Origin of the sequence: Pseudomonas sp. Yb2C2, assembly GCF_052112325.1 — a bacterium.
GTDB classification, from domain to species: domain Bacteria; phylum Pseudomonadota; class Gammaproteobacteria; order Pseudomonadales; family Pseudomonadaceae; genus Aquipseudomonas; species Aquipseudomonas marginalis.
Genome location: NZ_JAVAJK010000008.1, coordinates 1 through 57,671, shown reverse-complemented (window position 1 = coordinate 57,671; position 57,671 = coordinate 1). Strand labels below are relative to the sequence as shown.

Sequence of the window (57,671 nt, the reverse complement as noted above, 5' to 3'; positions counted from 1 at the left end):
CCGGCGTGCCGCGCCCAGGGAGGCGAGCAATGAATCCCTTCCAGTACAGCAAACCGGCGGATGTCCACGAAGCCGTGCACCTGAGCAGCGCGGCGTCGCGCTTTATTGCCGGGGGCACCAACCTGCTGGACTTGATGAAAGAAAACATCAGCCGCCCCGAGCACCTGATCGATATCACCGGCCTGCCGCTCAATGAGATTGAACAAACCGCCGAGGGCGGCCTGCGCATCGGCGCGCTGGTGAGCAATGCCGACCTGGCCTGGCACCCGCTGATCGAACAGCGTTACCCGTTGCTGTCCCAGGCGATCCTTGCCGGTGCTTCGCCGCAACTGCGCAATATGGCCAGTACCGGCGGCAACCTGTTGCAGCGCACCCGTTGCTACTACTTCTATGACGCCAGCGTGCCCTGCAACAAGCGTGAGCCCGGCAGCGGCTGCCCGGCGCGCACTGGGTTGAACCGTATCCATGCGATCCTCGGCGCCAGCGAACAGTGCGTGGCCACTCACCCTTCGGACATGTGCGTGGCCCTGGCGGCGCTGGAGGCGCGGGTGCATGTCGAAGGCCGAGGCGGCGCGCGGATTATCGAGTTTGCCGACTTCCACCGCCTGCCCGGTGATGCGCCGCAACGCGACAACCAACTGGCCGACGATGAGCTGATCACCGCCATCGAATTGCCCGCCGACCACCTGGCCCGTCACAGCCATTACCTGAAAATCCGCGACCGCGCGTCTTACGCGTTTGCCTTGGTTTCGGTGGCCGCCGCTCTCGAGTTGGACGGCGATCGAATCGTCGACGCGCGCCTGGCCCTCGGCGGCGTGGCCCATAAACCCTGGCGCGACCGTGCGGTGGAAGCCTCGCTGATCGGCCAGGCGGTCAGCCGCGAGACCTTCAGCAATGCCGCCGACGCGGTGCTGCAAGACGCCGAGCCGCTGGAACACAACGGCTTCAAGATCAAGCTGGCGCGCCGCGCAATCATCCGTGCCCTGAGCGACGCCGCCGTCGCAGGAGATCGCCCATGACCGCTATTGGTAAACCCCTGGACCGTGTCGACGGTCTGCTCAAGGTCACCGGCCAGGCGCGTTATGCCGGTGAGTTTCCCGAGGACGGCCTGCTCCACGGCAGTGTGGTGTCCAGCACCATCGCCAAGGGCCGTGTGCTGGCGATCGATGCGTCCAGGGCACTGGCCCTGCCGGGCGTGATGGCGGTTATCCATCACCTCAACCGGCCGAAAATCGCCCGTTACGACGATGCCTTCCAGGATGACGATGCGGCGGACGGTTCACCGTTTCGCCCGCTGTATAACGACCGTGTGCTGTACAGCGGCCAGCCCCTGGCCCTGGTGATCGCCGACAACCTTGAACTGGCGCGACATGCCGGCTCGCTGGTAGCGATCGACTACGCACGGGAAGACTTCGAGACCGACCTGCTCGCCCAGCAGGAACAGGCCCATGCTTCACCGCAGGCGCCGCCCAAGCCGCGTGGCAATTTCCAGGCCGAGTGGGCCGCTGCCGCCGTCAGCCTCGACCTGCACTACAGCACCCCCATCGAACACCACAACCCCATGGAACCCCACGCCAGCACCGTGCTGTATCAGCCGGACGGCACCTTGCATATTCATGACAAGACCCAGGGCCCGCAGAACTGCCAGGCCTATGTGCAAGACGTGTTCGGCCTGGATAAAAGCCAGGTGCGGATCTTCGCCGCATTCGTCGGCGGCGCGTTCGGCTCGGGTTTGCGCCCGCAGTATCAATTGCCGCTGGCGGTGATGGCGTCCCTGGCGCTCAAGCGCTCGGTGCGCGTCACCCTGACCCGCCAGCAGATGTTCACCTTCGGCTACCGCCCGCGCACCTTGCAGCGTTTGCAGATGGGCGCCGCCGCCAATGGTCGCCTGCTGGCATTGGGGCATACGGCGATTGGCCAGACCTCGCGCTTCGAAGACTTCAGCGAGCATGTGGTGGAGTGGAGCGGCATGCTCTATCACTGCGACAACGTGCAACTGACCTACAAACTGGTGCCGCTGGATGTATTCACGCCCTTGGACATGCGCGCGCCCGGCGCTGCCTTGGGCGTGATCGGCCTGGAGTGCGCCATGGACGAATTGGCCAGCGCCTTGGGCATGGACCCGGTGCAACTGCGGCTGGTCAACTACGCAGAGCGCAACCAGAACGAAGACAAGCCTTGGTCGAGCAAGGCCCTGCGCGAGTGTTACAGCGAAGGCGCCGAACGCTTCGGCTGGAGCCAGCGCAACCCGGAACCGCGCAGCATGCGCGACGGCTGCCAGTTGATCGGCTGGGGCATGGCCGGTGGTGTGTGGGAGGCCATGCAGATGAAGGCCAGCGCCAAGGCGCGCATCGACGCCGAGGGCAAGCTGACCGTCAGCAGTGCGACCACGGACATCGGCACCGGCACCTACACGGTGATGACCCAGATCGCGGCGCAGGCCAGTGGCGTGGCGGTTGAGGACGTGGTGTTCCTGCTCGGCGACTCTTCATTGCCCACCGCGCCGCTGCAAGGCGGCTCGTTCACCGTGTCGTCCGTCGGCACCGCCGTGCAGCAAGCCTGCGAAGCGTTGAGCGCGAGGCTGCTGACCATCGCCCGGCAGACTTACCCGGTGTTCAAGGATGCCGAGTCCGTGCGTTTTGAAGGCGGCCAACTGCACACCGGCGACGTGAGCGTGTCGTTGGCACAGCTGGTCAAGGACAGCGGTGAAGAGAGCGTGGAAGTCCAGGTCGACAGCGAACCGGACAAAAAGCGCGAGGGCTACGCCACCGCGACCCATTCGGCGGTGTTCGTCGAAGTGCGGGTGGATGAAGACTTGGGCACGATCAAGGTCAGCCGCGTGGTCAGCGCCATTGCGGCCGGGCGGGTGGTCAACCCGAAGATGGCCCGCAGCCAGATCCTCGGCGGGGTGGTGTGGGGCATCGGCATGGCCCTGCATGAAGAGACCCAGATCGACCATCAGTTGGGTCGCTACATGAACCACAGCCTGGCCGAGTACCACATTCCGGTAAATGCCGATATCGGCGAGATTGACGTGGTGTTTGTCGAGGAACATGACGAGATCGTCAACGCCCTAGGGTCCAAGGGCGTGGGAGAGATCGGCATTGTCGGGGTGGCGGCGGCGGTGGCGAATGCGGTCTACCATGCCACCGGCAAGCGGGTGCGAGAGTTTCCGATCACCCTGGATAAGGTGCTCTAGAGCACCTTATCCAACGGTTTACAGGTCAATGTAGAGTTCTGTCTTGTCTCTGGATTGAATAAGCGAGGGGCCCTTGCCGGGGATTGCATCGTCGACACTAACCCCGGTGGCGCCTGTCAACTGAGATATGCCTCGAATCGCAGGTTCGCCGTCATAGGTGAACACATGGTCGCTGCCGACTCTTGCAACCCATTTGGACTGCGGGTTCGCGGCTTGGTCGTGCTCGATCAGTTTGGTTGCGTAGTAGTTCATGTTTTTGAGACGTGTGGACTTCGGTTCTACTGAAGGCACATCAATCGCTTTGACTCGAACACCATGCGCTCGCATGGTCAACAGAAGCTCTCGATTGGTGTATGCCCCGTGTGTACTGTGGGCGCGGTCAATCAATCGCAAATTCGATCTTAGCGCGGGTGAAAATTCACCGGTTTCGAAAAACCTGTCCAGATCGGGCTGCAACGAATGCTCGAACCCTTCCGAGTACAGTGTGGAGACATTGTTTCTCTCAAACTCGGCTGCATTATCGATCAGCAGTCGCAGACCGGCAGATTGGGAATGGTCTTCGCCAATAATCATGCCGAGGGATTTCTGGTAGACGGTATTGATGACCTCTGACATTGACGCATTGCCCGGGATATCCGAGTGAGCGGGGCGCTCCTTGGTCTTGGCCTTTTTATGGAAGGTGTCAGCGTCCTGCTTCATTCGCTTGTCGATTTTCTCGTTTGTCCTCGACGTTGATGCTTCTCCCTGTGCAGGGTAGTCGTACGCGGCGGGGTCAAAACTTTGCTCCGCCGAACCTCTTGACCACCATGGCCACCTTATTCCTCCCGGTCCGTTGATCGGCTCCCAGGCGCCGTCCTGGGTGGAGTGCACCGTCATCACAGGCTTTCTCGTCTCGGGATCAATAATGCGGGCATACCCGTCACTGAGTTTGAACCTACCGTCGATCTCATAGATACGGCTGATGTCTTCAGCATCGGTCAAACGGATAAACCACCTGTCTGCACCATCACTTCCTTTTACTTGATACATGCCTTTGGCGTTGGCATGAGCCCCCGAGATCAGTTGTTCTCCCTCCACGACGGCGTGGTTGCTGATATCGAGCCACTGTGACGGGCGCAGACGATTGACTTCGTCGGCAGTGGGCCCCGGATCGGGTACGGCGCTGACGGGTTCTTTTATTGGCTGGGTCGCAGGCGTTGCTGACGTGGGGCTGTTCGACTTGAGTGACGGTTTAGACTCGGGCAGGTTTTTCCTCGCGGGGCTGTTCGGTTTCAACGCAAGCCCATCTGCCAGGTCCCTTGTCTCCTGAACAGACAGCGCCTCATTTCGAAGCGCTTTGGCCAGCAGCGAAGACAGCATTCTGGCTTGGCCATAGGCAGGGATGAATCCCTGTGCGAAATCACCGACGTTTTTGAGCTCTGCGTCCAGCGTCGACTTGTCGAGACCGAATACCTTGCCAAGCTGATTGTTTGTATTCAAGTCAACCAACAGAGCACTGAATGGGTTGTCCAGGTAGCGCTCTACGGTGTCTGCGGTGGTTTTATTCACACCGAATACTTGCAAGGCATCCGCGATACCTGCAGAGGGGTGCTCAAGGTGTTTGAGAAACTCCTCGTAGAATCCCCGGAGATCGTTTGCTCCGACATTTTCAGCCGCTTCGTTCTGGACTTTGTACTTGAACTCGCCGAATGTGATTGGCACCAGTGGCTTGTGACTGTTCAAGCCATCTTTCACAAAATAGAAGTTGTGCTGTTTGTCTTGGCCCAGAAGGTTTCCGTAGGCGTCATAGGTAAACAAGACTGTTTCTCCGTCGGGTCGCTGCCCGGAATAAAGCAGTCGTCCGCTCGGTGAAGAGCTTTCCTCTTTAATATTCGTCAAGCCATTGACCGCAGTGGGCGGCGCAGTGGGGCCTTTATCCAGACGCCCGAAGATATTGTCGCCTTCATTGGCATAGGGGCCGACGATGGCGTTGATATCATTGTTTCTGAACCGAATCAGTGTATCGATAACCCGTGTTTTTTTTTCGGATGACTCACCGCCCGCAAAATGCTGGCTGAAGGACTCCAGTCGCTTGGGCTCGTTGGCCTGGGTTTTCACCCATGCGTTCATTTCTTCGGTGGTTGTGAATGAGTGAAGTGAACGACCTTCCTTTTCTGGAACAAATAGCACGATATTCGGCTCGTCAGGCACAGCCGGAACACGCTGAATAAATATGATGTCCCTGGCTTGGATGCCATCCACGGCAAAGGTCTTGACTTGCACTTGAGGGCTGTTTTTTTTACCCGGCCACATCACGGCATCGGCTATTTGGCTGACCTCTGGACTCATGTATCCGCTGTTCAGATCCTTTGCGACGCTTGTCGTGAACCGATCCTTGGCGTTCATCAGGATGTAGTTGTCGTTGGGTGTGTTCCAGGAGGCAGTCGGGAATAGGTGGGGGGTCGTCATCCCGATGGGGACGCTGGCATTATTCACGTTGTTCATCAACTGAGGGCCCGTCGAAAGGTATTTGGTTAGCACCGGATTATTCCAGTAATGTTGTAACCCTTACGTGACCCCAACTTAAGAACGCGTTCCATCTTCGGCCTGCATCCGTGCCTAAGTGCTTTTCTCTTCCACCGGCACATGCATACGATCCCGATTCGCCAGGGTCGGGAACAGTTTGATCCACACCCCGGTCACCACCAGCGTACCGATCCCGCCCATGACCACGGCGGGCACGGTGCCGAACCAATGGGCGGTAATCCCCGATTCGAACTCGCCCAATTGGTTGGACGCGCCGATAAACAGACCATTGACCGCACTGACCCGCCCGCGCATTTCATCCGGCGTCTCCAACTGCACGAAGGACGCACGGATCACCATGCTGATCATGTCCGCCGCGCCCAGCACCACCAGCACCGCCAGGGAAAACCAGAACGAGGTGGACAGGCCGAAGGCGATGGTTGCCACGCCGAATACGCCGACGGCGGTGAACATCACCCGGCCCACCTGCCGATCTACCGAAAAGCGCGCCAGCCACAACGACATCAACAACGCGCCCACCGCCGGCGCCGAGCGCAACAGGCCCAGGCCCCAGGCGCCGGTCAGCAGGATGTCCTTGGCGAACACCGGCAGCAACGCGGTGGCGCCGCCCAGCAGCACGGCGAACAGGTCGAGGGAAATCGCCCCGAGGATGTCCGGGCGACTGCGGATAAAGCGGATGCCGGCCAGCAGTGAATCGAGGGTGGCCTTGCCTTTGTTGAGCGGGGTCTGGCGGGCGGGCAGGTTGAGGGTCAGCACACAGGCAATGAGGTACAGCGCCACCGTGGGCCCATACACCCAGACGCTGCCGAAGGCGTATAGCAAACCACCGAGGGCCGGGGCGACAATGGTTGCCAGTTGCTGGGCCGACTGTGACGAGGCCACCGCACGCGGGAACAGCGCACTGGGCACGATGCTTGGCAGCAGGGCCTGGGTGGTGGGCATTTCAAACGAGCGCGCGGCGCCGAGCAGGAAGGCGAGGATAAAGATCATCTCGCGGGTCACGTTGCCGGTGAGGCCGCCGATGGCCAGGGAAAGGGCAATCAGCGCCTGCACGGTCTGGCAGATGGCCGCGACTTTGCGTCGCTCATAGCGGTCGGCCACATGCCCGGTGTGCAGCATGAACAGCACGCGCGGCACGAACTCCACCAGACCGACCAGCCCCAGGTCGAGCACGTTGCCGGTGAGTTGGTAGAGGTTCCAGCCAATGGCCACGGTAAGCATCTGGAAGCCGCTGGCGGTGAAGATCCGTGCCAGCCAGAACGCGATGAAAGGGCGGTGGTGACGTAACAGCAACGTGGGTTCACTGGGCATCGGAAATTCAGGTCAAGGCCGGAGGGAAGGGGCAGATTAGCATCAAGCTGTAACAATTAGTTGCGAGAAGAAGGCTGAGGCAAGCTGTCACGCGGCAAAAGACCACACAGGCCAGCCGCGAAAATGGGACTACTCTTTTCACTGTGATTGACCCAGATCAAAGTCATTTCAGAATTTGTTCTGGTGGCCGCAAGGCCCGATTCCCTGCGTGGCTGGTTAAAAAAAGAAACGAATTGAAATTCGCCAGACTCCATATCCGTGGGGGCAGTGGGTGCAGGCTCCCGCCAGCAGCCGGTATTACCTGACAGAGGAAGACTTATGTTCGGTTTGGAGGCGCTAGATCTCGCCCGAATTCAGTTCGCGTTCACCATCTCATTCCACATCCTGTTCCCGGCGATCACCATCGGCCTGGCCAGTTACCTCGCGGTGCTGGAAGGCTTGTGGCTCAAGACCCATAACGATACCTACCGTGACCTCTACCATTTCTGGTCGAAGATCTTTGCCGTCAACTTCGGCATGGGCGTGGTCTCCGGTCTGGTCATGGCCTACCAGTTCGGCACCAACTGGAGCCGCTTCTCGGACTTCGCCGGCGCCGTGACCGGGCCGCTCCTGACGTACGAAGTGCTTACGGCCTTCTTCCTGGAAGCCGGTTTCCTCGGCGTGATGCTGTTCGGCTGGAACAAGGTGGGGCGCAAGCTGCACTTCTTCTCCACCGTGATGGTGGCCGTCGGTACGTTGATCTCGACCTTCTGGATCCTGGCGTCTAACAGCTGGATGCAGACGCCGCAAGGCTTTGAAATCATCGACGGCCGCGTGATTCCTACCGATTGGCTGGCGGTGATCTTCAACCCGTCGTTCCCTTACCGCCTGATGCACATGGCGACGGCGGCATTCGTGGCCACCGCGTTCTTCGTCGGTTCCTCGGCGGCCTGGCACTTGCTGCGCGGCAAGGACAACCCGGCGATCCGCAAAATGTTGTCGATGGCGATGTGGATGGCCCTGATCGTGGCGCCTATCCAGGCGGTGATCGGCGACTTCCATGGCCTCAACACCCTCGAGCACCAGCCGGCGAAAATTGCCGCGATTGAAGGCCACTGGGAAAACAAAGGCAATGAGCCAACGCCGCTGATCCTGTTTGGCTGGCCGGACATGAAGGCCGAAAAAACCAAGTATGCGGTGGAGATTCCGTACCTGGGCAGCCTGATCCTGACCCACTCCCTGGACAAACAGGTGCCAGCGCTCAAGGAATTCCCGCCGGAAGACCGGCCGAATTCGACCATCGTATTCTGGTCGTTCCGGGTCATGGTCGGCCTGGGGTTCCTGATGATCTTCACCGGCCTGTTCAGCCTCTGGCTGCGCCGGGGCGACAAGATGTACACGTCCAGGCCGTTCCTTTACCTGGCGCTGTGGATGGGGCCGTCTGGCCTGATCGCGATTCTCGCCGGTTGGTTCACCACCGAAATCGGCCGCCAGCCGTGGGTGGTCTACGGGTTGATGCGCACGGCAGATGCTTCTTCCGGGCATAGCTTGGCGCAGATGACGATTACTCTGGTGTTGTTCGTGGTGGTGTACTTCGCGCTGTTCGGCGCCGGCCTGGGCTACATGATGCGCCTGGTGCGCAAAGGCCCGGTGACCCACGAAGGCACGGAACCGACCCACGGTGGCCCTGGCCAGAAACGCACACCGGCCCGTCCGTTGTCCGCCGCCGATGATGGCAGCGATGACGACCACGCCCACATCCAGCACAAGGGGAATTGAGATGGGTATTGATCTTCCGCTGATCTGGGCCGTGATCATCATCTTCGGCATCATGATGTACGTGGTCATGGACGGCTTCGACCTGGGCATCGGCATCCTCTTCCCGTTTATCCCGGGCAAGACCGACCGTGACGTGATGATGAACACCGTGGCCCCGGTCTGGGACGGTAACGAAACCTGGCTGGTGCTGGGCGGCGCGGCGTTGTTCGGCGCGTTCCCGCTGGCCTATTCGGTGGTGTTGTCGGCGCTGTACCTGCCGCTGATCCTGATGCTGGTGGGGCTGATCTTTCGTGGCGTGGCTTTCGAGTTCCGCTTCAAGGCCAAGGACCACAAGCGTCACCTGTGGGACAAGGCGTTTATCGGCGGTTCGCTGGCGGCCACGTTCTTTCAGGGCGTGGCGCTGGGGGCGTTTATCGACGGGATCCCGGTGGTCAATCGCCAGTTTGCCGGCGGCTCGCTGGACTGGCTCACGCCGTTCACGATGTTCTGCGGCGTGGCGCTGATCGTGGCCTATGCCTTGCTGGGTTGCACCTGGCTGATCATGAAAACCGAAGGCCCGTTGCAGGAGAAGATGCACAACCTGGCGCGGCCATTGGCCTTCGTGGTGTTGGCCGTGATCGGCATCGTGAGTCTCTGGACGCCGCTGTCGCACCCGGAAATCGCCTCGCGCTGGTTCACCCTGCCGAACCTGTTCTGGTTCCTGCCGGTACCGATCCTGGTGCTGGTGACCATGTACGGGTTGATCCGCGCCGTGGCGCGGAATGCCCACTACACGCCGTTCCTGCTGACGCTGGTGCTGATCTTCCTCGGCTACAGCGGCCTGGGGATCAGCCTGTGGCCGAACATCATCCCGCCATCCGTGTCGATCTGGGATGCCGCTGCGCCGCCGCAGAGCCAAGGCTTCATGCTGGTGGGCACCTTGTTCATCATTCCGTTCATCCTGGGCTACACCTTCTGGAGCTACTACGTGTTCCGCGGCAAGGTCACCCACGAAGACGGCTATCACTAGGAGGGTCGTTGCATGTCCGGCAAACCTACGTTGCACGAGATCGAACAGGCCGAGAAACAGCCGCTGTGGCGGCGCCTCGGCTGGTTGGCGATGATCTGGACCGGCAGTGTGCTGGCCCTGTTCGTGGTGGCCAGCCTGATGCGCATGTTCATGAATGCGGCCGGCCTGACCACCCACTGACATCCCGATCCGGGCTTCGCGGCCCGCTGCCTGTTAACTTGAGGGCAAGCCCTGCTCTTCTTTTGGAAGGGCAGGGCTTTTTTTATTTGCGCGCTTTGAGAATCACGAACTTGGGCGTGGCAGCGACCTGCTCTACGCCACGGAACAAGCGCGCCAACTTGCTGTGATAACCCAGGTGACGGTTGCCGACGATATACAGGGCGCCGCCGACCACCAACGCCTCCCGCGCCTGCTGGAACATACGCCAGGCGAGGAAGTCGCCGACCACCTGCTGCTGGTGGAACGGCGGGTTGCACAGCACAACGTCGAGGGAGTCCGGCTCCTGGCCGGCCAGGCCGTCCCCGGCGCGTACTGTCACCTCCCGATCGCCGAGGGCGGCGTGCCAGTTCTCAAGGGCCGATTGCACGGCCATATAGGACTCGTCCACCAAGGTGTACTGGGCGTCGGGGTTTTGCAGGGCGCTGGCAATCGCCAATACCCCGTTGCCGCAACCCAGGTCCGCCACGCGGGCACTGCCCAGGTTGTCGGGCAGGTGCGGCAGGAAGGCGCGGGTGCCGATGTCCAGGCCTTCACGGCAGAACACGTTGGCATGGTTGAGCAGTTCGATAGCCGGCGCGTCCAGGGTGTAGCGCGTCGGGTAGGGCGAGACCGCCGTGGGGCGGTCGGCCAGCGTCGCGATCAGCAACCGGGCCTTCTTGACCGCCAGGGAGGCGTGCATTGGCCCGATATAGCGCTCCAGCAACTCACCGGCCGCCCGGGGCAGGTGCTTGACCATCGCTGCGGCGATCACTTCGGCACCCGGCGCCAGTTGGCCTTGCAGGCGGATCAGTTGTTCTTCCAGCAATGCCAGGGTCTTGGGGACGCGGATCAGCACCCGGTCGAACGGCCCGCTGGGCACCTCGCTGGCGGGAATGAACGGCACGGCGTCAAAGGCCTTGCCATTGCGCACCAGGTTTTTATCCAGGCCCAGGGCGGCCAGGAACGAGTCGCCGCTGGAGGTCACCTGCACCCGGCCTTCCAGGCTCGCAGCCAGGGCGCCGAAGCTGTCATTGAGCACCAGCACGCGGGTCGCAGCGCTCGGTTGCTGTTCAGCCAGGTAGCTGAGCAGGTACTCGTCGGCGGCGTCGAAGGCTTGCAGCGGATCGTTATGTTGCTCTGGCTGGCGGATCAGATCGAGCTGGGCGAAGGGGCTGTCGAGCAGGGGCATGGCGAGGGAGGCTCTGGGTCATCGATGGGTGTTCGGCAGTCGGCTGCGGAACCGTCTGAGTGAACAGCGGGCGGCACCCCGTGGGGACAGCCCAGCACTCAGAATGGGTCGTAAATGTTACTTTTTTTCCTGAGGGATTACATGCGGTGTTTCAACGCTGATTAAAACAACCCCGCTTTCGAAGCGCAGAGCACGGCGGCGATCTTGTTGTTGACTCCCAGCTTTTTGAAGCAACTGCAGATATGAAAGCCCACCGTACGTTCGGACAGGCACAGGATGGCGGCAATGTCCGCGGCGGTCTTGCCCATGGCTGACCACTTGAGGATTTCGGTTTCGCGCGGGGTTAATTTGCTTGCAGGGTTAATGCTGGGCTTGTGTGCGTAAGTCTTCGCGACGACCGCATGCATCGCATGGCACAGCCACAGCACCTGGCCGGCTTTTTCATAAAGCTCCTGCGGGGTCACTTCACCTGCACTGCGACCAAGGGTCAGCATGCTGAACACACCCTGGAAATCATGCACGGCTTGGGTCCATCCCAAATGCACACCAAAAGATTGGGCTAAAGACCATAAACTTGGTGAGTCTTTAAAGGTTTTTTCCTCCCAGACAAGGGGCAGTACACAACGTTTGCAATGTTCCACCACGGGATCAGCGTCAAAGAAGTGGGCCTGGTTATACAGTTTGTTCCACTCATCGGGATAGTTGTTGAGGCGAATAGGCTTCGTTTGGTTGTTAGGTAGTTGAGAACTCATCGTAAAAGAACAGTATTGGAAGCCAAGTGCGTAGGTGTGGTTGACAGCCATCTCGAAAAGAGTCGTAACCTCGCTCTCGCCTTCCAGTTTGGGAAGTCGGGTATTGCGCCAGTTGACCATTGGTAACTCTCCATGGGTTTCCGCATGACATGGGATACGTCCTGAACTCCCACTGCACGGAAATTAGTGTAGGACATGAGCTACATCGCGAAACAAAATTTTCGCTCTTGCAGGGCAGGGTTTAAGAAATTTTCTCTAAGGTCGCGGCGGGCTTAGCTAAGGGGCTTAGTGGTTTTTTTCGATTTTTTAGTCAGTTGAAGCACCTGTAGCGGATCAACTTAGAGCGTGCTTGTAGCGCGGATAAAGGAGCTAATAGCAAATTGATCAGAGTTGATATTAGGTTGCCATTATTTTGTGCCTATATAATGCCACTACCAACCAGAGGTGTTTCCGGGCTCGAGTTTGAGGGACACTAGGGCACCTGTAGAACGGAGTCCCCCATGACGGCCAGTGCTGAGAAATTTACCCGCCAGACCTTGCTCGATGTGCAATCCCTGACCCCCAGCCTGTTTACCCTGCGAACCACCCGTGACCCAGGGTTCCGGTTTACCGCCGGCCAGTTCGTGCGCCTGGGGGTCAGCAAGGCGGATGGCAGCACGGTGTGGCGCGCGTATTCCGTGGTGTCCTCGCCGTTTGATGAATACTTGGACTTCTTCTCGATTGTTGTCCCAGGCGGCGAATTCACCAGTGAGCTCAGCCGATTGCGGGTGGGCGATACCTTGATGGTGGAGCGCCAAGCTACCGGGTTCCTGACCCTGAACCGTTTCGTCGATGGCCGTGACTTGTGGATGTTAGGCACCGGCACCGGGGTGGCACCGTTTTTGTCGATCCTGCAGGACTTCGAAGTCTGGGAGAAATTCGAGCGCATCATCCTGGTGTACAGCGCGCGGGAAGCCCGGGAGCTGGCGTACCAGTCGCTGATCAAGGGGTTGGGCGAGCGGGAGCACCTGGCAGAATATGCGCACAAACTGACCTACATCCCCATCGTGACCCGAGAGGATTATCCGGGGGCGTTGAGTGGGCGTATTACCACCTCGATCGAAAACGGAGAATTGGAGCGTGCTGCCGGCGTCGAGCTGACCCCGGAACATTCCCGCGTGCTGATTTGCGGCAACCCGCAGATGGTGGATGACACTCGCCAGTTGCTCAAGCAGCGCGACATGCAACTGAGCCTTAGCCGCCGGCCAGGGCAGGTGGCAGTGGAAAACTACTGGTAATGAAAAGGCGCCTCAAGGAGGCGCCTTTTTTCCAAGCCGGCAGGGGTTAAAGCGGCTTGTCGTTCTGCGCCTTGAGCAGGTCGCGAATCTCGCCCAGCAGCACTTCTTCCTTGCTCGGTGTCGGTGGCAGGCTAGGCGCCACGGCTTCTTCGCGCTTGAGGCGGTTGATGGCCTTGACGCCCATGAAGATCGCGAACGCGACGATCACAAAGTCGATCACGCTCTGGATGAACTTGCCGTACGCCAGCACAACGGCAGGCACATCGCCCTGTGCCGCCTTGAGCGTAATCGCCAGGTCACCAAAGTCCACGCCACCGATCAACAGACCAATGGGCGGCATCACCACATCGCCTACAAACGAGGAAACAATTTTGCCGAAGGCGGCGCCGATGATGATACCGACGGCCATGTCGACCACATTACCTTTGACCGCGAAGGCCTTGAACTCACTGATCACGCCCATAGGTTATTCCTTGTTACAGATGAGAAGGGTGCCGCTCAGTGTAAGTCAGTCGTAACCGGCTTGCCTGATACAGCTGCTAACACTGTCAGTTTTTATCGACACATTAAATCGCAAATAGTTTGCAAAGTGCCACCAATCGCGCGCGAAATACCCGCTATTTCAGCGGCTTACCACATTATTTTCTCAATCGACCTGGTGGTGTTTTTCTATTTATCTTCTGACTCGCGGGTCACTAGCCTCTGGCAAGCACAACTGAATGTGCATTAAAAAAACCAGAGGAAACCTTGATGAAGAATCCAATCAATCGCGGCCCGGTATTGGCGCGTCATGTGCTGGTACTGGCGACCGCCAGCCTGCTTTCCCTCTCCGTACAAGCCGCCAACCTGACCCGTGACAACGGTGCCGCCGTCGGCGACAACCAGAACTCGCAAACCGCCGGCGCCAACGGCCCGGTGCTGCTTCAGGACGTGCAACTGATCCAGAAACTGCAGCGCTTCGACCGTGAGCGCATCCCCGAGCGCGTGGTGCATGCCCGTGGCACCGGCGCCCATGGCACCTTCACCGTCACCGATAACCTCAGTGACCTGACCAAGGCCAAGGTCTTCGCTGCTGGCGAAACCACCCCGGTGTTCGTGCGCTTCTCCGCCGTGGTGCACGGCAATCATTCCCCGGAAACCCTGCGTGACCCGCGCGGCTTCGCCACCAAGTTCTATACCGCCGATGGCAACTGGGACTTGGTGGGTAATAACTTCCCGACGTTCTTTATCCGCGATGCCATCAAGTTCCCCGATATGGTCCACGCCTTCAAGCCGGACCCGCGCACTAACCTGGATGATGACTCCCGTCGCTTCGACTTCTTCTCCCATGTTCCCGAGGCCACTCGCACACTTACCGAGTTGTATTCCGACTCCGGTACTCCGGCCAGTTATCGGGAAATGGACGGCAATGGCGTACATGCCTACAAGTTGATCAACGCCAAGGGTGAAGTGCACTACGTCAAGTTCCACTGGAAGAGCCTGCAAGGCATCAAGAACCTCGATCCCAAGCAAGTTAGCGAAGTGCAGGGGCGTGACTACAGCCATATGACCAACGACTTGGTCACCCATATCAACAAGGGCGACTTCCCCAAGTGGGACTTGTATGTGCAGGTACTCAAGCCGGAAGACTTGGCCAAGTTTGATTTCGACCCGCTGGACGCCACCAAGATCTGGCCGAATGTGCCCGAGCGCAAAGTCGGGCAGATGGTGCTGAACCGCAACCCGGCGAATGTCTTCCAGGAAACCGAGCAAGTGGCCATGGCCCCGGCCAACCTGGTACCGGGCATCGAGCCGTCGGAAGACCGCCTGCTGCAAGGCCGGGTGTTCTCGTATGCCGACACGCAGATGTATCGCCTGGGCGCCAATGCCCTGCAGCTGCCGATCAACGCCCCACGGGTCACCGTCAACAACGGTAACCAGGACGGCGCGCTGAACTTCGGCAAGACCACCAGTGGCGTGAACTACCAGCCAAGCCGCCTGGAAAACCGTGAAGAGCCGCAAACCGCGCGCTACAGCCAGACGGCGCTGTCGGGCAGCACCCAGCAGGCGAAGATCCAGCGTGAGCAGAACTTCAAGCAGGCCGGCGATCTGTATCGCTCCTACAGCAAGAAAGAGCGCCAGGACTTGATCGACAATTTCGGCGGCTCACTGGCCACTACCGATGACGAGAGCAAGCACATCATCCTGTCGTTCCTCTACAAGGCCGATCCGGAATACGGCACCGGCGTGGCCAAGGTCGCCAAGGGTGACCTGGCACGCGTGAAGGCGCTGGCCGAAAAACTCACTGACTGACGTTGGTTTCGGTCGACGCCCTCCCGGGCGTCGACCTCTGGCAGGAGAGAACCCATGCGTATTTCTATCGGTTTACTGATGACCATGCTGGCCTTTGTCGCCCATGCCGAGTCGCCCGACCCGGTCGCACTCAAGACGCAGCTCCAGAATTATTACTTCGACGCCGCCCGCCGTGGCGACCTCGACATGCTCAACACCTTCATCGACGCCGGCTTCCCCCTCAACACCCAGGACGACAAGGGCTACACCGCGCTGATCCTCGCCGCCTACCACGGCGAAAGCGCCTACGTGGAGCGTTTGCTCGCCGCCGGTGCCGACGCCTGTGTGCAGGACAAACGTGGCAACACCGCGTTGATGGGGGCGATCTTCAAGGGTGAATTGAGCATTGCCCAGCGCCTGCTGGCCACCGACTGCAACCCCGACCAGCGTAACGGTGCCGGTCAGACGGCGGCCATGTATGCCGGGCTGTTCAAGCGCATCGAGTTGCTCGACGAACTCAAGGCCAAGGGCGCCGATCTCAACGCCGAAGACCCGGTCGGCAATAGTGCTTCACGATTGGCCAGCGGTGAAATCCGGACCCCGGCGTCGCGCTGAGCTATCATCGCGGTTTTTCGGTTGGAGGTTCTCAAATGGCAAAGGCCAAGCGCATGTACGGCTGCACGGAGTGCGGCGCGACCTTTCCCAAGTGGGCCGGCCAATGCACCGAGTGTGGTGCGTGGAATACCCTGACTGAAACCATGATCGAAAGCGGCGGCGCCGCTGCCCCTACCGGGCGTGCCGGTTGGACCGGGCAGCAGGCGCAGATCAAGACCCTGGCCGAAGTCAGCGTCGAAGAGATCCCGCGTTTCTCGACGGCTTCCGGCGAGCTGGATCGGGTTCTGGGTGGCGGCCTGGTGGACGGCTCGGTGGTGTTGATTGGCGGCGACCCCGGCATCGGCAAATCGACGATTCTGCTGCAAACCCTGTGCAGCATCGCCAGCCGCATGCCGGCGCTGTACGTCACCGGCGAAGAATCCCAGCAACAGGTGGCCATGCGCGCGCGCCGCCTGGGCCTGCCCCAGGACCAACTGCGGGTCATGACCGAAACCTGCATCGAAAGCATCATCGCCACAGCCCGGATCGAAAAACCCAAGGTCATGGTGATCGACTCGATCCAGACGATTTTCACCGAGCAATTGCAGTCGGCGCCGGGCGGCGTGTCCCAGGTGCGCGAAAGTGCGGCGTTGCTGGTGCGCTACGCCAAGCAGAGCGGCACGGCGATCTTCCTGGTCGGCCACGTCACCAAAGAGGGCGCGCTGGCCGGGCCACGGGTGCTGGAGCATATGGTCGATACCGTGCTGTATTTCGAAGGCGAGTCCGATGGCCGCTTGCGCTTGCTGCGGGCGGTGAAGAACCGCTTCGGCGCGGTGAACGAACTGGGTGTGTTCGCCATGACTGACCGGGGGCTGAAGGAAGTCTCCAACCCCTCGGCGATTTTCCTGACCCGCGCCCAGGAAGAAGTCCCAGGCAGCGTGGTCATGGCGACGTGGGAAGGTACCCGGCCGATGCTGGTGGAAGTCCAGGCGCTGGTGGATGACAGCCATCTGGCCAACCCACGCCGCGTCACGCTGGGCCTGGATCAAAACCGCCTGGCGATGCTGTTGGCGGTGCTGCACCGCCATGGGGGGATCCCGACCCATGACCAGGACGTGTTCCTCAACGTGGTCGGCGGGGTCAAGGTGCTGGAAACCGCGTCCGACCTGGCGTTGATGGCGGCAGTGATGTCCAGCCTGCGCAACCGGCCATTGCCCCACGACCTGCTGGTGTTCGGTGAGGTGGGCCTGTCGGGCGAAGTGCGCCCGGTGCCCAGCGGCCAGGAACGCTTGAAGGAAGCGGCCAAGCATGGCTTCAAACGCGCGATCGTGCCCAAGGGCAATGCGCCGAAGGAAATGCCGCCAGGATTGCAGGTAATTGGAGTCACGCGCCTGGAGCAGGCGTTGGATGCACTTTTCGAATAATTCAGGGATGGACGCCATGCAACGATCGAATCGCTGGGGTGTAGTCGCCCTGTTTGTCGCCTTGGCCGGCTTGCCCGCCATGGTCTGGGCTGAGCTGCCAACGGGCTATCGCCTGGCGCAAACGCTGGTGACGCCAGATGGCAGTGTGCTGCAGGTGCTCGAAGACCAGCGCATCAGCCCCCAACTGCACAAGGACAGTTGGGGCAGCGGGCTGGATGAAGACTCGTTCGACGAGCCCGGCGACTTGGTCGACAACCCACTGCTCGAAGCCCAGGTGCGCTGGGTGTCGGCCTCTGGCGAGGTGATAGCCCACGAAGACCTCGGCTACCCGTTGGCCGAGGTCGAGAAAGCCCCGATCAAAGGGCTGCCCGAACCTGTGTATTTTTTGACCATCGACCAGACCGCCCCCATGGGCAGCTACAGCGGGCCTGCCACGCAGCTGTTGCTGCCTGGCAAGCAGCAACTCAACCCGCTGGGTTACCAGGGCGCCGACGGCAAAGTCCAGGCGCTGACCCTGGCGCATACGGGCAAGGCGGCGTGGACGATCGCGACGCCAACCAGTGGCGGCGCGGATGAACTGCTGCAGGTGTCGTCATTTATGGACGGCGACGGTGAGGATGACTTTGCCACCCGTTATCAGACTTATCGGTTTGTCGACGGGCAGTGGCACGGCGCCTCAAGTCAGAAGAAGGGCTACTGGGACATGGAAAGCGAGTTTCCCGCACGTACGGCGTTTCCCTGAGCCGTTACACCTCCAGCAACGCGCCCAACTCCCGCTCCAGCTCTTCCTGGTCGCCCAGGTTCAACTCGATCAGCCGCCGCAAGTGGCTGATCGAGTCCAGGTCGATGTCTGTGCACACAAATCCCAGTTGGCCATCAGCTTCGTGGGTCAACCGTACTTGCATCTTTATATGCGCCTTGGGATCCAGGCGTATGTCGACCGCAAACGGCAGCGCCTTATTTCCCTTCCACTCTTCAGGCCGTTGCGCCAACAGGCCCTTGAGCGACAAATCCACCAATTGCACCGGCCATTCGTTGCCGTTTTGCCGAAGTTCGGTCTTGGCATCAAAGGCGATCCGGCGAAAACGACGGCGATCAGACGCTTGCTCGGTCATGGTGAAACCCTCTGTGGATAAAAGGATTGTAGCCCTGCGCCATCATCGGGTGGTTTTTTCTGCTTTTTTTGCCTCTGCAAGGCTCTAGACCAACGTAGGGGGGTGGCCTTTAAGGCCAGTAGCGCTAAACTCCGGATGGCTGTCCTTTCTGTCCACCCTGGCTGGAATATAAAAATGAAAAATAATAATAGCCTGCTACGCCACCTACCCTGGCTGGTGCTGGCAATCGTAGGAGCGTGCGCCCTGGGCGTAGTGGCCTTGCGCCGAGGCGAGGCGATCAACGCCTTGTGGATCGTGGTCGCTGCCGTGGCCATCTATCTGGTCGCTTATCGCTACTACAGCTTGTTCATCGCTAATAATGTGATGCAACTCGATCCACGGCGGGCCACCCCCGCAGTTGTCAACAATGACGGTCTGGACTATGTGCCGACCAACAAACACATCCTTTTCGGTCACCACTTTGCGGCGATTGCCGGTGCAGGCCCCCTGGTCGGCCCGGTACTGGCGGCGCAAATGGGCTACCTGCCCGGCACGCTCTGGCTGATTGCCGGCGTGGTGCTGGCCGGTGCGGTGCAGGACTTCATGGTCCTGTTCCTGTCCACGCGTCGTAATGGCCGTTCCCTGGGCGACATGGTGCGCGAAGAGATGGGGCGTATCCCGGGGACCATCGCGCTGTTCGGCTGCTTCCTGATCATGATCATCATCCTCGCGGTGCTGGCGCTGATCGTGGTCAAGGCCCTGGCCGAGAGCCCATGGGGCATCTTCACGGTGATGGCGACCATCCCGATTGCGATGTTCATGGGCATCTACATGCGCTACATCCGCCCGGGCCGCATTGGTGAAATCTCCATCATCGGCGTGCTGTTGCTGCTCGGTTCGATCTGGCTGGGCGGGCAGATCGCCGCTGATCCGGTCTGGGCCAAGGCCTTCACCTTCACCGGGATCCAGATCACCTGGATGCTGATCGGCTACGGTTTCGTAGCGGCGGTACTGCCGGTGTGGCTGATCCTCGCGCCACGTGACTACCTCTCTACCTTCTTGAAAATCGGCACCATCATCGCCCTGGCGATCGGCATCCTGGTGACCATGCCCGACCTGAAAATGCCGGCGCTGACCCAGTTCATCGACGGTACCGGCCCGGTATGGAAGGGCGGCCTGTTCCCGTTCCTGTTCATCACCATTGCCTGTGGCGCGGTCTCGGGCTTCCACGCGCTGATTTCCTCGGGCACCACGCCCAAGCTGCTGGCCAGTGAAAGCCACGCCCGTTACATCGGTTACGGCGGCATGCTGATGGAGTCCTTCGTGGCGATCATGGCGATGGTTGCCGCTTCGGTGATTGAGCCAGGCGTGTACTTCGCCATGAACAGCCCGGCGGCAATCGTCGGCACTGACGTGGTGACCGTGGCACAAACCGTCAGCAGCTGGGGTTTTGCAATTACCCCCGAGGCGCTGTCGGCCGTGGCCCATGACATCGGTGAAACCACCATCCTCGCGCGTGCCGGTGGTGCGCCGACGTTGGCGGTGGGTATCGCGCAGATCCTGCACAGTGTGCTGCCGGGTGAAAACACCATGGCGTTCTGGTACCACTTTGCGATCCTGTTCGAAGCGCTGTTTATCCTGACTGCCGTCGACGCGGGCACCCGTGCCGGTCGCTTCATGCTTCAGGACTTGCTCGGCTCCTTCGTACCGGCGCTCAAGCGCACCGAGTCCTGGACCGCCAACCTGATCGCGACCGCCGGTTGCGTCGCCATGTGGGGTTACCTGCTGTACCAGGGCGTGATCGACCCGCTGGGCGGCATCAACACCTTGTGGCCGCTGTTCGGTATCTCCAACCAGATGCTGGCCGGTATCGCGCTGATGCTCGCTACGGTTGTGCTGATCAAAATGAAGCGCCAGCGCTACATCTGGGTGACCATGCTGCCGGCGGTATGGCTGCTGATCTGCACCACCACCGCAGGCTTCATCAAGCTGTTCGACGCCAACCCGGCGATCGGCTTCCTGTCCCTGGCGAAGAAGTACAGCGATGCCCTGGCGAACGGCCAGATCCTGGCCCCGGCCAAGAGCGTGGACCAGATGCAACATGTGATCTGGAACGCCTACACCAACGCAACGTTGACGGTGCTGTTCCTGTTCGTGGTGTTCAGCATCCTGTTCTATGCGCTCAAGGTCGGCGTCGCCGCCTGGGGCAACAAAGAGCGTACGGATAAAGAAGCCCCGTTCCAGGCCGTACCTGACGCCTAACCGAGGATTGCAAGCATGTTCAATGACATCAGTCGCCTCGGTAAATACCTCGGTCAGGCCGCGCGCCTGATGGTCGGCATGCCCGACTACGACACGTACGTCGAGCATATGCAAACCAAGCACCCGGACAAGCCGATGATGGACTACAAGGCGTTCTTCCGGGAACGCCAGGAGGCCCGTTACGGCGGCAAGGGTGGGCCCAAGTGCTGTTGATTTAACGCAACTCCCTGTGGGAGGGGGCTTGCCCCCGATAGCGGTGTGTCAGTGACAGATCAGTGCCTGACACACTGCTATCGGGGGCAAGCCCCCTCCCACATTTGTTTCTGTGTTCCTTTAAGGAGAATTTCTTTTGTCCTCTCCCATTCCAGTCACCGTTCTCAGCGGCTTCCTCGGCGCGGGCAAGACCACCTTGCTGCGCCATCTGCTCAAGGCCGAGCACGGGCTGAAAATTGCCGTGATCGAAAACGAATTCAGCGACGCCGGTATCGACACCCAATTGCTGGGCGAAGAACCGGTGCAAGTCATGACCCTGTCCAACGGCTGCGTGTGCTGCACCATCCACACCGACCTGACCAAGGCCCTGTATCTGTTGCTCGAGCGCCTGGACAGCGGTGAGATCGCCTTTGACCGCCTGGTGATCGAGTGCACCGGCCTGGCCGACCCGGCGCCGGTGGCCCAGACCTTTTTCATCGATGAGGAGCTGCGCGAACGCTACATCCTCGACGGCCTCATCACCCTGGTGGACGCCGCCCACGCCGAGCATCACCTGACCCAGACCATCGCCCAGGCGCAGATCGGTTTTGCCGACCGGCTGCTGGTGAGCAAGCGAGACCTGGTGGATGACGCTACCTTCGAAGCACTCAGTGAACGCCTCACACGCATCAACCGCCGCGCGCCGATTCGCGTGGTCGAGCACGGCAAGATTGATATGGCCGAACTGCTCGATGTGCGCGGCTTCAATCTCAACGCCGGCATGAGCCTGCGCCCGGTGAGCAAGGCGCCGTCCATCGACCGTATATCCAGCCTGGTGCTGCGCACCGACCAGCCACTGGATATCGACCGTCTTAGTGAGTTCATGAACGAACTGCTGGAAGACCATGGCAAGCAGCTGCTGCGCTACAAGGGCGTGCTCAATATTGCCGGCGAAGACCGCCGCATGGTGTTCCAGGGCGTGCTCAAGCTCTATGGTTTCGACTGGGATACCGAGTGGGCCGAGGGTGAGGCGCGGGAGAGTGTGATCGTGTTTATTGCCGATGAGTTGCCGGAGGACAAGATCCGAGAAGGCTTTGAGCGGGTCTATCAGGCATAAAAAAGCCCACCTGTAGGAGCGAGCTTGCTCGCGAAGAACTCACAGGCAACGCGTGCACCCAAGATGCACGCGTTATCGTTGACGTTTTTCGCGAGCAAGCTCGCTCCTACAGTGGGCTTCTTTGTATTACGCGCCGTATACCGGCAGTTTTTTGCAGATGGCCTTGACCTTCTCACGCACCGCGTCGATCACGGCTTCGTTGTTCAGGTCCGCCAGGATGTCGCAGATCCAGCCGGCCAGTTCCTTGCACTCTGCTTCCTTGAAGCCACGAGTGGTCACAGCCGGGGTGCCGAAGCGCAGGCCGGAAGTCACGAACGGCGAACGTGGGTCGTTCGGCACGGAGTTTTTGTTCACGGTGATGAAGGCTTTGCCCAGGGCAGCGTCAGCATCTTTACCGGAAATGTCCTGCTTGATCAGGGACAGCAGGAACAGGTGGTTTTCAGTACCGCCGGACACTACGTCAAAGCCGCGCTCGATGAACACGCCGGCCATGGCCTTGGCGTTTTTCACCACTTGTTGCTGGTAGGTCTTGAACTCAGGCTGCAGGGCTTCCTTGAAGCAGATCGCCTTGGCAGCGATCACGTGCTCCAGTGGGCCGCCCTGGGCGCCCGGGAATACGGCGGAGTTCAGCTTTTTCTCGATCTCGGCGTTGGCGCGCGCCAGGATCAGGCCGCCACGTGGACCGCGCAGGGTCTTATGGGTGGTGGTGGTCACCACGTCAGCGAAAGGCACAGGGTTCGGGTAGACGCCAGCGGCGACCAGACCGGCTACGTGAGCCATGTCGACGAACAGGTAGGCGCCCACCTTGTCGGCGATGGCGCGGAAGCGTGGGAAGTCGAGGATCTGCGAGTAGGCAGAGAAACCGGCCACGATCATTTTTGGCTTGTGCTCGACCGCCAGGCGCTCGACTTCGTCGTAGTCGATCAGGCCGTTGGCATCGATACCGTACTGAACGGCGTTGTACAGCTTGCCGGAGGAGGAAACGCTGGCGCCGTGGGTCAGGTGACCACCGTGGGCCAGGCTCATGCCCAGGATGGTGTCGCCGCCTTGCAGCAGGGCCAGGTACACGGCGCTGTTGGCTTGGGAGCCGGCGTGTGGCTGGACGTTGGCGTAATCGGCGCCGAACAGTTCTTTTGCACGGTCGATGGCCAGTTGCTCAACCACGTCGACGTACTCGCAGCCACCGTAGTAGCGCTTGCCTGGGTAGCCTTCGGCGTACTTGTTGGTCAGAACCGAACCTTGAGCCTCCATCACCGCAGGGCTGGTGTAGTTTTCCGAAGCGATCAGCTCAATGTGCTCTTCCTGGCGCACGGCTTCTTGCTCCATGGCGGCGAAGAGATCGGCGTCGTACTTGGCAATAGTCAAATCACGGCTGAACATGGCGGTCCTCAAGGATCGGGGGCAGAAAAGGAGGGCATTCTAACCCAATGGGTTTTAGATGGCATATGAAAGGACATCATGTCGCGGACAAGCGGGGCTCATCTCGGGATGGGTGGTGACTGTGCCGGCCTCATCACACCGCTCAATCGAACATGAACAGCGCATCATTGCTGAACTGCGCCTCGAACCGATGTGCCGGCATCGGCCGCCCGAACAGATACCCCTGCACCTCGTCGCAACCATGCTCGCGCAGGAAGTCCAACTGCTCATGGGTTTCCACACCTTCGGCAATCACCGCCAGGTTGAGGCTGTGGGCCATGGCGATAATGGCGCGGGCGATTTGTGCATCCTGTTCGCCGGAGGGCAGGCCATCGACGAAGGTGCGGTCGATTTTCAGCACGTCGATGGGGAATTGCTTGAGGTAGTTGAGGGACGAATAACCGGTGCCGAAGTCGTCCACCGCGATGCTCAGGCCCAGGTTTTTCAGGCTGTCGAGGATGTGCATGGCTTCGTTGACTTCGCGCATCAGGATACTTTCGGTCAGCTCCAGCTCCAGGCACGCCGGCGGCAGGCCGGTGTCCTTGAGGATGGTGGCGATGCGCGTACCCAGTTGGCCGTCGGAGAACTGCCGCGCGGAGATGTTCACCGAGACTTTCGGCACCCGCACCTTGTTCTGGTGCCAGGTCTTGAGCTGGCGACAGGCTTCGCTGATCACCCAGTCGCCCACGTCCACCACCAGGCCCAGCTCTTCGAGCACCGGAATGAAGTCCCCCGGCGGCACCAGGCCACGGCGTGGGTGGCGCCAGCGCAGCAACGCCTCGGCGCCGGTCAGGCGTTTGCCGTCGCCGCTGAACTGCGGCTGGTAATAGAGCACGAATTCGTCCTGCTCCAGGGCGTGGCGCAGGTCGCTCTCCAGTTCCAGGCGTTCCAGGGCGCTGGCGTTCATATCGGCCTGGTAGAACTGGAAGTTGTTCTTGCCGCGTTCCTTGGCGTGATACATCGCGGTGTCGGCGTTTTTCATCAACTGGCTCAGCTCGTTGCCGTCCTGGGGGCTGAGTGCGATGCCGATACTGGCGGTTACAAAGAACTCGCGACCCTCCAGCACGAAGGGCTTCACCAGGCTGGCGAGGATCTGCTCGGCCACATGGATCGCGCGGTTCAGCGCCATTTCGCGGTTGACCCGCGGTTGCAGCAGCAACGTGAACTCGTCGCCGCCCATGCGTGCCACGGTGTCGTCTTCGGCCACGCAGCCGAGCAGGCGGGTCGCCATTTCCTTGAGCATGCGGTCGCCGGCCGCGTGGCCCAGGGAGTCGTTGATCGGCTTGAAACGGTCAAGGTCAAGGAACATCAGCACCACCCACGACTTCTGCCGTTCGGCTGATTGCAGCGCGGTGTGCAGGCGGTCCTGGAACAGCGTGCGGTTGGGCAGGTGGGTCAGGGCGTCGTAATAGGCCAGGCGGTGGATGCGCTGTTCGCTGGCCTTGCGTTCGCTGATATCACTGAAGAAACACACATAACTGGCCAGGTCGCCTTCGTCGTCGAACACCGCCGTAATGCCGACCCAGGCCGGGTAGTGCTCGCCGTTACGGCGCTTGAGCCACACTTCGCCTTCCCAGGTGCTGTGCTGGTGCAATTGCTTGAGCACATAGCGCAGGTGGGCTTCCTGTTGTTCGTCGACGGTGAGCATGTTCGGCAACTGGTCGAGTACATCGCTTACCGCATAACCGCTGACCCGGCTGAACGCCTCGTTGGCCTGCACGATATAACCGGCCGGGTCGGTGATCAGGATCGCCGACGTGGAGTGTTCGAATACGGTGGCGGCCATGCGCAGGTCTTTTTCCGCGCGGCGTTGCTGGCTGATATCGCGGCCCACGCCGAGGACACCTTCGAAGGCGCCGTGCTCATCCCATACCAGCACCAGGCGCAGCTCGATCGGCACCTTGCGGCCGTCGGCGCGCAGGCAGTCGAACAGGAACAACTGGGTCTGCACTTGATCGCGGAGTCTGTTCAGCGCGTCGGGATCGCCCAGCGCCCGGCTGACCTGTTCCAGCAAGCTATAGATGCCGGTCAGTTGCTGGGGGTTGGCGATGATCGACTGCCAGCCGTTCTTGAATACCCAGTCCACGTCGTAACCCAGCACGGCGTTGACCGACGGGCTGATGTAGTTGAGGGCCAGTTGGCTGTCGGTGGAGCAGATCACGTCGCTGATGCTTTCGGCCAGCATGCGGTAGCGCTTTTCGCTGTCGCGCAGGGACTCGCTGGCTTCGATCTGGTCGGTGATGTCCTTGGCCACACCGATGATGCGCGTGACTTGCGCCGACTTGTCCCGCGCCAGGGCCTGCTCGCGGATATCAAAGCGCCGCCATTGGTTGTTGCGATGGCGAAAGCGCAACTGGCAGTGCAACTGCGTCGCGTAGCCGGCCTGGCGTTGCTGCTGGCGCAAATCGTGGTAATGCTCGGCGTCTTCGGGGTGCAGCAGGATTTCCCAGAAATACTCGCCCATTTGCTGCAGTTCGGCCTTGGTATAGCCGAGGGTGTGGCCCAGATGGTGGTTGCTGAAGATCATGCGCTGGCTGATCACGTCCTGCACATACAAGTGGTCGGGCACGGTGCGCACCACGTCCGACCAGAAGCTTTCACGTTCCACCAACGACAGTTCGATCAGCTTGCGGCTGGTGATGTCGCTGATGCTGAGGATCACCGCCTTGAAGTCGTCCTGCTGTTCCGGCAGGCGCATCACCATCCAAAGGTATTGTTCGTTGCCGGCTACATCCTTGAGCTGGATTTCCAACTCAAGCTGATTCTGTTGGGTCAGGACCGCTTCGAGTATCTGATGTCCGATGGACGTGGTGTTGCGCGGGCAATCATCGATCAGCCGCTCCCACGCTTCCTCGCAGGAGCCCACTCTGAGCAGGCTCACCGCCACCTGGTTGATCTCGGTGATGCGCAGTTCGGTGAGCAACTGCCGGCATTCCTCGGGGGAGCTTTGCAGCCAGGCGTGCAGTTGCTCGCGGGTCTGCAAGTTCACCTTGCCAAAGAATGCATTCAGGCCCGACAGGTCAAGTACGCACAGGGCGACGCCGGTGCCTTCGAAAATATCCTGATACCGACGCCGGCCTTCATGCACCTGGCGCTGGCGGCGACGCATATTCAGCAACACGATCACGGGGATCAGCGAGAAGGCCAGGCCCAGCAGGCATTTACCGATAAACGCCGGCAGCAGTTGTTCCAGCACGGCTGCGCGGTCGAACATCCCGCGCAACTGCCAGTCGCTTTTGCTCAGGGGCGTGACCAGCACGCTTTTATTCAGGTCATCCGGGGTCAGGGCGTCGCCCCATTGCGCCGGCATGCCGCTGTCGCGGCTGACCACACGGTGGTTCAGGCGGTTCTCGATGGCCCACATCGGCCGTTGGCCCTGGCTGTCCTGGCGGGTCAGGTTGACCAGGTACTCGGGTGCCAGGCGCAGCGCCCAGTACATCCTTGAGCCGCCGCTGGGCTGGTGCAGCAGCAGATAGATGAGGGTGCCGTCGTTGTTATTGCTCAGGTAGTAGGGTTGGCCGTGGCTGCGCTGCACCAGCTCTTCCAGCCAGGCGCTGTCCTGGCTGTCATTGGCGCTGTCGCTGATCATCGCGCCGCTGGGCGCGAGCAGGGCGATACTGCGCAGTTCCGGCAGCGAACGCTGCAACGTGCGCGTCAAGGCCTGTTGCTGTTCGATGTCGCGCGGCGGCTCGACCATCGGTAGCAGGTTCAGGGCAATTTTTGCGCTCAGGGCCATGCTCAGGCTGATCTGTTCAGCCAGGTCGGCGCTGTAGTCGATGGTGTATTGCTGTTGGTTTTTCTGGTTTTGCTGCAACTGGTCCAGCAGTTGCCAGAACAATAACGCGAGCAGCAGGAGGACAAGCGTCGCCAATGCGCCTTTGAGGGTGCCGTGCAGGGGCGTTCCCGGCGCTACATGAGCGGCGCGCAAGGGCGTTGGCGGCGTGACTTTGGACAAGCTGTGATCCTGCGGTTTGGCTGGACTGGCGCGCGACGTGCACTATAAGCCGGACGCCCGAAGGGCGGCTAGCATGCCTTGACTTGTGGCAAAGTGCCAGCCCCGCTTGGCTGGACTGACCAAGCGCATTCAGGTAGCTTTGCCGGTTACGCGGGGGCGTTCCAGCCCCAGACATTCAGGCTTTTTCCGCTCGCTGGCATTGATGATAGTCAACGGCCCGCGCGGCGCATGGCCTGGCACGGGCTTCGCCCGCTTAATTCATCAGTCACTGACGCTAGGTTCACCATGGCTCAATACGTCTTCACCATGCATCGGCTGGGAAAAGTTGTCCCTCCGAAGCGGGAAATCCTGAAAAACATTTCGCTGTCCTTCTTCCCCGGCGCCAAGATCGGCGTGCTCGGCCTCAACGGTTCGGGTAAGTCCACGCTGCTGAAAATCATGGCCGGCGTCGACACCGAGTTCGAAGGCGAAGCCCGCCCGATGCCGGAACTGAACATCGGTTACCTGCCCCAGGAGCCGATCCTGGACCCGACCAAGACCGTGCGTGAAGTGGTCGAAGAGGCCGTCAGCGTGATCAAGGACGCCCAGGCCCGCCTGGACGAGGTCTACGCCGCCTACGCTGAACCGGACGCCGACTTCGACAAGCTGGCCGCTGAACAAGCCAAGCTCGAAGCCATCCTGCAGGCCGGCGACGGTCACAACCTGGAGCGCCAGCTGGAAGTCGCCGCCGATGCGCTGCGCCTGCCGGCCTGGGACGCCAAGGTCGAATTCCTGTCCGGTGGTGAAAAACGTCGTGTGGCCCTGTGCCGCCTGCTGCTGTCCGCTCCCGACATGCTGCTGCTCGACGAACCGACCAACCACCTGGACGCCGACTCCGTCGCCTGGCTGGAGCACTTCCTGCACGATTTCCCGGGCACCGTGGTTGCGATCACGCACGACCGCTACTTCCTCGACAACGTTGCCGGCTGGATCCTCGAGCTCGACCGTGGCGCCGGTATCCCTTACGAGGGCAACTACTCCGGTTGGCTCGAAGCCAAGTCCGACCGTCTGGCCGCCGAATCCAAGCAGCAATCGGCCCACGAAAAAGCCATGAAGGAAGAACTGGAGTGGGTGCGCAAAGGCGCCAAGGCCCGCCAGTCCAAATCCAAGGCCCGTCTGCAACGCTTCGAAGAAATGCAGTCGCAGGAATTCCAGAAGCGCAGCGAAACCAACGAGATCTACATCCCGGCCGGCCCGCGCCTGGGTGACAAGGTCATCGAGTTCAAGAACGTGTGCAAAGGCTATGGCGACCGCGTGCTGATCGACAACCTGTCGTTCTCCATGCCAAAAGGCGCGATCGTCGGCGTAATTGGTGGTAACGGTGCGGGTAAATCCACCCTGTTCCGCATGCTGATGGGCAAGGAAACGCCGGATTCGGGCAGCATCGAAATCGGCGAAACCGTGCAACTGGCCTGTGTGGACCAGAGCCGCGAAGACCTGGATGGCAGCAAGACTGTGTTCCAGCAAATTTCCGACGGTTCCGACCAGATCCGCATCGGCAACTATGAAATCCCGTCGCGCACCTACGTCGGCCGTTTCAACTTCAAGGGCGGCGACCAGCAGAAGTTCGTCAAGGACCTGTCCGGTGGTGAGCGCGGTCGCTTGCACCTGGCCCTGACCCTGAAAGAGGGCGGCAACGTCCTGCTGCTCGACGAACCGTCCAACGACCTCGACGTTGAAACCCTGCGTTCCCTGGAAGAAGCCCTGCTGGACTTCCCGGGCGCCGCCATTGTGATCTCTCACGATCGGTGGTTCCTTGACCGGGTCGCGACCCACATCCTGGCGTACGAAGACGACTCGCAAGCGGTGTTCTTCGAAGGCAACTACACCGAGTACGAAGCGGACCGTAAAAAGCGCCTGGGCGAAGCGGCTGCCCAGCCGCACCGTGTACGGCACAAAAAACTGGCCTGATCCGGCTGGTGTGAAAAAAGCGGAGCCCTCGGGCTCCGTTTTTTTTGGGGCTGGGGTTTTGCAGTGTTTTTGACGGCCCTATCGGGAGCAAGCCCCCTCCCACATTTTTGAATGTGTTCACAACTCAAATGTGGGAGGGGGCTTGCTCCCGATAGCTGTTTCCTTGTTGGTGCATGCCGTGGGTGGGTAATCACTTTTTAAGTGCGATAAATCCCTATTTCCTGGGTTTATTTATATCTAATGCACCATTTAAATTCACAAAAGCGACATTTTGCCCTGTTGCGGTGCGGCATGAATTGATAAAGTCCGGCTCAATCTCATTTAAAAACAATCAATTTGCCGAGACTTCTCATGATCGAATCCGTCGAATCCTTCCTTGCCCGCCTGAAAAAACGCGACCCTGACCAGCCGGAATTCCATCAGGCCGTAGAAGAAGTCCTACGCAGCCTGTGGCCGTTTCTTGAAGCCAATCCCCATTACCTGGCCTCGGGCATCCTGGAGCGCATCTGCGAGCCGGAGCGTGCGATTACCTTTCGGGTGTCGTGGGTGGATGATCACGGCAAGGTCCAGGTCAACCGCGGCTTTCGTATCCAGATGAACAGCGCCATCGGCCCCTACAAGGGCGGCCTGCGTTTCCACCCGTCGGTAAACCTGGGGGTGCTGAAATTCCTCGCCTTCGAGCAGACCTTCAAGAATTCCCTGACTTCGCTGCCCATGGGCGGCGGCAAGGGCGGCTCGGATTTTGATCCCAAAGGCAAGAGCGATGCCGAAGTCATGCGCTTCTGCCAGGCGTTCATGAGCGAGCTGTACCGCCATATCGGCGCAGACGTGGACGTGCCGGCCGGCGACATCGGCGTGGGCGCCCGTGAGATTGGCTTCCTGTTCGGCCAGTACAAGCGCCTGAGCAACCAATTCACCTCGGTGCTGACCGGCAAGGGCATGACCTACGGCGGCAGCCTGATCCGCCCGGAAGCCACCGGGTTCGGGTGTGTGTACTTCGCCGAAGAAATGCTCAAGCGCGACGGCCTGCGAGTGGAAGGCAAGCGTGTCGCGGTCTCCGGCTCCGGCAACGTCGCCCAATACGCGGCGCGCAAGGTCATGGACCTGGGCGGCAAGGTGATTTCCCTGTCTGACTCCGAAGGCACGCTCTACGCCGAAAGCGGCTTGACCGAGGAACAATGGTCGGCGCTGCTGGAGCTGAAAAACGTGCAGCGCGGGCGCATCAGCGAACTGGCCGGCCGTTACGGCCTGGAGTTCCGCGCCGGCAAAACCCCTTGGGAGCTGGCCTGCGACATTGCCCTGCCATGCGCTACCCAGAACGAACTCGACGCCGAAGCGGCCCGCACGCTGCTGCGCAACGGCTGCATCTGCGTGGCCGAAGGCGCCAACATGCCGACCACCCTTGAGGCTGTGGATATCTTTATCGAGGCGGGCATCCTGTTTGCGCCGGGCAAGGCATCGAATGCCGGCGGCGTCGCCGTCAGCGGCCTGGAGATGTCGCAGAACGCCATGCGCCTGTTGTGGACCGCCGGTGAAGTGGACAGCAAGCTGCACAACATCATGCAGTCGATCCACCATGCCTGTGTGCACTACGGTGAAGAGAACGGTCGGATCAACTACGTGAAGGGCGCGAACATTGCGGGCTTCGTCAAGGTTGCCGACGCGATGCTGGCCCAAGGCATCGTCTAGGCCTCGGCCTCGATGCGCAGCACTTCGATCAACTGGTCGCCGACGGGGCGCTTCCACAGTACCTCGTCCCCCACCTGGGCGCCCAGCAAGGCACGGCCCAGGGGCGAGCCCCAGTTGATCAGGCCGGCGCCGGCATCGGCCTGGTCTTCCCCGACCAATTGAATGCGCTGCTGCTCGTCATGCTCATTGGCGAACGTCACCCAGTTGCCGATCTGCACCTTGTCGGTAGACGTAGCGGGCGCCACCACCTGGGCGCTTTGCACGCGCTGGTTGAAGTAGCGCAAATCTCGCTCAAGGTCGGCCTGGCGCTGCTTATCGGCCTGTTCGCCCTTGGCGGACTCGGCGCTGTGCGCGGCTTGTAGCTGCGTAACCTTGGCCTGCAATTGCGCCAACCCTTGCGCGGTCAGGCGATTGGGCTGCTCACTGACCTGGCGCTCCACCGGCTGATCGGCCTGGGCGGCGGCGTTGTCCTCATTTACAAAAGCTCGGCTCATGACGTTCTCCCTCTATGGAGCTTGGGCCATGTTCGCCGCGCTTTAGTTTCGATGAATGTCTGAAAGCGACCTATTGCGAGCGATAGGCCCGCGCAGCATCCCGGTTCTTCTCCTGTTGCCAGGCGCGTTCACGGTCATCCCAGTGATTGTCCTTGTAGTCGCGCAGCTCCTCGTTCTCGCGCATGGCCTTGCACTGGCGAAAACCATCCTCCCAGCCTTCGGCGTAGACCCGGTCTTTCAGGTAACGCGGCACGTTTTTGCGAAACACCCCGGTGATCACCCCCGCCGCCTGGCGGCCGCTGCTGCACCCATCGTCAAAACCATCGGCAAAGGCGGGCGGATAGCCCCGAGCCAGCAATTCCTGATGGGTTGACTGGCAACCCGATAGCCACACCACCGCACACAGCATTACTGCATACCGCCACATTGCTTGCTCCCTGGCCGTTTCACGGCTGATAGGGGAAGTCTAGATAGGGATTTGTCGGGGAGGCGTGAAAGGGGTGTGAGAAAGGTGTGGAGCACGATGAGATCGAGCGGTGGGCACTGAAACTGTGGCGAGGGCGCTGGCTTCCGTAGGACCGCAAAGCTGCCCCAATGCTGACGGTGGATATTTTTTCGGTAGGAACGCTTCGCTTGGTTCGGTGGCTGCTGCGCAGCCCAGCGGAAGCAAGCTCTTATCAAACTTAAAATAACTCACTGATTTTAAAGAGTTAAAATTTCACACTAAAGTCTTGAGTCTTGCATAAATAATTTCAGGCACGCGCATTCTTGTGGTGAGCGGGCTTGTCCCGCGTTGGGCTGCGCAGCAGCCCCAAAACCAGGCGCAGAGGAGTGTCTGATACACCACATTTGTCTTCATCAGAGGCGCTTCGCACCCCAACGCGGGACAAGCCCGCTCGCCACAGATTTCACTCGTATTGAATAAGTGTTGCTCGATCTAATCTGGCCTTCAGGCGTAATAGCCCACGGTCCTTTTCAACTGATCGGCGTACTCATAAATCTCATCAATGGATGAGATAGCATGCCGAGTCTCATTTTTCTCCTCGTCGAATATTCCGAGGTATTTCTGACTTCTGTTGAAGTGAAGGCGACAAATCGGTTTACGATTGTTGTCGTCCAGCAGGATGCCAAAATAACTTTGGGTGTCTCGTTGAACAATTCTTTTGGCATCGACAACGGAGCGGACGACAGCCCGAACGATGTGATAGCCCTCAAGCTCTTCAAGCGTTGTCAGGATTTTATCTTCTGACTCGTCTCGATCCTGAATGTCGACATTTGTGCTGTTCGCCATGGTCAGTGACGCTACCGTCGGCTGAATGGCGCCGCTCATAGCTGACTTGAGCCGGTCATTGATTTGGTCATTCAGAAACTGAGCTAACGCTTTTCGTGTCAGTTCGAAAAATTGCTCACGGACTTTCTGCGTGATTGCTCCCTCGTAAACGCGGGATGCGAAAAATTTCACGAAGTCGTCTTCAGGTTTACTGACTTGGGCGCCAATAAGCTTCTTTAGCTGGCTGACGTATTTCAACTCCCCCGCAGCATTGATGATTGAGTCGACATCAAAGGCCGACTTTGTAAGCTTTATCAGCTCCGGTACGGAGTACTCATCAATGTCCAGCAAATCTAATTCTAAAAATGGTTTTTCGTCCATTTTATTAGGTGCATCCAGGTCGGTGAAAAACCTGTAGACCTGGCCGTTCGTGAGAATTGAGATTCTTGCGCTTGTGACGTGAAAGTATCGAAACAGCTGTGATGCGTGATTAATGCTCAATGACTCGCCGATTTTTTTGCATTCGATGAGTATTTGAACCTCTCCGTTTTTCATAATCGCGTAGTCGATTTTTTCGCCTTTTTTTGTCCCTATGTCGCAGACAAACTCAGGCGTTACCTCCTGTGGATCAAACACGTCGTAACCCAAAACCGTGTTGATAAAAGGCATTACGAAAGCGTTTTTTGTTGCTTCTTCTGTTTGGATGGCGGGGCCTTGCAACCGAACTTTTGCTGCCAGATTGGTGAGCTTTTCAAAAAATTCCATATAAGCCTCTTACCCTATTCGAATCCGTGTATAGATGTGATGGCAAATTGACTGCCATTCGATACTAGACACAAATCCTCACAAAGAAAATGGAGTGAGAGACAGTTTGTTTCGACTGAAAAAAGCTAAAAAATTGTCGGAAATTTCCTGCCTATTTATCAATAGGTTGGAAGCCGAATAGTAATTTGTACTTGCAGGCAAAAGTTTGAAAATTCTGAGCAGGTCAGTTTTATGAATTAGGTTTGTGGCTTTCCTGCTTTCGTCAGGACTGAATGTTCCGCCAATTCCTGCTGGATAAACGCCGCGATCATTGCGCGATAGACCTGCTCGGTCACCTCGGGGTTGGCACCCACGGTCTGCGCCAGATCCCGCACCTTGGCGATCACCTGCTCGACCCGCTGCGGGGCCTTGACGCCATCGGTATCTTTTTTGAAGCGTGCCGCCTGGGAGACGTAGCGGCCGCGTTCGGCCAGCAGGGTGACGATTTGCTGGTCGAGGCGGTCGATGTTGTTTCGAACTTCTTCAAGGGTGGTGCAGGTAACGGCCATGTCGAGTGAACTCCTGATTGTGCGGGCAATGCTGACAAAAGGTGTTAGTCAGTAGTGATACCACTTCACCTCAAGCATCACTTCATTCACCGGCGTCGACAAGTGGCTGTACTCGCGCTGTGCACTCAGGCGCAGGCCGAGGTTGCGGGACAGTTCCCACTGCTGGTTCAGGCTGAGGCTGCGACGTACCTCGCCATTGGTGAAGAAGTCTCCTTTAGCCTCCAGGCTCAAGTTGCCCAGGGGGTTTTTCCACAGCACGCCGGTATTGAACCCGGCAGCGGGGGAGATGGCTTCGTTGAAGTCGTTGTTGTGTTCCACACGCACGGTGCCGAGGGCGAAGCCGAGCATGTCGTCGCGCAGTTGCCAGGTGCCGCCGGCGCCGCCGTTGACGTGGGCGACCAGGGTGTCGTCGTCGTGTTTACCGGGCACCCGCTCCAGGCCACCGGTGACTTGCCAGGACCACGGCTGCAGCAAGGCGTTGCGCGGGGTCAGGGAGCGGATGGTGGCCAGGTCCAGTTGCTGCAGTTGCCAGTGGTTGCCTTCGTACTGGCGCAGTTTCATCTGCAGGATTTCGATCTGGGCGCCGAGGGGGAAGCCTTCGGCGTTGTCGTTGAGGTCGTGGTAGGCCATGCGCAGGCCGTATTCGCCGAAGGCCTTGTCGCCACGGGTGCCGATGCCGGCTTGCCAGGTGCGGGACTCATGGCCGTTTTCGGGCAGGCCGGGGGGCGTGATCGTCAGGTCGGGCGCGGGGTTCTGGTTGATCGCGCGCAGCAGTTCGAAGCTGCGTTGGGAGCGCGCGGTGTCGCGCTCGAGGCCATTGGCACGGTAGCGGCCCAGGCGGTAGGCGGCGTCGATGATCAGGGCCTGGCGCTCGCGAGGCAACGCTTTAAAGGCCGGTTCCTGCAGTTGTTGCTGGTCGTCGCTGACCTTCAGTACCCATTGTTGCTCGTCGCTGTTCAGCGGCTTGGCACGCTCCAGCAACTCGCGCTCGCGGGAGGGGCGGTAGTCGATCTTTTCCACCAGTCCCGCATCCTTCACGGCCTTGACCGTGTCGGTGGGGATCGCGGTAAGCGGGAATTGCTCGGTCAGGCGCAGGCCGGGGCGCGCCACTTGCAGCAGTTCCAGCAGGCGATAGGAGCAGTTTTCATCGAAGAAAAAGTAGTCGAACTGGATCTGCTTGAGCTCCCACACGTGCTCGACCATGCGCTCGGTCTCGACCTGGGTGAGGTTGAGGCGGTATTCCCACAGGTCGCGGTTTTCGAGGCTGCGGTATTCGGAGAGTTTTTCCTGGTAGGGCACCAGGGCGAACAGGCCGGGGTAGCCGCCCATCAGGCCTTTCCATGCGTAGAGGATGCTGTTGTCCGAGCCTTCGATGTAGGCGCCGAAGTTGATCGCGTAGCTGAGCAGCGCAGTCTTGTTGCTCTGCACGTCGGCCTGGTCGATACGCAACAGGGTATGGCCGAACATCGACGACGGACTGTTGAGGTAGGCCGCCGGGAAGATCATCACCGCGCTATGGGGCGCGACGTCCTTGAACCATTGCTTGAATTCCTTGCAGTCCACGGCGGGCAGGTCAGTGAGGTGCAACTGATCCTTGAGCCAGCGGGTACGTGCGGGGTAAACGCATTGAGCGTGTTTTTCACCCAGGCTGGCCGGAGCGTAAAGCGCTTCAACGGTGGCCTTGAGTTCTGCATCCGGGTGGTGGGCGCCATCGGCGGCGAGGAAGAATTTCTTTTCACTGACATAGCTGCGCCAGCCACTGACTTTGCCGGCTTCGTAATGGCCCAGAGAAAGCCAGAACGGATCATTGGCCAATTGCTGCAAACGTTGATCATCAAGATGCGGTGCCGCGTACAGCGGGGCGCAGGCAAAGAGTGCCATCCAGGCAAAGCGTTTGAGCATAGGGGCAACTTAAGTCGGAAATTAGAGAGACCCAAGGAGAGGCGGGTCCAAAAATAAAACCCGCGCCTGGGTAGGCGCGGGCAGGACGAGCTTAAGCCTGGGTAGCGTATTTCGCCAGACGGGCATCGCCTTTCAGTACAGCCAGGGTGTTGTTGTGCACGTCTTCAGCGGTCACATCGGCCTTGCTGAAGATTTGCTGGAAGTGTTCGTGAGCCACGGCAGCGAAGTGCTCGCGATCTTCCGGAGCAACGCCCAGTACCACGGCGTAGGTGGTCAGTGCTTCGCCATTACCCTTGGCCATGTCTTCGGACAGCTCGTTCATCATGCCATTCATGGCAATCCAGGACTTGCCGCCGTAGGTCAGCGCGCTGTTGGTGCTGCAACCGTTGGTGCCCGAGGTCATGCCGAAGGTGGCGTTACCCGAAGTACCGTTGGTGGTGGAAGCCAGGAAGTGAGCTGGAGTACCGCGCTGGCCTTCGAACAACATGTTGCCCCAACCGCAGTTCGGGCCACCTGGTGCTTCAGCCATTGCATTGAGGGAGACGACGGTGAAGAGAGTACCGAGAAGGATCCGTTTCATAGCTTTGTTCTCTTTGTGTGCAAACCAATGGACAAGGGTTCAGGCACTTCATAGCGCCCTCGGGATCGGTTATTAGTCCAACCCGCGCAGTTTGGAGTTTAGGCACGTTCCAAGGGTTCCGTGTGTTTTTATAAAACAATCAGCAATGTCGCGATTTTTTTTGCAGGGCGCCTCCCGTGTCCAGGGTTTCCCAACGGCGCGCCTTGCCAGAGCGCGCAACAGGGAGCCAGAATGCCGTCATCTGCCCCGCCTGATGTAAGGAAGCCCGATGCCTGATCCTGTTGCTGCCAGCTTGCGTCTAGCGCCCGAAGCGCTGACTCGCCCTTTCTCCGCTGAACAGTTCAGCTTCTCGACCACCAATGATTTGGAGCCCTTTCGCGGTGTGCTTGGCCAGGAACGTGCGGTTGAAGCGTTGCAGTTCGGCGTGGCCATGCCGCGCCCCGGCTACAACGTATTTGTCATGGGCGAGCCGGGTACCGGCCGCTTTTCGTTCGTCAAACGCTACCTGAAAGCCGAGGGCAAGCGCCTGCAGACCCCGGCGGACTGGGTCTATGTGAATAATTTTGACGAGCCTCGCGAACCCCGCGCCCTGGAATTGCCAGGCGGCGGTGCGGCGGCGTTCATTGCCGATATCAATGGCCTGGTCGACAACCTCGTCGCGACCTTCCCGGCGGTGTTCGAACACCCGACTTATCAACAGCGCAAGAGTGCCATCGACCGCGCTTTCAACCAGCGCTATGACAAGGCCCTGGACGTGATCGAGCGCCTGGCCCTGGAAAAGGACGTGGCGCTGTACCGCGACAGTTCCAACATCGCCTTCACCCCGATGCTCGACGGCAAGGCCCTGGATGAGGCCGAGTTCTCCCAGCTGCCGGAAGTGGATCGCGAGCGTTTCCACACGGATATTTCCGAGCTGGAAGAACGCCTCAACGAGGAGTTGGCCAGCCTGCCCCAGTGGAAGCGCGAGTCCAATAACCAACTGCGCCAGTTCAACGAAGAAACCATCACCCTGGCCTTGCAGCCTTTGCTCGCACCGCTGTCGGAAAAGTACGCGGAGAACGCCGGTGTCTGCGGTTACCTGCAGGCCATGCAGGTGTACCTGCTGAAAACCGTGGTCGAGCAACTGGTGGACGACGCCAAGACCGACGCCCAGGCCCGCAAGCTGCTCGAAGAGCAATACTGCCCGAGCCTGGTGGTGGGCCATCCGGTCAACGGTGGCGCGCCGGTGGTGTTTGAACCGCACCCGACCTACGACAACCTGTTCGGCCGTATCGAATACAGCACCGACCAGGGCGCGCTGTACACCACCTATCGCCAGTTGCGCCCGGGCGCTTTGCACCGTGCCAACGGCGGGTTCCTGATTCTTGAAGCCGAGAAGATGCTCAGCGAGCCGTTTGTGTGGGACGCCCTCAAGCGTTCCTTGCAGTCGCGCAAGCTGAAGATGGAATCGCCCCTGGGCGAACTGGGCCGCCTGGCCACCGTGACCCTTAACCCGCAGATGATCCCATTGCAGGTCAAGGTCATCATCATCGGTTCGCGCCAGTTGTATTACGCGCTGCAGGACGCCGATCCGGACTTCCAGGAGATGTTCCGGGTGCTGGTGGATTTCGACGAAGATATTCCGATGGTGGACGAGAGCCTGGAGCAGTTCGCCCAGTTGCTCAAGACCCGCACTTCGGAAGAAGGCATGGCGCCGCTGACTTCGGACGCGGTGGCGCGGCTGGCCACCTACAGCGCACGGCTGGCGGAGCACCAGGGCCGTTTGTCGGCGCGTATTGGGGATTTGTTCCAGCTGGTCAGCGAAGCGGACTTTATCCGGCACCTGGCGGGCGATGAGATGACCGATGCCGGCCATATCGAGCGTGCGCTGAAGGCCAAGGCCACGCGCACCGGGCGTGTGTCGGCGCGGATTCTCGACGATATGCTCGCCGGGGTGATCCTGATCGACACCGCCGGCGCGGCGGTCGGCAAGTGCAACGGGCTGACGGTGCTGGAGGTCGGCGACTCGGCGTTCGGTGTGCCGGCGCGGATTTCCGCCACGGTGTACCCGGGCGGCAGCGGAATCGTCGACATCGAGCGTGAAGTTAACCTCGGGCAGCCGATTCACTCCAAAGGCGTGATGATTCTCACCGGTTACCTGGGCAGCCGCTATGCCCAGGAATTTCCGCTGGCGATCTCGGCGAGTATCGCGCTGGAACAGTCCTACGGTTACGTGGACGGTGACAGCGCGTCCCTGGGCGAGGCCTGCACGTTGATCTCGGCCTTGTCGAAGACGCCGCTCAAGCAGTGCTTCGCGATCACCGGTTCGATCAACCAGTTTGGTGAAGTGCAGGCCGTGGGCGGGGTCAACGAGAAGATCGAAGGCTTCTTCCGCCTGTGCGAAGCCCGCGGTCTGACCGGCGAGCAAGGGGCGATCATTCCCCAGGCCAACGTGGCCACGTTGATGCTGGATGAGAAGGTGTTGCAGGCCGTGCGCGCCGGGCAATTCCACATCTATGCGGTGCGGCAGGCCGACGAGGCATTGAGCCTTCTGGTGGGCGAGGATGCCGGTGAGCCGGACGCCGAGGGGCAGTTCCCGGAAGGCACGGTCAATGCCCGCGTGGTCGAGCGCTTGCGCGCGATTGCCGAGATGATCAGCGAGGAAGACCTGAAGGAAGCGGAGAAGGAGCTGGCGCAGCAGGCGCTGGCCGAAGCCAAGCCCACCTGAGTTCTGAGGCCAGGCCGGATCAAACATGTGGGAGGGGGCTTGCTCCCGATTGCGATAGGTCAGTCATGTAGATGTCGACTGGCACACTGCATCGGGAGCAAGCCCCCTCCCACATTTGGACCTGGTTGCGTCACTAAATTGACGTCCTTCCGAGGGGCCAACGCCCGTTGGTCCCTACAGCCTTGGTTTGTCGTGTTTTTATTCTATTCTGAGCGTAGGGATATCCACAGGAGTCGCTGGATAGAAACAGCCTCGCCATAGGTTGAGGCTGAACACCGATCTACCGAGGGTCGCCGCCATGCCGCGCAACCTTTGCCTTACCCGCCAGTGCTTCGGCCTGGTTACCCGAATCGAATGTTCCGTTCGCCCGCTCGCGGGGGATAACGGGATGTGGGCCTTGTTGTTTGCCGCCGGAATGACGGGTGAGCAGCCTTCCACAATCAAGTCCCAGGGCCCGTTTCATGGGCCCTTCGTGGCAGAAAGCATGCTGCAATCGATCGTCGACAGCCTGACCCTGCACGGCTATGAGCTGGCGGGTGACCCGCAGATCTGGTGCCTGCACATGCAGGCCCATCTGCGGCAGCTCAATGGCAGCCATGAGCAACTGGCGCTGTAGGCGCGGTTATTTGCTCTCGGGTTTGTCCAGCTTGACCTCAAAGCCGTATTGCACGGTACTCAGTTCGGTGCGCTGGTAGCTTTCCAGTGCCGTCGGCTGGCCGTAGAAGTAATGCACGTCAAACAAGGCCGTGCCGTATTCCTCGGCGCGATGGCTGACGCCGAGGATTTCCTTGAGGTAGTTGCCGCTGGCGTCCTTGGCATAGAAGCGCCAGCTGTCGGCCGGGAACTCCTTTTGGTCGACGATCAGTGCGTTGTCTTTGAGCGACAACCCCTTGGGCAGCTTGGCCGCATCGATGTCGCCTTTCTCGATAGTCGCCAGGAACAGCGGGATCGAACCCACCACAAACGCCGGGTTTTCCGGGAACAGGTTGAGGTCGTAGGTGAGGGTGCCGCGGGCCGGGTTCAATTCATACGCCTCGGTCGGCAATTCGATGGGCTCGCCGCGTTCACCTTTCTCATCGGCAGTGAAGAACGTCACCGGTGATTCGCTGCTGTTGCGCTCGCTGCCCACCAAGTCGTCATTGAAGGTGAATGGGTGGTCGAACACGATATGGGCGGCGCTGGCGTCTTCGACGGACTGGCTGATGGTGACGCTGTTCTTCAGTTGTTCCTCGGTCAACGAGGCGTCCTTGAGCCAGCTGGCGGCGCCGTCGTCGTACACGGTGACCGGCATGGGCAAGGCTTGTACGGTTTTTTCCAGGCTGTTCTTGTCGAAGCGCAGGACCGGCAGGTCGAGGTCCTTGCGGGTGACCGTGGCCGTGGAGAAATCCAGCACATTGATCTGCAGGGTGTCGATCAGGCCATTGAAATAGACCTTGGCGTAATGGCTGCTCTGCTTGTGTTCGAAGGCTTTCTGCTCATCGACCAGTTGCTTTTCAAACCCATCGGACCAGGCCTTCTGTTTTTGCATCTCGGCCAACTGCTTCTGGTAGAACTCGACTTGCGCGCTGCTTTCGTTGATCGAACCCGAGCGTGTGAGGAATTGCCCGGTGCTGTCCCGCGCCTGTACCAGCAAGGGGTTAGGCGATTCGTCACCCACTTCGGGGGCCAGTGGTTGGCTGTTGGTCAGTTCGATTTCGGCGTAGTTCTTCTCCAGGAGCAGCAGGTTGACGGTGATATTGCCTTCGGTGCGTTTGTGGCCCACGTCCTTTTTCGACAAGTCGAGGGTCAGCACTTTGCCCGGTGCGATCACTTCCACTGCGCCTTTGAGGCGAACGGGTTGCGGCTGGCTTTTGTTTTCCGTCTCGATGCCATCGATAAACGGGTAGGTGACCGTCAGGTCATCCGGGTTGGTCAGGTTGGAGCTGCTGGGGCTCAACTGGATACCGGGATCGGTTTCGGACCATTCCGGCTGGAACGGCACGACCTTGTTGTTGCTCAAGGTGACGGACTGCCATTCCAGGCCGTGGGGGAAGGGGAACTGGTCCGGCACATTGAAGTTGAATGGGAAGACCGGCTGCAGATCGGTCAGGTAGTCGGAATGTGAGGCTTTGCGTAGTACGAACAAGCCATTGATGTAGGTGTCCACCAGCCCTTGCGGCGTGGGGTAGTGCTTGAGCAGCGCGAGGGTGTCCTCGCCGTATTCGGCCTCGATGGGCTTGGTGGCGAGCTTGACCCGCGCCCGTTCCAGCAGCAGCAGCGAGCCGCCGAGGTCGGCAATGGCGTCGCGCAGTTTCGGATCCTGGATGCTGTCGAGGGACTGCTCGAACTTCGCGGTTTTCTCTTCGAGGGTGGCCTGTTTCTGCTCATCGCTTGGGGAACAGCCGCCGGCCAGCAACAAGGCGGCGCACAGGCCAACGCTGGCCAAAGGGGATCGCACATCCATCATCTGAGTTTTTTCCTGTCCGACGTCATCGAGCCGAGTTATTGGGCTCGACACTAGCAGAAAAATTCTCTTACAGATGCCGCCCAGGTCAGTTTTCTCGTGGTTACAGGTGTCTTATAGCGGCTGGTATACTCGCCGCCATTTCTAGCCATGCTGTGTGAGATCCAATGGAACGCTTTATCGAAAATGCTATGTACGCCTCGCGCTGGCTGCTGGCGCCTATCTATTTCGGCCTGTCCCTCGGGTTGCTGGCGCTGGCGTTGAAATTCTTCCAGGAAGTGATTCACCTGCTGCCGAGCGTGTTCTCGATGGCCGAGTCCGAGCTGATCCTGGTGCTGCTGTCGTTGATCGACATGGCCCTGGTCGGCGGCTTGCTGGTGATGGTGATGATTTCCGGCTACGAGAACTTTGTCTCGCAGCTGGACATCGATGAAAACAAGGAAAAGCTCAACTGGCTGGGCACCATGGACTCTTCGTCGCTGAAGATGAAAGTGGCGGCCTCCATCGTGGCGATTTCCTCCATCCACTTGCTGCGCATCTTCATGGACGCCAAGAACGTCGATCCGCAACACCTGATGTGGTACGTGATCATTCACATGACCTTCGTGATCTCGGCGTTCGCCATGGGTTACCTGGACAAGGTCACCAAGCACTGATGCCCTGCGCTGGCCTTACTGCTCGATGAAGTAGTAGGGCTGGCGGTTGATGGCCATCTCCTTGATCACCGTGACCTTGGTGGTCAAGTCGTTGGTATGGTCCAGCAGCGCAACGTTGCCGGGCTGGGCCGCAAGGTAGCTGTGCAGTTCGGGTTCCGTCTGCAGGATCCTCAGGTAACTCTTCATATAGAACACGCCGGCCCCCGCGATCCGCTCGTTGGGCTGGAACAGCGCGACTTCCTTGCCTTGCGCCTGCAGTGCCTGGACCTGACTGATCACCGGTACGAATGACTGGCGCGCGTCAGCTTTTGGCGCGAACCAGAATGCGGTCACCAGATAGCAGGCGATGAGCAGGCTGAAGACGCCGCCGATCACATGCCGGTGGTAGCGGTACAGCGCCGGCTTGTGGTCCTTGAGCCATTCCAGCAACACCCGGGCGTATTCGGCGGCCAGTACGGCGGCGGCCGGTGTCAGGGCCATCAAGTAAACCGTGCGCTTGCTTGAGGCCAGCGTCAGCAGGGTGAATTGCGCCACCAGCCATACGCTGAAAAACAGGCGGTAGCGGTTACGCACCAGGCTTTTCCGGAAGTGCCACAGGCCCAGGTACACCAGGATGTTCCACGGCAGGAAGGCCTCGGGCAGCTTGGCGATGTAGTAGTAGAACGGCTCGTAATGCCCGGCCTCTACGAACGAGCCGCTGAAGCGCCCGACGCTGTTGGTCCACAGTACTTCGCCCACGGCCTGCATCCCGCCGCGCTGGAACAGGAAGCACAACCAGATCATCAGCGGCACCAATGCCAACAGGGTGAACAGCGCCGGCTTGAGCCAGTCGGCGAGGCGCAGGCGCTTGCCCATCAGGCTGGTGCTGGCCAGGTACACGAAAATCACGATGCCCGGCATCGCCAGGCCCAGTACGCCTTTGCTCAAGGTGGCGATCACCATGCCGGCGGTAAACAGCGCCCAGGCCCAGGTCGTCGAGCCTTGGCGCTCGGACTCAGGCCGCATCGCCTGGTAGAACGCCAGCAGCGCGGTGGTCACGCCGAGGCTGAGCAGTGAGTCTTCCCCCACGCCACGCACATTGCTCCAGTAGCTGGCCATGGTCGCCAGGATCAGCGCCGCACTGAGGGCCAATGTTTTCGGGCGCCCGAACCGGCGCAGCATGGAATAGAACAGCATCACGCTGAACAGACCGGCAAATGCCGAGGCCAGGCGGACCGCCCCAGGCGTGCCGCCGAACAGGCGAATCGCTCCGGCGTCCAGCCACAGGCTCAGGGGCGGTTTTTCCAGGAAGGGTTCACGAAACAGTTGCGGCACGACCCAGTCATTGTCCAGGTGCATGGCCATGGCGATCCCCGCGACACGGGCCTCGGTGGAGCCTTGCAGTTCGTGGTTACCCAGGGCAAAGAAGAACAACAGAGCAGCAAGCAGGAGCAGCAGGGGAGCGGGGCGCGTCATGGAGTCTGGCTACCGAGGCAGAAGGCCGTTCGGGGGAACGGCTCGCAATCGGTGAGTATAGGGAGGCGATTCTTAATATTTCATGAATGGGAGTGGGTTTATATCGCTGGGCCAGGAGGTTGATGTTCCCCCTGGCTTCGCGTGAGGCATTACGAGGCTTTGACTTTGAAGCGGCTCAGGCCCTGTTGCATGGAACTGGCCCGTTCCGACAGATTCTTGGCCGCCACCGCGCATTGTTGGGAGTTGACCTGATTCTGCTGGGTGACTTCGTCGATCTGCTCCAGGCCGATGCTCGCCTGCTGCAGGCCGGAAGCCTGTTCACTGGAGGCTTGGTAGATCAACGACACCAGGCTGGACACCGTGCTGGTGCCGGTAACGATATTTCTCAACGAGTCGGCTGTGCGGCCGGCGATGATCATGCCGCGCTGGGTCTTGGTCGAGGAATCTGCAATCAGCGCGGCGGTTTGCTGGGCGGCTTCGGCGCTGCGGGCGGCGAGGCTCCTGACCTCATCGGCGACCACTGCAAAGCCACGGCCCAGTTCGCCGGCACGGGCGGCCTCGATGGCCGCGTTCAGCGCCAGCAGATTGGTTTGAGCGGCGATGTTGTCGATGGTGGTGATAATGGCCGTGATGTCTTTGCCCGAGTTGTCGATCTCCGCCATGGCGGCGATCAATTCACTCATCAACTTGTCACTTTCCCCGGCGTCGGCGCGGGAAGCCTGGGATTGCTCGTCGGCCTTTTTCGCATTGGCGGCGTTGTCGGTGGTTTGCGCTGCCATCTGGGTCATCACCGCACTGATTTCAGTGATGGACGAGGCAGAATTGGACGCGCCGTCGGACAGCGACTGGCTCAACTCGGTGACCTGCGCGGAACTGCCGGTGATTTGCGTGGCGCTGGCCTGCACCTGGGAAATCAAGGTGTTCAGGTTGCCGACCATTTTTTCCAACGACTTGCCCAGGGTGTCATTGGGCGAGGACAGGCGCACTTCCAGATCCAGGTCCCCTTCGGAAATTCGCTCGGCCACGCGCACCTGGCGTTGCAGGCTTTCCGACATATCGTTCAAGGCAAAGGACAACTGGCCCACTTCATCTTCAGATTTTTGCACCAGCCGACGCGAGAAATCACCCAGGCTGATGTTGGCGGCCAGGGCGGCGGCTTCACGAATCGGACCGACGATTTTCGCCGTGGCGAACCACAGCGCCAGCAATGCCAGCAAGGAGATACCCACGCCGACCGAGACCTGCCAGATGCTGCTCTTGACGCCGCGTGACTGCAGTTCCTGCTCCAGGGCAATGGCCTGGCTCATGACCACCGCCTTGGGCAGATGGATCACGATCGCCCAGGGCTTGCCGGTGCGGCCCAGGTTGATCGGCATCTGCACTTCGATTTCCTGGGAATCCGGGTTGAACCGGCTGTCTCCCTGACCCTTCTGTACATTGCTCAACACGTTCTCCCAAGAGCCGGGCAACAACGCTTTCAATGACTGGCCAATGAGTTCCGGGCGTTTACTGTCGGCCACCACCAACCCTTGATTGCTCAGGATCGACACGGAGCCTTTGCCGCCATACAGGTCGGCGGACATTTGCTCGCTGAGTTTCTGGATAAACGAAATGTCGAAGTCTGCACCGACCACGCCGTAGAACTTGCCATTGGCGGTGATAGGTACCGACAGCGTGGTCAACCACACATTTTTGCCTTGCACCACGTAGGGAAGTGGGTCCAGCACGCTTTCTTTCTGGGTGTCCCGCGGGCCGGAATACCAGCCGCCCTTCAGCACACCATTGGGGTGGCGGGCATCGGAATCGTACTCAACCAGCGGTTGCACGGCGATATGGCCGTCTGAACTGCGTGTCCAGTAAGGCGTGAAGCGGCCCGTCAACGGGTTGTTACCGCCTTCATTGATACGAAAGGCTTGGTCCTGGCCGTCCAGCGCGTCCGGCTCCCAGCATGAATACGTGCCGTTGAAGTCGGGGTTGTCCTTGAGCACGCTGAGCAGCATCGTATTGATCTGCTCGCGGCCCAGGCTCAGCGGGCTCTGGGCACTTTTACTCGCTCCCAGGGTATTGGCCATTGTGCGTGCCGAGTCCAAGGCGTTCTGCAGTTTTGCCTGGATGGCATTGGCACGCGACTCAGCCAGGTTTTGCACTTCGCGGATGGTGGCGCTTTCAATCAGGGTTGAAACTTCAGCACCCACAAAAGCTTGGTTGGCATTCGAGGAATACAGGCCATATAACACCAGGCTCGCGCAAGAGATAAACAGGCAGAGCCCGGCGGTGAAACAGATTCGAGTCTGCAATGAGTTGAATTTCATGATGTTTCCTGCCCATGCTAATAGTTGCCAACATCATCGAATGTCGACATTCCGGTACTTTCTTGGCGCAAGGCATAGTGTTCTATCATTGGCTGCTTAGGCATATGCATGCGGTACAGCGCTGAGTTTGCTTAATGCTCTTTTGGCATCTCTTCATCGAGCCATAAATGCTCGGTGTTTTTAAAACCGTAACGCTGGGGCGGTACTCTCGCGACAATTCGATCGGATTGTGCGGGATCACTCAGGTCTATTATTTTCGGCGTTACATAGATATTTAGAACGGGCAGGAAAAACACTTTGATTTTTGGCATCAATAAAGAGTCGGGATGTTGCTCTATGACGACACCGATACTGCCACTTTTCAATTGAACAATAGAACCGACCGGGTAAATACCCACGGACTTCAAAAATGCACGAAATACTTCGTCATCAAAGTGTCCGTCCCATGTGGACATTTGCTGGATGGCGACGGCGGGGTCCCAGCCCTGGTTGTAGGAACGGTCCGAGGTGATTGCATCGTAGACATCGCATACCGCAGCCATCCGGGCCACCAGGCTGATCTGGTCACCCGCCAATTGATGGGGGTAGCCGCTACCGTCGAACTTTTCGTGGTGATGCAGGCACACATCCACGACCATTTCGCACATCTGCGAGGCCGCCAGCAGGGTTTTCTCCCCCTCCCGTGGATGGGTGCGCACCAACTGCAATTCGTCACTGCTCAACCGGCCAGGCTTGTTGAGGATGGCACCTGGTATGGCCATTTTGCCGATGTCGTGCAGCAACCCGGCCATCCCGACCCGACGAATCAGTGCGGAGGACAGGCCCAATTGATTGCCCAGGGCAATCATCAACGCACACACGGCGACCGAATGCATGTAGGTGTAGTCGTCGATGCTTTTAAGGCGTGCCAGGCTGATAAAGGCGTTGGGATGGCGGGCGATCGAGCTCGAAATGTCGTCCACCAGTGCACTGACGTCTTCAAGCTCCAGGGCCCGGCCCATGCGGGCATGGCCGAACATTTCGACAACGGCGGTCTTGGCGCGGCTACAGATTTCCTGTGCGGCGACCAACTCGTCCTGCATGGAGGTGGGGACGACGGCGATGACCGGAGCAGCTGTTGGGGGCTGGGTGGCTGGCGGAGCGCCGCAGCCCAGGGCGCACGGCCCCTCTGAGGGTGCACCGTCCCGCCAGAAGGGCTTTGCCTCGCCGTCAGGCGCCTGCAGATTGAGTTCATTGCACTTCAACATGGTATGCCCTCTGTTGATGTTCTTCTTATACGTGTCTCATCAGCCTCCCTGGCTTGAGCAGTGTTGTCTTACCTTTCAGATCGGGCTCGCGGCTTTGATACGCGCGACTACGCGGCTTGCCAGGTCATCCGGGCGAAACTTCGCCAGGAAGTCATCGGCCCCGACTTTCTTGACCATGGCCTGGTTGAAACCGCCCGACAGGGAGGTGTGCAGCACGATATGCAACTTGGCCATGCGCGGGTCGCCGCGTATTTCGGCGGTCAGGGTATAACCGTCCATTTCCGGCATTTCGATGTCTGAAATCATCATCAGGAACTCCTCGTCCGGGTTGCGTCCCTCGTCGAGCATGGCCCGAAGGTAATCCAACGCCTGGCGGCCATCGTTCAAGGCGACTACCTCGACGCCTACCGTCTCCAGGCAGCGGGTCACCTGTTTACGCGCTACCATCGAGTCGTCCACGGTCAGCACACGCAGGTGTCGAGCCTGCTGGGTGACCGCGTCATCCACCACGCCGATGGATATTTCTTCGGACGAGGGCGAGATTTCCGTCAGCACCTTTTCTACATCGATGATTTCGACCAGACGATCATCGGCACGGGTAACGGCCGTCAGGTAATTGTTGTCGCCGCTGCCCTTGGGGGGCGGATGAATGTCTTCCCAGTTCAAATTGACGATGTGTTCAACCGCATAGACCAGGAAACCTTGAACGCGGTTGTTGTACTCCGTAAGTATAATAAACGCGCTTTCTTTATCCGTGATGCCGGGCAGCCCTGTTGCCATCGCAAGGTCTAGAATAGGGATGCAAGCGCCGCGTATATTGGCAACACCGCAAATATTGTTATTAGACTTTGGTAGTAGGGATAACTTGGGGCAACGGATAACTTCCCTGACTTTAAAGACGTTGATCCCGTACAGCTGTTGGTCGTTGAAGCGGAATAGCAATAATTCCAGCCTGTTCTGGCCGACCAATTGTGTACGGCTGTTAACGGATGCCATTACACCTGCCATACACACCCCTTGATTCTGGTTGGAACAGCATTGATGTTGTAATGACACTAGCATATGTAAGGGAATGTAAAATATATGTGAAGGAGAAATAATTTTCGGGTTTATCGTTAAAGCGATGGCGGCGCGGATGATCAACTATTCAGGTGGGTGTTTGAAAATAGTTAGTTGGCTAACTTGCTAGTTTGAGTGTTGAGAATGATTAAGATTGGAAACCTGTTTGCTGGTGCTCGAAGCACTCGATGCGGTCGGCCACGCTGATCGGCTTCTATGACTCGGCGTATTACGGTGAATGACAATAAAATGGCCGAGACGCTGAAAGCGCCTCGGCCATTTTTGTTACTGGAATGTTTGCGCGTCCTGGGTGGGTACCAGCACTCGCTCGACCAACAGTTCACCCAGTACGATCAATTGTTGGGTGGCCAGTAGTTTGTGACGGTTGGCGCCTTCGAGCTCGAAGGCCAGGTCGGTGGTCATGGCGTTGAGTGAGGCGAGGGTTTCGCTGGCCTGGATCAGCAGGGTTTCGGGGGAGATGTCCTGGGCAAGGGTGAAGAGGGGGCTGAGGGGTGATTGGGGGCTCAGGGCGTCAATCTGTGAACGCACATTCAATCATGCATGAGCCACGGCCGTAGCTCCTTGATATTGCTGACTACGATCTGCTGGGCCTCCGGGTTGGTCGCCTGGTTTCTCGGGTCGACCTGATAGCGGCGCAATACATACTTCACCAGTGCTTTGCGGCTGGCGACCACCAGTTGCCCATCCGTCATGCCGAAGTCGGTTTCGATGATTGCCTGCTGCGCGGCGTTTAAGCGGCCATCGGGGGTAAAGATGATCGGTACTTCGGTATTCCAGTCCTCGTCCAGCTCCCGGGTGTTCTGTGACGCGTCAAGCAGGTCGGGCTCACCTCGCAGGCGACTCAACACAAAATCCCGGTACTGGCGGTTCTTCTCGCAATAGGCGCGTACATGCCAGCGCATGCCGGTGTACACCAGGGTGTGCGGGGCAATCAGGCGGATTTCCACGTTTGGGGTGTTGAGCGAAACGTACTCGGTTTCCAGGCGCAAACCGTCGCGACAGGCCGCGAGCAATGGGCGCAGGACTTCGGGCCGAATGGGCCGGTCCGGCACTTCGAGCACCTTGGTATGCGCATAGGCCAGGGCGAGCCCGTCGATGTGCGGCGCCCGTTCGTTGTTCTGGTAAAGCAGGTGCAGGTAGGCGCTGGCGCTGTCATCGATGAACAGCGGTTTGAACTGTTTGCTGGGTACGTAGCCTTTGCGCTGCTTGTCATATGTCAAGTTTCGGGGCGCATGTTCGTTTATGTAGGTGTTGATGTCCTTGGAGGCTTGCTGGCGGCTGATGCCGAAGCTCTGGATCAAGTGGCCCGTGGTCAGCCGGCCTTCCCACCAGGCGACTGTCTCGATCAAGCGATAGCGAAGTGCCAGATCCCAGCGCACTTGTTCGATGGATTGCTTGCGTTTCATACCCGCTCCATGTGTGTGAATACTTTACCTGTATAAGTCTACATTCTAGACCTGTCGTGAATCACTACATATCGTTTGTCTGTCAGCGGCATTTATCGAAGACAGGAAAGGACGTAAACATGAGTATGTCGGAAGTGGTTTCGACGGGGGCACTGGTGGCGATGGGAGTCATCCTGCTGGTGCTGATACAGCACTGTTTGAAGTTGAGCGAGCTTTGGAAAATGGTTGCCCATTATCAGAAGGATTTGCGTTGGGCACAGATCTGGGAAGTGGAAAACCGCGAGCTGCGGTCGGCGTTGCGGGCGGAGCGAGAGCATGTCGCGCAGTTGCAGCGAAAGCTGGAATTGCTGCAAGCGCTGATTCCGGTCACAGAATAGTTCGCGGCATTATTATCAGGAGAACCTATCCATACCGATAAAACCCAGGCCCTTCACGTTTGTCTGCGCAATCTGGGTTTCCAGCAATCCTCATAGTGGTCATGTAGAGGTCGTATACCGTTATGCGTGCGTTGCCGTGGGCTAAAGTTTTCCCACGCGCTGCGGATAAGCTAGGGATAAATCGGCCGCTGATTGCGGCTTGCATGAACGGACTCCAGGGGATGGTTGATGGAAAGCGAGATTGATATCAATGGGGACAGTGATCTGCTGCAGATGCTTATCGATGCAGATCCAGTCGATGTAATCGTGCTGGTCGATTTCCTGACCGACTCTGGCAAGGGGCGGTTGGCGATGGCCAGCGAGGTACGCGAAGCGCTGGAGTCGGCAAAGAAGAAGAACAAGTTCTCCAGGGGTGTGTTGCTCCTGCTGATTCGCGAGCTGCAACATTTTGGCGGTAATAGCTTCGTCAACCTGTTCCGCCGCAACGGTGTTCCCTATGCCGAGATCGTCGCCGATGTGCTCAGTCATGTGGGCGGTACTGGCGGCAAGAATGAACCGGTTGCGAGCATGGAGCTCAAGGTGTTGGAGAAGCTGCTGTCCGATGCCTGGGAGAAAATGTCGGCGCAGGAACAGGCCGACTTTTCCAAGGGCTTTCAAAATGAAACGGGCCCCTTGGGCGTTTCATACGCTGCTATTCAGGCCGCGATACGGCGCGGTGGCCCTGCTGCCATACAGGCCGCTCTTCTGGCCACCGGCGCGTTTGCACGGTTGGCAATGGGTGGTGCGTTGGCCGCCGGCACCACCTTGGTAGCGGGTCGTGCTGCGGGGCTGGCCTTCGGTCCGATTGGCGTAGCGTTGTCGGGTATTGCCGGCGCTCAAACACTGACGAGTCAGGCCTATCGAGTGACGGTGCCTTGTGTTGTGCAGATCGCCTACATTCGGCAAAAAAGCGCGTTGGTCACTTGCCCGTCCTGTGAGGTTCCCACCCCTAAAACCAGTAAATTCTGCAGCGAATGCGGGGCAGGCCTGGCGCAATGAACCCTCTCATTTGAATCTGGAGCCTGTCATGGAAAACAACCTCACGCAGCCAAACACTGGAGGCAACGACCTGCCAACCTGGCTGATCGGTAAGTCCGCCGAAAAGCCGTTGATGAGCGTTACGTTGGCCGCGCAGCAGGTCATTCCCGCCGGCGTTGAAAAGGTTGATGCGGCCCGTTTGGGCATCGATCGTTTGGGTCCATTGCTGCAAACACTCCCCAATCTGATTGTCGCGAACGATGTTGCCCAGTCTCGATACATGCAAGTGGTGATCGACGGTCCTCTCGCGGCGGCTGCGGATGGCAACGGCTTCCGAGCCTTCTCGAGACAAGGCGGAGATATCAAGGAACATGCGAGGTTGTTTGAGCCTGAAAAGCTTCAGCAACTGGTCAGTTCTGCAGCAATGTTCCAGATCGCGTCCGCCGTGGTGGCTCAAAAGCACCTGGCCGACATTAGCGCCAAGTTGAGTGAGATTCAGGCGGGCGTCGAGGGTATCTCGACGTTCTTGGTCGAGGGACGCAAGTCCATTGTCAAAGGCGCTTTGAATTACCTGACGCAGGTTGCACCGCTGGTTCTGGCCGGTGAGTTGAGCCCGGCGATCAGGCAGAAGCTGGAAGACATCGAGTTGGACCTGGGCTCGATCCACAATCAGTTGGAAGGCGAACTGGTCACACTGGCCAAGGAAGCGGCGGAGCACAAAGCGCCCGGCATGTTTGAAACCACGGCTGGATTGACTGCTGCATTGAAAGTGATGCAGAGCAAATCAGACGCCCGCGCAGAAGAGTGGAAACTGTGTATGGGAACCCGGTTAGCGGCGTGCCGACTGCTGGCCTCATTTCCTGGCGAAAGCGCTCTGGTTCAGCGACGTCAAACGACGCTGAGCCGTGTGACGAGTCAGTTTCTGGGAGAGAACGGGCACTTGTCTGGCTTCAAAGACGCCGTAGAGACGCGGGCGAAAAATCTCTCCTCTTACCTGGATTCTCAATCCACGATCCAGGCGAATCGCCTGTCGTTAAGAGAGTGGGAGGAGGAGACGCTACCGTTGTTTATGGCGGGCGCAATCAGCGAGATCGGGCAGATGCAGCAATTGCTGGTTGAACAGCAATCGCCGGTCGTGTTGACGGTAGAGATGCGGGGCAATGAGTTTATCGGCGCCTACCAGGCCCGCACCGCTTAGCTTTCCTGATCAGCGGTGTGCCGCGTCGCCAACAGAGAGTGTCTGTCAGCGGCGCGGCGGCCGATTCAAATGCGCTTGTTCGAATCCCGGCGATTCACAAACTGCACTTCTACGCGCCGATTGTGTTCGTCCGCCGGATCAAGTTCTGGCAGCGGCTGCGAATCCCCGTAGCCGGCAACGATGACGCGCTTGGCCTGCCCTGGTTCAAGGAGTTCGATGATCAACTTGCGTGCCTCTCTGGCCCTTGCGGCAGACAGTGTGAAGTTGTCGTCGTAGACCGTGCAGAACTTGACGAAGTCAGTCACCGGGCGTGCGACCTGTGTATTGTCGGTATGCCCCTCCACCAGTATCTGGGCGTCACCCGAACTGCCAAAGAAGGTGGCGATGCGTGGGCTGACGAGGCGAAGTTCGCGCTTGGCCTCATCCGTCAGGCACGCGCTGCCTCGGGCGAACATCTTGTCCCCCAGGGTCATCTTGTTGCCGGCGAGGTCGAACGAAACCAACCCGGAGTCGCCCTGTGCGTCCAGGGCGGCTTTCATCTCCTGCAATAGACCGGTGACCTTTTCCTGCTCAGTCACCCCCGCTTGGTTTTGCTCTTCCTGGCGCTTGAGTTCGGCAAATTGATTCTGCAATACCGACATCACCAGTAGCAGCATTACCACTGCCATTACGCCAGCCATCAGGTCAGAGATGGATACCCACTCGCTTGGTTTCTCTTTCATGAGGGGGCTCAGGCTTTCACGGCTTTCACGGCTTTTCGGGCCGTGACTGATTTATTGATGTTGTTGGCAACCCCCGTCAATTGATTCACGGATTGCAGCAGGGGTTGCAGGTCAACGGGTGGGCGCGTGACAACGCTCGCCAGAGCGTCGAGGGACTCGGGGACTTTGATCAGCATTTCCGAGACTTTGCCGTAACGTTGATCCAGCGAGACCATGCGCTGGCCGCTTTCGGATACGGCTTTAAGGCCGCTTAGAATGTCCTTGGACAGTTTCTCCACCACGCCCTGGATCGCCAGGATGTTCGTATTCAGGTTATCACTGACCATCTCGAACTCCCGCGTGGTCTTTTCCTGCGCGATGGCAGTTTTCTGCATGTTGGTGGCGACTTCTTCCATGGCCTGGCTGACGGTGCCGGACATGCTGTCGATAGCCTTGGAAATATTCCCGGTCGCCTGTCCCAGGCTGGTGGTCATGTTGACCAGGTTGGTGCCGAAGTCGTGGTTCATGGTCTTGATGTTCGAACCCAGGTCAGTCTTGACGGCTTCCATCACGTCGCCCAGTTTTGTGGTGGCGCTTTCCAGTTGCGTGCCCATGCCGTGCAGGTTGTCGCTGAAGTCCTTGTTCATGGTGGCCAGCGTGCCGTTCAAATCAGCTTTGACGCCATTCATGACCTCTGCCATCTGACCCTGCAAGGCACTCACCACGACTTGCAGTTCAGCAGCGGACTGGCCCACCTTGCCGGCCGCGTCCCCCATCGTTTCACCTGCGGTTTGTAGGGCTTGCAGGTTGTCGCGGCTGTTGTCGGTGAACGCGGTCATCGCCTGTTCAGTACGGTTGCCTGAAGTGGCTATCTGGCTGAGAACGTCTTGCGTGTCGCGATGCACCTGCAGACTCTCGGTGTGGCGTTGCAGCAACGTACCGATGCCCTCGGTGACACTGGCAATACGGGTGTCGAGGCCCGCAAAGCCCGTTTGCAGATGTTGCTTGTTGCTGTCGGCCAAAGCGCCCAGGGCCTGTTCGGTGCGTTGAGCGGTGTCTGCGGCTTCGCGGACGATCGCCTGCCCTTCGCGGGCGATCTGCTGGCTGTTGCTCTCACTTTGCAGTAAGGCGCTGATGCCGTTCGCCAGACCACTGATGTGGGTACTGACGCTGTCGAAGCCGGTTTGCAATAACTGCCGTTGTTCGGCGTCAGTGCCGTGGCGTCGATTGGCCTGTTGCTGCATCAGTTCATTGAAGGTGTCGGCCTGTTTGCCGAGCGCGCCGGTCATGTACTTGGCCGCACTGGATATGCAGTTTTGAAGGAAGGCGTCGTGAGCGGCACGGGCGTTTTCGCGTTGTTGCTCAGAGGCCGACATTTGTGTCTTGACCTGCGTGATGCACCAAGCCAGGCGGCGGCCCTCATAGCCCAGGAGCAAGTCCCATACCTTCAATAAAATGAAGGCCATGATGCCCCAGGTGGAGGTTTTGAACTTGGTCCCCAACCCTTGCATCATCGCGGTCATGTCCTGCATCGCGCCGCCCATGGCGCCCACAGAAGCATTGCCGCTTTTCTGCAAAATAGTCGATGCGTGATCGAGTGCCATGCCCAGGCCTAGGAAGGTGCCCAGCAAGCCGACCACCAAGAGCATCCCGGGCATGATGCCGGCGATTTTCTCGGCAGTGGTCGAGACGGCTTCACTCAGGTCGTGGATCGACCCATGATCCGCGCGCAGCCCCGAGGCGCCCAACTTGCCCCCTTGCCACTTCTTTTCCCAATGATGCGCGTTCGCTCGCAGAGCCACCATCAATCCCGTCAGGAGGGTTGCACCGGTAATGAACAGGAAGAAGAACATCTGCAAGGGTTCAAGCCGAGGCAGCAAAAAACTCACTAATTCGTTGTTCACACGCCTACCTCAACTTCCTGGAGAGCGGCTTCGGTCCGAGCAAGGCAGTCATTTTCGAAAATGTTACCGAAGTCGATCAGCAGGGCTTGCTCACTCTCGCTCAGGGAGGCCCACTTCAAGTTTTGTTGAGCGCAGCGAGCGATCAGTGAACCGACTTCCTCGCTGCGGTCGAGCAGATATTCCTGGTCGTCGGCAATCAACTGTTGCTCATCTTTTTCCAGCAACTGGAGAAAACCTTCCGACGCGTATACGTAGTAGCGTTTTTCTCGAATGCTGACGTCGAGGTTTTCAAGCCGCTGGGTATCTCGACTCAAATTGCGCTCAAGGTCGTTGAGCACGACTTGTTCTTCTGCGCTCAATGCTTCGGTGCGGCTGGCCATGGACATCCGTTTGGCCAGCACCTTGTCGCGGGCCAGGTCCCGGTTGAGTTTTTGCCACTGGACCTCAAGGCGGCGCAGATCTGCGCCCCATGCGAGGGTCATCTCCTCGAAGACGAACGGCACGACTGGCTTGCCGAAGTGCAGGGTGGTGAGTTCGTTGAGGGTTTGAGTTTGTTCGAGGGTGAGGGTCGGTGTCTCATCGAGCAAACTGGTAGAGATGTCCATCAGCGCGATCATGTCGGCATCGACGTCGGTCAGGTTTTCGATGGATGTCATGCGCCTTTCGTAGAAATTCAGCAGCTTTTGGGCGGCACGCACACGCAGGTAGTGGTTGAAGTCAGCAAACTGCTCGCTGTTGACCACACGCTGGATCTTGGCCTTGGTTAATATGTAAGCGTTGATGAGCTCGGCGATTTTCAGTACGCCGCGTTCGGCAGCGGGCACCTGCTGGGCGCCCTCCTTGAATACTTGCGCACGGGCTTCGGCTTCTTTGATCTCCATATCGTTCAGCACCTTCTCCCGGACATTCCTGGCGGATTTTATGACCCAGTCGATGGCTTGTTTGAGCTTGGCCATCAACGGATGGCTTTCAATATTTTCGAGGAAGCCCAGGACCTTCTCCAGGCCCAGCGCCATCCGCTTGACGATGGGCCATGGCGCGAGGTTCGCCAGCGTCGTCAGGGCAACACGTGCATGCGCCAGATAAGGCTTTACCGATTGCCAGATGTTCTTCACATCGCCGACAAACGTCTCCGCCTTGTCCGCCAGCCAATTGACCGTAGCAACGGCTTTCTCCTTCACCGTTTCGTAAATAGAGGACGCGGTTGATTTGACCCAGTTCCATAGACCCATGATTCGCTCCTCAGCGCACGCCCAATAATGTGCGGGCTGCTTCCAATGTTGGTGTGTTGGTTTTGCCGCCATGTGCCTGCATCTGTGCCATGGCACTGGCGACCTGTTCGATGGCGTCCTGTAAATGTGCTTGTGCCAACGCAGGCTGATCCGGGATACGGACTGCCTTGGCCAGCGCCAGGCGCATGCAGGTACGCATTTCGCGTCCTGACAGCCCCGCCGACAGTTGCGTTGCTGAACGCAGTAGCGTCTCCCGCGCGTCAGCCAGCGGAATACCGGGCACCAACAGCTTCGCCCAGATAGCCTGCCGCTCCGGCTCGCCCGGAAGTTCGAAACCAACGTGTTGAGAGATACGGCTGACGAAGGCTGCGTCGTAATTTTTCGCAAAGTTAGTCGCAAAGATGACCACGCCTTCATGCCGCTCCAACTCAATCAGCAAGGTCGAGCGCATGGCGTTCACTTCGTTATCGATACCTTGGGTGACAGAGGACAAACGCTTGCCCAGCAAAGTGTCGGCCTCATCAAAAAACAACACCGCGTCTTCGGCCTGGGCACTGCGGAACACGCTTGCGATGTTCTTGGCGGTATCGCCCATGAACTTGCTTTCCAGGTCGGCGATGCTCACCAGCATGATCTTCTTGCCCAGACTGCCGGCAAACGCCTCGGCGGTGAGGGTTTTCCCTGTGCCGGGAGGACCATAGAAATTGAGGATCGTCCCCTTGCCGGCCGGATCTGCGGTGGCGAAACCCCACTCGATATAAATCGTGCGGTAGTGCTCGATCTTTGCAACGGCCTCCGCCAACTGCTGCTTGAGCTCGGCGGACATCACAACATCGCGCTCCAGCGTAAAGCGCGGTTCGACACACCGAAATTCCGCCTTAGCGGGCGTAGCAGGCTCCGGCGCCGGCTCGGCATCCAGGCCTTCAAGAAAGCTGGGGCGTATCTTGTTGCGCAGATAATCATTCGCTGACATAGGTTCGAGCCTTTGATCGATCAAGAAGATTGGGGGCGGTTAAGTGTTCCAGACGTGGAAGGCGTGTCGAACAAGCGAGCGACATAATGCGTCGCAACCAGCTGTGCGTGAGAGCTGAAGGGCGGGGAAGGGCGCTTGGCTAAGGGCAAGAGACACGTCCGTGTGTGAGAGAGGGGGTTGCACTCTGTTATCGGCGTGAGGGGGGTAAGCTTTAGCAA

General features: G+C 59.3%; 47 protein-coding genes and 1 pseudogene (1 of these 48 running past the window's edge). 22 read left to right on the top strand and 26 right to left on the bottom strand.

Going from position 1 to position 57,671, the window contains the following annotated elements:
- The 3 genes in view from Q8X51_RS13010 to Q8X51_RS13000 are tightly spaced (each overlapping or abutting the next) and all read left to right on the top strand, a layout consistent with a single transcriptional unit that may run on beyond the window.
- Positions 1–33 carry the 3' portion of a (2Fe-2S)-binding protein gene (locus tag Q8X51_RS13010; protein ID WP_065938318.1) on the top strand. 492 nt of this gene lie to the left of the window's left edge, so the window shows 33 of its 525 coding nt (coding positions 493–525); its start codon lies off the left edge, out of view; the stop codon is at positions 31–33.
- Positions 30–1,019 (top strand): FAD binding domain-containing protein, encoded by a 990-nt coding sequence (locus tag Q8X51_RS13005; protein ID WP_407693817.1) that lies wholly within the window; start codon positions 30–32, stop codon positions 1,017–1,019. Before Q8X51_RS13010 ends, Q8X51_RS13005 begins: the two co-directional genes overlap by 4 nt.
- Complete coding sequence (locus tag Q8X51_RS13000) at positions 1,016–3,199, top strand: xanthine dehydrogenase family protein molybdopterin-binding subunit (protein WP_407693816.1); 2,184 nt, start codon at positions 1,016–1,018, stop codon at positions 3,197–3,199. The genes Q8X51_RS13005 and Q8X51_RS13000 overlap by 4 nt, the downstream gene beginning before the upstream one ends.
- Before the next feature lie 18 nt (positions 3,200–3,217).
- On the opposite strand, the gene Q8X51_RS12995 is transcribed toward Q8X51_RS13000, so the two are convergent.
- Positions 3,218–5,683, bottom strand: a complete 2,466-nt coding sequence (locus Q8X51_RS12995; protein WP_242001063.1) for a membrane-targeted effector domain-containing toxin — start codon at positions 5,681–5,683, stop codon at positions 3,218–3,220.
- Positions 5,684–5,797: 114 nt separating this feature from the next.
- Positions 5,798–7,036, bottom strand: a complete 1,239-nt coding sequence (locus tag Q8X51_RS12990; RefSeq protein ID WP_065924168.1) for an MFS transporter — start codon at positions 7,034–7,036, stop codon at positions 5,798–5,800.
- 318 nt (positions 7,037–7,354) lie between these two features.
- On the opposite strand from Q8X51_RS12990, the gene Q8X51_RS12985 reads away from it, so the two are divergent.
- The 3 genes from Q8X51_RS12985 to Q8X51_RS12975 are packed head-to-tail and all read left to right on the top strand — an operon-like array spanning position 7,355 to position 9,983.
- Positions 7,355–8,794 (top strand): cytochrome ubiquinol oxidase subunit I, encoded by a 1,440-nt coding sequence (locus Q8X51_RS12985; protein WP_027605306.1) that lies wholly within the window; start codon positions 7,355–7,357, stop codon positions 8,792–8,794.
- Between the two features lies 1 nt (position 8,795).
- The gene (cydB, locus tag Q8X51_RS12980; RefSeq protein WP_027605307.1) at positions 8,796–9,803 is read left to right on the top strand and encodes a cytochrome d ubiquinol oxidase subunit II; all 1,008 of its coding nucleotides are present in this window, start codon (positions 8,796–8,798) and stop codon (positions 9,801–9,803) included.
- A 12-nt stretch (positions 9,804–9,815) separates the two neighbouring features.
- Entirely contained in the window at positions 9,816–9,983 is a 168-nt protein-coding gene (locus tag Q8X51_RS12975) for a DUF2474 domain-containing protein (protein ID WP_010562540.1), read from the top strand.
- Between the two features lie 82 nt (positions 9,984–10,065).
- Here the strand turns inward: Q8X51_RS12975 and Q8X51_RS12970 are convergent, their stop codons facing one another.
- Positions 10,066–11,190, bottom strand: coding sequence for a methyltransferase (locus Q8X51_RS12970; RefSeq protein ID WP_065924169.1), 1,125 nt, complete (start codon positions 11,188–11,190; stop codon positions 10,066–10,068).
- 161 nt (positions 11,191–11,351) lie between these two features.
- On the bottom strand, positions 11,352–12,062 hold the full coding sequence (locus Q8X51_RS12965; RefSeq protein WP_323145675.1) for a helix-turn-helix transcriptional regulator: 711 nt from the start codon (positions 12,060–12,062) through the stop codon (positions 11,352–11,354).
- Between the two features lie 380 nt (positions 12,063–12,442).
- Between Q8X51_RS12965 and Q8X51_RS12960 the strand changes: the two genes are divergently transcribed.
- On the top strand, positions 12,443–13,219 hold the full coding sequence (locus tag Q8X51_RS12960; protein WP_407693815.1) for a ferredoxin--NADP reductase: 777 nt from the start codon (positions 12,443–12,445) through the stop codon (positions 13,217–13,219).
- Between the two features lie 46 nt (positions 13,220–13,265).
- Here Q8X51_RS12960 and mscL read toward each other — a convergent pair whose 3' ends face one another.
- Positions 13,266–13,682, bottom strand: coding sequence for a large-conductance mechanosensitive channel protein MscL (gene mscL / locus Q8X51_RS12955; protein WP_053137928.1), 417 nt, complete (start codon positions 13,680–13,682; stop codon positions 13,266–13,268).
- 287 nt (positions 13,683–13,969) lie between these two features.
- On the opposite strand from mscL, the gene katB reads away from it, so the two are divergent.
- From katB to Q8X51_RS12935, 4 genes are read left to right on the top strand one after another with little or no spacing between them, the layout of a single operon-like run.
- Entirely contained in the window at positions 13,970–15,511 is a 1,542-nt protein-coding gene (gene katB / locus Q8X51_RS12950) for a catalase KatB (protein WP_137212013.1), read from the top strand.
- A 54-nt stretch (positions 15,512–15,565) separates the two neighbouring features.
- Positions 15,566–16,105 (top strand): ankyrin repeat domain-containing protein, encoded by a 540-nt coding sequence (locus Q8X51_RS12945; protein WP_407693814.1) that lies wholly within the window; start codon positions 15,566–15,568, stop codon positions 16,103–16,105.
- 35 nt (positions 16,106–16,140) lie between these two features.
- Positions 16,141–17,508, top strand: a complete 1,368-nt coding sequence (gene radA / locus Q8X51_RS12940) for a DNA repair protein RadA (RefSeq protein WP_053137919.1) — start codon at positions 16,141–16,143, stop codon at positions 17,506–17,508.
- Positions 17,509–17,524: 16 nt separating this feature from the next.
- Positions 17,525–18,250, top strand: coding sequence for a hypothetical protein (locus Q8X51_RS12935; protein ID WP_407693813.1), 726 nt, complete (start codon positions 17,525–17,527; stop codon positions 18,248–18,250).
- A gap of 4 nt (positions 18,251–18,254) precedes the next feature.
- Here the strand turns inward: Q8X51_RS12935 and Q8X51_RS12930 are convergent, their stop codons facing one another.
- Complete coding sequence (locus Q8X51_RS12930) at positions 18,255–18,623, bottom strand: PilZ domain-containing protein (protein ID WP_074847704.1); 369 nt, start codon at positions 18,621–18,623, stop codon at positions 18,255–18,257.
- A 174-nt stretch (positions 18,624–18,797) separates the two neighbouring features.
- Here Q8X51_RS12930 and Q8X51_RS12925 point away from each other — a divergent pair, with 174 nt between their 5' ends.
- The 3 genes from Q8X51_RS12925 to yjiA all read left to right on the top strand — a co-directional run bounded on the left by Q8X51_RS12925 (position 18,798) and on the right by yjiA (position 22,173).
- Positions 18,798–20,864: a carbon starvation CstA family protein gene (locus Q8X51_RS12925; RefSeq protein WP_053137912.1), complete on the top strand. Its 2,067-nt coding sequence runs from the start codon at positions 18,798–18,800 to the stop codon at positions 20,862–20,864.
- Between the two features lie 15 nt (positions 20,865–20,879).
- Positions 20,880–21,077: a YbdD/YjiX family protein gene (locus Q8X51_RS12920; RefSeq protein ID WP_003176208.1), complete on the top strand. Its 198-nt coding sequence runs from the start codon at positions 20,880–20,882 to the stop codon at positions 21,075–21,077.
- 136 nt (positions 21,078–21,213) lie between these two features.
- The gene (yjiA, locus tag Q8X51_RS12915; protein ID WP_407693812.1) at positions 21,214–22,173 is read left to right on the top strand and encodes a GTPase; all 960 of its coding nucleotides are present in this window, start codon (positions 21,214–21,216) and stop codon (positions 22,171–22,173) included.
- A gap of 126 nt (positions 22,174–22,299) precedes the next feature.
- Here the strand turns inward: yjiA and glyA are convergent, their stop codons facing one another.
- Positions 22,300–23,553 (bottom strand): serine hydroxymethyltransferase, encoded by a 1,254-nt coding sequence (glyA, locus tag Q8X51_RS12910; RefSeq protein WP_017528864.1) that lies wholly within the window; start codon positions 23,551–23,553, stop codon positions 22,300–22,302.
- A 142-nt stretch (positions 23,554–23,695) separates the two neighbouring features.
- Positions 23,696–27,547: a bifunctional diguanylate cyclase/phosphodiesterase gene (locus Q8X51_RS12905; protein WP_065925349.1), complete on the bottom strand. Its 3,852-nt coding sequence runs from the start codon at positions 27,545–27,547 to the stop codon at positions 23,696–23,698.
- 285 nt (positions 27,548–27,832) lie between these two features.
- On the opposite strand from Q8X51_RS12905, the gene ettA reads away from it, so the two are divergent.
- Positions 27,833–29,497 (top strand): energy-dependent translational throttle protein EttA, encoded by a 1,665-nt coding sequence (gene ettA / locus Q8X51_RS12900; RefSeq protein ID WP_065925348.1) that lies wholly within the window; start codon positions 27,833–27,835, stop codon positions 29,495–29,497.
- A gap of 351 nt (positions 29,498–29,848) precedes the next feature.
- Positions 29,849–31,186: an NADP-specific glutamate dehydrogenase gene (gdhA, locus tag Q8X51_RS12895; protein ID WP_065938305.1), complete on the top strand. Its 1,338-nt coding sequence runs from the start codon at positions 29,849–29,851 to the stop codon at positions 31,184–31,186.
- On the opposite strand, the gene Q8X51_RS12890 is transcribed toward gdhA, so the two are convergent.
- The 6 genes from Q8X51_RS12890 to Q8X51_RS12865 all read right to left on the bottom strand — a co-directional run bounded on the left by Q8X51_RS12890 (position 31,183) and on the right by Q8X51_RS12865 (position 36,745).
- Entirely contained in the window at positions 31,183–31,680 is a 498-nt protein-coding gene (locus tag Q8X51_RS12890) for a GreA/GreB family elongation factor (RefSeq protein ID WP_065925346.1), read from the bottom strand. The two genes, gdhA and Q8X51_RS12890, sit on opposite strands and share 4 nt — an antisense overlap.
- Positions 31,681–31,750: 70 nt before the next feature.
- On the bottom strand, positions 31,751–32,107 hold the full coding sequence (locus Q8X51_RS12885; protein ID WP_065938304.1) for a hypothetical protein: 357 nt from the start codon (positions 32,105–32,107) through the stop codon (positions 31,751–31,753).
- A 522-nt stretch (positions 32,108–32,629) separates the two neighbouring features.
- Positions 32,630–33,715 (bottom strand): type I restriction endonuclease, encoded by a 1,086-nt coding sequence (locus tag Q8X51_RS12880; RefSeq protein WP_027605324.1) that lies wholly within the window; start codon positions 33,713–33,715, stop codon positions 32,630–32,632.
- Between the two features lie 236 nt (positions 33,716–33,951).
- Positions 33,952–34,263 (bottom strand): chorismate mutase, encoded by a 312-nt coding sequence (locus Q8X51_RS12875; RefSeq protein ID WP_065925344.1) that lies wholly within the window; start codon positions 34,261–34,263, stop codon positions 33,952–33,954.
- A gap of 48 nt (positions 34,264–34,311) precedes the next feature.
- On the bottom strand, positions 34,312–36,165 hold the full coding sequence (locus Q8X51_RS12870) for an Lnb N-terminal periplasmic domain-containing protein (protein ID WP_407693811.1): 1,854 nt from the start codon (positions 36,163–36,165) through the stop codon (positions 34,312–34,314).
- Positions 36,166–36,256: 91 nt separating this feature from the next.
- Positions 36,257–36,745 carry a DUF3015 domain-containing protein gene (locus tag Q8X51_RS12865; protein WP_027605327.1) on the bottom strand — a complete coding sequence of 163 codons (489 nt, stop codon included), beginning with the start codon at positions 36,743–36,745 and terminating at the stop codon, positions 36,257–36,259.
- Positions 36,746–37,013: 268 nt separating this feature from the next.
- Here Q8X51_RS12865 and Q8X51_RS12860 point away from each other — a divergent pair, with 268 nt between their 5' ends.
- Both Q8X51_RS12860 and Q8X51_RS12855 read left to right on the top strand, forming a co-directional pair.
- Positions 37,014–39,452 carry a Lon protease family protein gene (locus Q8X51_RS12860; protein WP_065925342.1) on the top strand — a complete coding sequence of 813 codons (2,439 nt, stop codon included), beginning with the start codon at positions 37,014–37,016 and terminating at the stop codon, positions 39,450–39,452.
- A 298-nt stretch (positions 39,453–39,750) separates the two neighbouring features.
- A complete protein-coding gene (locus Q8X51_RS12855) occupies positions 39,751–40,068 on the top strand; it encodes a PA4575 family protein (RefSeq protein ID WP_407693810.1) in 318 nt (105 codons plus the stop codon).
- Between the two features lie 6 nt (positions 40,069–40,074).
- Here the strand turns inward: Q8X51_RS12855 and Q8X51_RS12850 are convergent, their stop codons facing one another.
- Positions 40,075–41,898 (bottom strand): hypothetical protein, encoded by a 1,824-nt coding sequence (locus tag Q8X51_RS12850; RefSeq protein ID WP_407693809.1) that lies wholly within the window; start codon positions 41,896–41,898, stop codon positions 40,075–40,077.
- A 164-nt stretch (positions 41,899–42,062) separates the two neighbouring features.
- On the opposite strand from Q8X51_RS12850, the gene Q8X51_RS12845 reads away from it, so the two are divergent.
- Positions 42,063–42,551 carry a TIGR00645 family protein gene (locus Q8X51_RS12845; RefSeq protein WP_017253710.1) on the top strand — a complete coding sequence of 163 codons (489 nt, stop codon included), beginning with the start codon at positions 42,063–42,065 and terminating at the stop codon, positions 42,549–42,551.
- 15 nt (positions 42,552–42,566) lie between these two features.
- On the opposite strand, the gene Q8X51_RS12840 is transcribed toward Q8X51_RS12845, so the two are convergent.
- The 7 genes and pseudogenes from Q8X51_RS12840 to Q8X51_RS12810 form a co-directional block, all read right to left on the bottom strand.
- The gene (locus Q8X51_RS12840) at positions 42,567–44,006 is read right to left on the bottom strand and encodes an ArnT family glycosyltransferase (RefSeq protein WP_407693808.1); all 1,440 of its coding nucleotides are present in this window, start codon (positions 44,004–44,006) and stop codon (positions 42,567–42,569) included.
- 149 nt (positions 44,007–44,155) lie between these two features.
- Positions 44,156–44,944 (bottom strand): methyl-accepting chemotaxis protein, encoded by a 789-nt coding sequence (locus tag Q8X51_RS12835; protein ID WP_442094012.1) that lies wholly within the window; start codon positions 44,942–44,944, stop codon positions 44,156–44,158.
- 111 nt (positions 44,945–45,055) lie between these two features.
- A pseudogene (locus tag Q8X51_RS12830) lies at positions 45,056–46,006 on the bottom strand (PDC sensor domain-containing protein); the annotation flags it as partial.
- A 443-nt stretch (positions 46,007–46,449) separates the two neighbouring features.
- Complete coding sequence (locus tag Q8X51_RS12825) at positions 46,450–47,565, bottom strand: HD-GYP domain-containing protein (protein WP_407693807.1); 1,116 nt, start codon at positions 47,563–47,565, stop codon at positions 46,450–46,452.
- Positions 47,566–47,640: 75 nt separating this feature from the next.
- The gene (locus Q8X51_RS12820) at positions 47,641–48,573 is read right to left on the bottom strand and encodes a chemotaxis protein CheV (RefSeq protein WP_407693806.1); all 933 of its coding nucleotides are present in this window, start codon (positions 48,571–48,573) and stop codon (positions 47,641–47,643) included.
- 336 nt (positions 48,574–48,909) lie between these two features.
- Entirely contained in the window at positions 48,910–49,173 is a 264-nt protein-coding gene (locus Q8X51_RS12815) for a DUF6124 family protein (protein WP_407693805.1), read from the bottom strand.
- A gap of 2 nt (positions 49,174–49,175) precedes the next feature.
- Positions 49,176–50,051 (bottom strand): WYL domain-containing protein, encoded by an 876-nt coding sequence (locus Q8X51_RS12810; protein WP_074847693.1) that lies wholly within the window; start codon positions 50,049–50,051, stop codon positions 49,176–49,178.
- A gap of 119 nt (positions 50,052–50,170) precedes the next feature.
- Here Q8X51_RS12810 and Q8X51_RS12805 point away from each other — a divergent pair, with 119 nt between their 5' ends.
- The 3 genes from Q8X51_RS12805 to Q8X51_RS12795 all read left to right on the top strand — a co-directional run bounded on the left by Q8X51_RS12805 (position 50,171) and on the right by Q8X51_RS12795 (position 52,643).
- Positions 50,171–50,428 (top strand): hypothetical protein, encoded by a 258-nt coding sequence (locus tag Q8X51_RS12805; protein ID WP_074847692.1) that lies wholly within the window; start codon positions 50,171–50,173, stop codon positions 50,426–50,428.
- A gap of 228 nt (positions 50,429–50,656) precedes the next feature.
- Positions 50,657–51,466 (top strand): ubiquinol-cytochrome C chaperone family protein, encoded by an 810-nt coding sequence (locus tag Q8X51_RS12800; protein ID WP_074847691.1) that lies wholly within the window; start codon positions 50,657–50,659, stop codon positions 51,464–51,466.
- 28 nt (positions 51,467–51,494) lie between these two features.
- On the top strand, positions 51,495–52,643 hold the full coding sequence (locus Q8X51_RS12795; protein ID WP_074847690.1) for a hypothetical protein: 1,149 nt from the start codon (positions 51,495–51,497) through the stop codon (positions 52,641–52,643).
- 65 nt (positions 52,644–52,708) lie between these two features.
- On the opposite strand, the gene Q8X51_RS12790 is transcribed toward Q8X51_RS12795, so the two are convergent.
- Genes Q8X51_RS12790 through Q8X51_RS12775 form a run of 4 tightly spaced genes read right to left on the bottom strand, consistent with a single transcriptional unit; the run spans position 52,709 to position 57,477 of the window.
- Positions 52,709–53,365: an OmpA/MotB family protein gene (locus Q8X51_RS12790; protein ID WP_074847689.1), complete on the bottom strand. Its 657-nt coding sequence runs from the start codon at positions 53,363–53,365 to the stop codon at positions 52,709–52,711.
- 8 nt (positions 53,366–53,373) lie between these two features.
- Positions 53,374–55,248: a hypothetical protein gene (locus Q8X51_RS12785; protein WP_074847688.1), complete on the bottom strand. Its 1,875-nt coding sequence runs from the start codon at positions 55,246–55,248 to the stop codon at positions 53,374–53,376.
- Complete coding sequence (locus tag Q8X51_RS12780) at positions 55,245–56,552, bottom strand: hypothetical protein (RefSeq protein WP_407693804.1); 1,308 nt, start codon at positions 56,550–56,552, stop codon at positions 55,245–55,247. Before Q8X51_RS12780 ends, Q8X51_RS12785 begins: the two co-directional genes overlap by 4 nt.
- Positions 56,491–57,477, bottom strand: coding sequence for an ATP-binding protein (locus Q8X51_RS12775; protein ID WP_235865609.1), 987 nt, complete (start codon positions 57,475–57,477; stop codon positions 56,491–56,493). Before Q8X51_RS12775 ends, Q8X51_RS12780 begins: the two co-directional genes overlap by 62 nt.
- Positions 57,478–57,671 lie beyond the last annotated feature (194 nt).

Excerpts from the sequence above, each read along its gene's own strand:
- mscL (WP_053137928.1), bottom strand. The coding sequence starts at position 13,682 with ATGGGCGTGATCAGTGAGTTCAAGGCCTTCGCGGTCAAAGGTAATGTG.
- Q8X51_RS12865 (WP_027605327.1), bottom strand. The coding sequence starts at position 36,745 with ATGAAACGGATCCTTCTCGGTACTCTCTTCACCGTCGTCTCCCTCAAT.
- Q8X51_RS12790 (WP_074847689.1), bottom strand. The coding sequence starts at position 53,365 with ATGAAAGAGAAACCAAGCGAGTGGGTATCCATCTCTGACCTGATGGCT.
- Q8X51_RS12875 (WP_065925344.1), bottom strand. The coding sequence starts at position 34,263 with ATGGCCGTTACCTGCACCACCCTTGAAGAAGTTCGAAACAACATCGAC.
- Q8X51_RS12860 (WP_065925342.1), top strand. The coding sequence starts at position 37,014 with ATGCCTGATCCTGTTGCTGCCAGCTTGCGTCTAGCGCCCGAAGCGCTG.
- Q8X51_RS12870 (WP_407693811.1), bottom strand. The coding sequence starts at position 36,165 with ATGCTCAAACGCTTTGCCTGGATGGCACTCTTTGCCTGCGCCCCGCTG.
- Q8X51_RS12835 (WP_442094012.1), bottom strand. The coding sequence starts at position 44,944 with ATGGTCGGCAACCTGAACACCTTGATTTCCCAGGTGCAGGCCAGCGCC.
- Q8X51_RS13000 (WP_407693816.1), top strand. The coding sequence starts at position 1,016 with ATGACCGCTATTGGTAAACCCCTGGACCGTGTCGACGGTCTGCTCAAG.
- Q8X51_RS12855 (WP_407693810.1), top strand. The coding sequence starts at position 39,751 with ATGCCGCGCAACCTTTGCCTTACCCGCCAGTGCTTCGGCCTGGTTACC.
- Q8X51_RS12825 (WP_407693807.1), bottom strand. The coding sequence starts at position 47,565 with ATGTTGAAGTGCAATGAACTCAATCTGCAGGCGCCTGACGGCGAGGCA.
- Q8X51_RS12965 (WP_323145675.1), bottom strand. The coding sequence starts at position 12,062 with ATGGTCAACTGGCGCAATACCCGACTTCCCAAACTGGAAGGCGAGAGC.
- Q8X51_RS12780 (WP_407693804.1), bottom strand. The coding sequence starts at position 56,552 with ATGGCGGCAAAACCAACACACCAACATTGGAAGCAGCCCGCACATTAT.
- gdhA (WP_065938305.1), top strand. The coding sequence starts at position 29,849 with ATGATCGAATCCGTCGAATCCTTCCTTGCCCGCCTGAAAAAACGCGAC.
- ettA (WP_065925348.1), top strand. The coding sequence starts at position 27,833 with ATGGCTCAATACGTCTTCACCATGCATCGGCTGGGAAAAGTTGTCCCT.
- Q8X51_RS12960 (WP_407693815.1), top strand. The coding sequence starts at position 12,443 with ATGACGGCCAGTGCTGAGAAATTTACCCGCCAGACCTTGCTCGATGTG.
- katB (WP_137212013.1), top strand. The coding sequence starts at position 13,970 with ATGAAGAATCCAATCAATCGCGGCCCGGTATTGGCGCGTCATGTGCTG.
- Q8X51_RS12805 (WP_074847692.1), top strand. The coding sequence starts at position 50,171 with ATGAGTATGTCGGAAGTGGTTTCGACGGGGGCACTGGTGGCGATGGGA.
- glyA (WP_017528864.1), bottom strand. The coding sequence starts at position 23,553 with ATGTTCAGCCGTGATTTGACTATTGCCAAGTACGACGCCGATCTCTTC.
- Q8X51_RS13005 (WP_407693817.1), top strand. The coding sequence starts at position 30 with ATGAATCCCTTCCAGTACAGCAAACCGGCGGATGTCCACGAAGCCGTG.
- Q8X51_RS12995 (WP_242001063.1), bottom strand. The coding sequence starts at position 5,683 with ATGAACAACGTGAATAATGCCAGCGTCCCCATCGGGATGACGACCCCC.
- Q8X51_RS12970 (WP_065924169.1), bottom strand. The coding sequence starts at position 11,190 with ATGCCCCTGCTCGACAGCCCCTTCGCCCAGCTCGATCTGATCCGCCAG.
- Q8X51_RS12810 (WP_074847693.1), bottom strand. The coding sequence starts at position 50,051 with ATGAAACGCAAGCAATCCATCGAACAAGTGCGCTGGGATCTGGCACTT.
- Q8X51_RS12920 (WP_003176208.1), top strand. The coding sequence starts at position 20,880 with ATGTTCAATGACATCAGTCGCCTCGGTAAATACCTCGGTCAGGCCGCG.
- Q8X51_RS12935 (WP_407693813.1), top strand. The coding sequence starts at position 17,525 with ATGCAACGATCGAATCGCTGGGGTGTAGTCGCCCTGTTTGTCGCCTTG.
- Q8X51_RS12945 (WP_407693814.1), top strand. The coding sequence starts at position 15,566 with ATGCGTATTTCTATCGGTTTACTGATGACCATGCTGGCCTTTGTCGCC.
- Q8X51_RS12800 (WP_074847691.1), top strand. The coding sequence starts at position 50,657 with ATGGAAAGCGAGATTGATATCAATGGGGACAGTGATCTGCTGCAGATG.
- Q8X51_RS12820 (WP_407693806.1), bottom strand. The coding sequence starts at position 48,573 with ATGGCAGGTGTAATGGCATCCGTTAACAGCCGTACACAATTGGTCGGC.
- Q8X51_RS12890 (WP_065925346.1), bottom strand. The coding sequence starts at position 31,680 with ATGAGCCGAGCTTTTGTAAATGAGGACAACGCCGCCGCCCAGGCCGAT.
- Q8X51_RS12925 (WP_053137912.1), top strand. The coding sequence starts at position 18,798 with ATGAAAAATAATAATAGCCTGCTACGCCACCTACCCTGGCTGGTGCTG.
- Q8X51_RS12885 (WP_065938304.1), bottom strand. The coding sequence starts at position 32,107 with ATGTGGCGGTATGCAGTAATGCTGTGTGCGGTGGTGTGGCTATCGGGT.
- Q8X51_RS12850 (WP_407693809.1), bottom strand. The coding sequence starts at position 41,898 with ATGATGGATGTGCGATCCCCTTTGGCCAGCGTTGGCCTGTGCGCCGCC.
- radA (WP_053137919.1), top strand. The coding sequence starts at position 16,141 with ATGGCAAAGGCCAAGCGCATGTACGGCTGCACGGAGTGCGGCGCGACC.
- cydB (WP_027605307.1), top strand. The coding sequence starts at position 8,796 with ATGGGTATTGATCTTCCGCTGATCTGGGCCGTGATCATCATCTTCGGC.
- Q8X51_RS12840 (WP_407693808.1), bottom strand. The coding sequence starts at position 44,006 with ATGACGCGCCCCGCTCCCCTGCTGCTCCTGCTTGCTGCTCTGTTGTTC.
- Q8X51_RS12975 (WP_010562540.1), top strand. The coding sequence starts at position 9,816 with ATGTCCGGCAAACCTACGTTGCACGAGATCGAACAGGCCGAGAAACAG.
- Q8X51_RS12930 (WP_074847704.1), bottom strand. The coding sequence starts at position 18,623 with ATGACCGAGCAAGCGTCTGATCGCCGTCGTTTTCGCCGGATCGCCTTT.
- Q8X51_RS12985 (WP_027605306.1), top strand. The coding sequence starts at position 7,355 with ATGTTCGGTTTGGAGGCGCTAGATCTCGCCCGAATTCAGTTCGCGTTC.
- Q8X51_RS12795 (WP_074847690.1), top strand. The coding sequence starts at position 51,495 with ATGGAAAACAACCTCACGCAGCCAAACACTGGAGGCAACGACCTGCCA.
- Q8X51_RS12845 (WP_017253710.1), top strand. The coding sequence starts at position 42,063 with ATGGAACGCTTTATCGAAAATGCTATGTACGCCTCGCGCTGGCTGCTG.
- Q8X51_RS12990 (WP_065924168.1), bottom strand. The coding sequence starts at position 7,036 with ATGCCCAGTGAACCCACGTTGCTGTTACGTCACCACCGCCCTTTCATC.
- Q8X51_RS12880 (WP_027605324.1), bottom strand. The coding sequence starts at position 33,715 with ATGGAATTTTTTGAAAAGCTCACCAATCTGGCAGCAAAAGTTCGGTTG.